Annotated in this window: 63 protein-coding genes and 1 pseudogene (2 of these 64 only partly in view); 55 read left to right on the top strand and 9 right to left on the bottom strand. The window is 38.5% G+C overall.

Going from position 1 to position 57671, the window contains the following annotated elements; genetic code table 11:
• The 5 genes in view from AN957_RS19960 to AN957_RS19940 are tightly spaced (at most 14 nt apart) and all read left to right on the top strand, a layout consistent with a single transcriptional unit that may run on beyond the window.
• Positions 1-512, top strand: the 3' portion of a protein-coding gene (locus AN957_RS19960) for a hypothetical protein (RefSeq protein ID WP_056685861.1). 274 nt of this gene lie to the left of the window's left edge; only the last 512 of its 786 coding nucleotides appear in the window; its start codon lies off the left edge, out of view; its stop codon occupies positions 510-512.
• A 4-nt stretch (positions 513-516) separates the two neighbouring features.
• Positions 517-891: a GntR family transcriptional regulator gene (locus tag AN957_RS19955; RefSeq protein WP_053477127.1), complete on the top strand. Its 375-nt coding sequence runs from the start codon at positions 517-519 to the stop codon at positions 889-891.
• 1 nt (position 892) lies between these two features.
• Complete coding sequence (locus AN957_RS19950) at positions 893-1585, top strand: ABC transporter ATP-binding protein (RefSeq protein WP_056685857.1); 693 nt, start codon at positions 893-895, stop codon at positions 1583-1585.
• A 14-nt stretch (positions 1586-1599) separates the two neighbouring features.
• Complete coding sequence (locus AN957_RS19945) at positions 1600-2526, top strand: ABC transporter ATP-binding protein (RefSeq protein WP_056687252.1); 927 nt, start codon at positions 1600-1602, stop codon at positions 2524-2526.
• Positions 2519-3478 (top strand): ABC transporter permease, encoded by a 960-nt coding sequence (locus AN957_RS19940; protein ID WP_056685854.1) that lies wholly within the window; start codon positions 2519-2521, stop codon positions 3476-3478. The genes AN957_RS19945 and AN957_RS19940 overlap by 8 nt, the downstream gene beginning before the upstream one ends.
• Positions 3479-3507: 29 nt before the next feature.
• Here AN957_RS19940 and AN957_RS19935 read toward each other — a convergent pair whose 3' ends face one another.
• On the bottom strand, positions 3508-4773 hold the full coding sequence (locus AN957_RS19935) for a replication-associated recombination protein A (protein WP_056685851.1): 1266 nt from the start codon (positions 4771-4773) through the stop codon (positions 3508-3510).
• Between the two features lie 151 nt (positions 4774-4924).
• Between AN957_RS19935 and AN957_RS19930 the strand changes: the two genes are divergently transcribed.
• The 23 genes from AN957_RS19930 to AN957_RS19830 all read left to right on the top strand — a co-directional run bounded on the left by AN957_RS19930 (position 4925) and on the right by AN957_RS19830 (position 27210).
• On the top strand, positions 4925-5605 hold the full coding sequence (locus tag AN957_RS19930; RefSeq protein WP_056685848.1) for a YczE/YyaS/YitT family protein: 681 nt from the start codon (positions 4925-4927) through the stop codon (positions 5603-5605).
• The gene (gene cymR, locus AN957_RS19925; protein WP_053477122.1) at positions 5605-6024 is read left to right on the top strand and encodes a cysteine metabolism transcriptional regulator CymR; all 420 of its coding nucleotides are present in this window, start codon (positions 5605-5607) and stop codon (positions 6022-6024) included. The genes AN957_RS19930 and cymR overlap by 1 nt, the downstream gene beginning before the upstream one ends.
• 154 nt (positions 6025-6178) lie before the next feature.
• Positions 6179-7321, top strand: coding sequence for a cysteine desulfurase family protein (locus tag AN957_RS19920; protein ID WP_056685845.1), 1143 nt, complete (start codon positions 6179-6181; stop codon positions 7319-7321).
• Between the two features lie 31 nt (positions 7322-7352).
• Positions 7353-8468 carry a tRNA 2-thiouridine(34) synthase MnmA gene (gene mnmA, locus AN957_RS19915; RefSeq protein WP_053477120.1) on the top strand — a complete coding sequence of 372 codons (1116 nt, stop codon included), beginning with the start codon at positions 7353-7355 and terminating at the stop codon, positions 8466-8468.
• 390 nt (positions 8469-8858) lie between these two features.
• Positions 8859-9521 (top strand): tetratricopeptide repeat protein, encoded by a 663-nt coding sequence (locus AN957_RS19910; RefSeq protein WP_053477119.1) that lies wholly within the window; start codon positions 8859-8861, stop codon positions 9519-9521.
• Positions 9522-9558: 37 nt separating this feature from the next.
• On the top strand, positions 9559-11967 hold the full coding sequence (recD2, locus tag AN957_RS19905) for an SF1B family DNA helicase RecD2 (protein WP_053477118.1): 2409 nt from the start codon (positions 9559-9561) through the stop codon (positions 11965-11967).
• A gap of 50 nt (positions 11968-12017) precedes the next feature.
• Positions 12018-12185 (top strand): hypothetical protein, encoded by a 168-nt coding sequence (locus AN957_RS28160; RefSeq protein WP_172797662.1) that lies wholly within the window; start codon positions 12018-12020, stop codon positions 12183-12185.
• Between the two features lie 95 nt (positions 12186-12280).
• Positions 12281-12754 carry a PRC-barrel domain-containing protein gene (locus AN957_RS19900; RefSeq protein ID WP_053477117.1) on the top strand — a complete coding sequence of 158 codons (474 nt, stop codon included), beginning with the start codon at positions 12281-12283 and terminating at the stop codon, positions 12752-12754.
• Positions 12755-12766: 12 nt separating this feature from the next.
• Positions 12767-12958: a hypothetical protein gene (locus AN957_RS19895; protein ID WP_053477116.1), complete on the top strand. Its 192-nt coding sequence runs from the start codon at positions 12767-12769 to the stop codon at positions 12956-12958.
• Between the two features lie 25 nt (positions 12959-12983).
• Positions 12984-13118: a YrzQ family protein gene (locus AN957_RS27080; protein ID WP_075209195.1), complete on the top strand. Its 135-nt coding sequence runs from the start codon at positions 12984-12986 to the stop codon at positions 13116-13118.
• Between the two features lie 85 nt (positions 13119-13203).
• Positions 13204-14286, top strand: a complete 1083-nt coding sequence (locus AN957_RS19890; protein WP_053477115.1) for an AI-2E family transporter — start codon at positions 13204-13206, stop codon at positions 14284-14286.
• Between the two features lie 325 nt (positions 14287-14611).
• Positions 14612-17245: an alanine--tRNA ligase gene (gene alaS, locus AN957_RS19885; RefSeq protein WP_056685842.1), complete on the top strand. Its 2634-nt coding sequence runs from the start codon at positions 14612-14614 to the stop codon at positions 17243-17245.
• Between the two features lie 216 nt (positions 17246-17461).
• Positions 17462-17728, top strand: coding sequence for an IreB family regulatory phosphoprotein (locus AN957_RS19880; protein WP_053477113.1), 267 nt, complete (start codon positions 17462-17464; stop codon positions 17726-17728).
• A gap of 3 nt (positions 17729-17731) precedes the next feature.
• Positions 17732-18148, top strand: coding sequence for a Holliday junction resolvase RuvX (ruvX, locus tag AN957_RS19875; RefSeq protein WP_053477112.1), 417 nt, complete (start codon positions 17732-17734; stop codon positions 18146-18148).
• A gap of 13 nt (positions 18149-18161) precedes the next feature.
• On the top strand, positions 18162-18455 hold the full coding sequence (locus AN957_RS19870; RefSeq protein WP_053477111.1) for a DUF1292 domain-containing protein: 294 nt from the start codon (positions 18162-18164) through the stop codon (positions 18453-18455).
• A gap of 183 nt (positions 18456-18638) precedes the next feature.
• Positions 18639-19766, top strand: coding sequence for an endolytic transglycosylase MltG (gene mltG / locus AN957_RS19865; RefSeq protein ID WP_056685837.1), 1128 nt, complete (start codon positions 18639-18641; stop codon positions 19764-19766).
• A gap of 217 nt (positions 19767-19983) precedes the next feature.
• Positions 19984-20622 (top strand): O-methyltransferase, encoded by a 639-nt coding sequence (locus AN957_RS19860; protein ID WP_056685834.1) that lies wholly within the window; start codon positions 19984-19986, stop codon positions 20620-20622.
• Positions 20623-20627: 5 nt separating this feature from the next.
• Positions 20628-21557: a peptidase U32 family protein gene (locus tag AN957_RS19855; RefSeq protein WP_056685831.1), complete on the top strand. Its 930-nt coding sequence runs from the start codon at positions 20628-20630 to the stop codon at positions 21555-21557.
• A 202-nt stretch (positions 21558-21759) separates the two neighbouring features.
• A complete protein-coding gene (locus AN957_RS19850; protein WP_056685828.1) occupies positions 21760-23028 on the top strand; it encodes a peptidase U32 family protein in 1269 nt (422 codons plus the stop codon).
• 5 nt (positions 23029-23033) lie between these two features.
• Positions 23034-23669, top strand: coding sequence for a uridine kinase (gene udk, locus AN957_RS19845; RefSeq protein ID WP_053477106.1), 636 nt, complete (start codon positions 23034-23036; stop codon positions 23667-23669).
• 155 nt (positions 23670-23824) lie between these two features.
• Positions 23825-24301: a transcription elongation factor GreA gene (greA, locus tag AN957_RS19840; RefSeq protein ID WP_053477105.1), complete on the top strand. Its 477-nt coding sequence runs from the start codon at positions 23825-23827 to the stop codon at positions 24299-24301.
• 246 nt (positions 24302-24547) lie between these two features.
• Positions 24548-26311: a peptidoglycan D,D-transpeptidase FtsI family protein gene (locus AN957_RS19835; RefSeq protein ID WP_056685825.1), complete on the top strand. Its 1764-nt coding sequence runs from the start codon at positions 24548-24550 to the stop codon at positions 26309-26311.
• A gap of 194 nt (positions 26312-26505) precedes the next feature.
• The gene (locus tag AN957_RS19830) at positions 26506-27210 is read left to right on the top strand and encodes a YrrS family protein (protein WP_056685819.1); all 705 of its coding nucleotides are present in this window, start codon (positions 26506-26508) and stop codon (positions 27208-27210) included.
• Positions 27211-27269: 59 nt separating this feature from the next.
• On the opposite strand, the gene AN957_RS19825 is transcribed toward AN957_RS19830, so the two are convergent.
• The gene (locus AN957_RS19825) at positions 27270-27476 is read right to left on the bottom strand and encodes a YrzA family protein (RefSeq protein ID WP_056685817.1); all 207 of its coding nucleotides are present in this window, start codon (positions 27474-27476) and stop codon (positions 27270-27272) included.
• A gap of 154 nt (positions 27477-27630) precedes the next feature.
• Between AN957_RS19825 and AN957_RS19820 the strand changes: the two genes are divergently transcribed.
• From AN957_RS19820 to AN957_RS27075, 7 genes are all read left to right on the top strand, one after another.
• Positions 27631-28497, top strand: a complete 867-nt coding sequence (locus tag AN957_RS19820) for an ABC transporter permease subunit (protein WP_053477101.1) — start codon at positions 27631-27633, stop codon at positions 28495-28497.
• Entirely contained in the window at positions 28494-29417 is a 924-nt protein-coding gene (locus tag AN957_RS19815; protein WP_056685812.1) for an ABC transporter permease, read from the top strand. Before AN957_RS19820 ends, AN957_RS19815 begins: the two co-directional genes overlap by 4 nt.
• Positions 29418-29591: 174 nt before the next feature.
• Positions 29592-30230, top strand: a complete 639-nt coding sequence (locus AN957_RS19810; RefSeq protein WP_056685809.1) for a class I SAM-dependent DNA methyltransferase — start codon at positions 29592-29594, stop codon at positions 30228-30230.
• A 16-nt stretch (positions 30231-30246) separates the two neighbouring features.
• A complete protein-coding gene (gene mtnN, locus AN957_RS19805; protein ID WP_056685806.1) occupies positions 30247-30945 on the top strand; it encodes a 5'-methylthioadenosine/S-adenosylhomocysteine nucleosidase in 699 nt (232 codons plus the stop codon).
• 23 nt (positions 30946-30968) lie between these two features.
• Positions 30969-31892, top strand: a complete 924-nt coding sequence (locus AN957_RS19800; RefSeq protein ID WP_056685803.1) for a PLP-dependent cysteine synthase family protein — start codon at positions 30969-30971, stop codon at positions 31890-31892.
• The gene (locus AN957_RS19795; RefSeq protein WP_053477096.1) at positions 31893-33029 is read left to right on the top strand and encodes a bifunctional cystathionine gamma-lyase/homocysteine desulfhydrase; all 1137 of its coding nucleotides are present in this window, start codon (positions 31893-31895) and stop codon (positions 33027-33029) included.
• Between the two features lie 384 nt (positions 33030-33413).
• The gene (locus AN957_RS27075) at positions 33414-33554 is read left to right on the top strand and encodes a YrzI family small protein (protein ID WP_075209194.1); all 141 of its coding nucleotides are present in this window, start codon (positions 33414-33416) and stop codon (positions 33552-33554) included.
• Between the two features lie 738 nt (positions 33555-34292).
• Here AN957_RS27075 and AN957_RS27845 read toward each other — a convergent pair.
• On the bottom strand, positions 34293-34454 hold the full coding sequence (locus AN957_RS27845) for a hypothetical protein (RefSeq protein ID WP_156319137.1): 162 nt from the start codon (positions 34452-34454) through the stop codon (positions 34293-34295).
• 179 nt (positions 34455-34633) lie between these two features.
• Here AN957_RS27845 and sigK point away from each other — a divergent pair, with 179 nt between their 5' ends.
• Both sigK and AN957_RS19785 read left to right on the top strand, forming a co-directional pair.
• Positions 34634-35350, top strand: coding sequence for an RNA polymerase sporulation sigma factor SigK (sigK, locus tag AN957_RS19790; protein WP_053477095.1), 717 nt, complete (start codon positions 34634-34636; stop codon positions 35348-35350).
• Between the two features lie 86 nt (positions 35351-35436).
• Positions 35437-35766 carry an antibiotic biosynthesis monooxygenase family protein gene (locus AN957_RS19785; protein WP_053477094.1) on the top strand — a complete coding sequence of 110 codons (330 nt, stop codon included), beginning with the start codon at positions 35437-35439 and terminating at the stop codon, positions 35764-35766.
• A 40-nt stretch (positions 35767-35806) separates the two neighbouring features.
• On the opposite strand, the gene AN957_RS19780 is transcribed toward AN957_RS19785, so the two are convergent.
• Entirely contained in the window at positions 35807-36778 is a 972-nt protein-coding gene (locus AN957_RS19780) for a F510_1955 family glycosylhydrolase (RefSeq protein WP_245637800.1), read from the bottom strand.
• A 581-nt stretch (positions 36779-37359) separates the two neighbouring features.
• On the opposite strand from AN957_RS19780, the gene AN957_RS19775 reads away from it, so the two are divergent.
• Complete coding sequence (locus AN957_RS19775) at positions 37360-39159, top strand: M3 family oligoendopeptidase (RefSeq protein ID WP_056685800.1); 1800 nt, start codon at positions 37360-37362, stop codon at positions 39157-39159.
• 95 nt (positions 39160-39254) lie between these two features.
• On the opposite strand, the gene pssA is transcribed toward AN957_RS19775, so the two are convergent.
• On the bottom strand, positions 39255-39794 hold the full coding sequence (gene pssA / locus AN957_RS19770) for a CDP-diacylglycerol--serine O-phosphatidyltransferase (RefSeq protein WP_053477092.1): 540 nt from the start codon (positions 39792-39794) through the stop codon (positions 39255-39257).
• Positions 39795-39946: 152 nt separating this feature from the next.
• On the opposite strand from pssA, the gene AN957_RS19765 reads away from it, so the two are divergent.
• Entirely contained in the window at positions 39947-40744 is a 798-nt protein-coding gene (locus tag AN957_RS19765; RefSeq protein WP_056685797.1) for a phosphatidylserine decarboxylase, read from the top strand.
• Between the two features lie 222 nt (positions 40745-40966).
• Here the strand turns inward: AN957_RS19765 and AN957_RS19760 are convergent, their stop codons facing one another.
• On the bottom strand, positions 40967-41107 hold the full coding sequence (locus tag AN957_RS19760; RefSeq protein ID WP_053477090.1) for a sporulation histidine kinase inhibitor Sda: 141 nt from the start codon (positions 41105-41107) through the stop codon (positions 40967-40969).
• Positions 41108-41748: 641 nt separating this feature from the next.
• On the opposite strand from AN957_RS19760, the gene AN957_RS19755 reads away from it, so the two are divergent.
• The 8 genes from AN957_RS19755 to AN957_RS19720 all read left to right on the top strand — a co-directional run bounded on the left by AN957_RS19755 (position 41749) and on the right by AN957_RS19720 (position 46830).
• Entirely contained in the window at positions 41749-42264 is a 516-nt protein-coding gene (locus tag AN957_RS19755) for a YqeG family HAD IIIA-type phosphatase (RefSeq protein WP_053477089.1), read from the top strand.
• A gap of 3 nt (positions 42265-42267) precedes the next feature.
• The gene (gene yqeH, locus AN957_RS19750) at positions 42268-43371 is read left to right on the top strand and encodes a ribosome biogenesis GTPase YqeH (protein ID WP_056685794.1); all 1104 of its coding nucleotides are present in this window, start codon (positions 42268-42270) and stop codon (positions 43369-43371) included.
• Positions 43372-43444: 73 nt separating this feature from the next.
• A complete protein-coding gene (gene aroE, locus AN957_RS19745; protein WP_056685791.1) occupies positions 43445-44275 on the top strand; it encodes a shikimate dehydrogenase in 831 nt (276 codons plus the stop codon).
• A 5-nt stretch (positions 44276-44280) separates the two neighbouring features.
• On the top strand, positions 44281-44577 hold the full coding sequence (gene yhbY / locus AN957_RS19740; RefSeq protein WP_053477086.1) for a ribosome assembly RNA-binding protein YhbY: 297 nt from the start codon (positions 44281-44283) through the stop codon (positions 44575-44577).
• A 23-nt stretch (positions 44578-44600) separates the two neighbouring features.
• A complete protein-coding gene (locus AN957_RS19735) occupies positions 44601-45170 on the top strand; it encodes a nicotinate-nucleotide adenylyltransferase (RefSeq protein ID WP_056685788.1) in 570 nt (189 codons plus the stop codon).
• On the top strand, positions 45160-45726 hold the full coding sequence (yqeK, locus tag AN957_RS19730; RefSeq protein WP_056685785.1) for a bis(5'-nucleosyl)-tetraphosphatase (symmetrical) YqeK: 567 nt from the start codon (positions 45160-45162) through the stop codon (positions 45724-45726). The genes AN957_RS19735 and yqeK overlap by 11 nt, the downstream gene beginning before the upstream one ends.
• Before the next feature lie 4 nt (positions 45727-45730).
• The gene (gene rsfS / locus AN957_RS19725) at positions 45731-46087 is read left to right on the top strand and encodes a ribosome silencing factor (RefSeq protein ID WP_056685782.1); all 357 of its coding nucleotides are present in this window, start codon (positions 45731-45733) and stop codon (positions 46085-46087) included.
• On the top strand, positions 46084-46830 hold the full coding sequence (locus AN957_RS19720) for a class I SAM-dependent DNA methyltransferase (protein ID WP_056685779.1): 747 nt from the start codon (positions 46084-46086) through the stop codon (positions 46828-46830). The genes rsfS and AN957_RS19720 overlap by 4 nt, the downstream gene beginning before the upstream one ends.
• Positions 46831-46923: 93 nt before the next feature.
• Here the strand turns inward: AN957_RS19720 and comER are convergent, their stop codons facing one another.
• Complete coding sequence (gene comER / locus AN957_RS19715) at positions 46924-47748, bottom strand: late competence protein ComER (protein WP_053477081.1); 825 nt, start codon at positions 47746-47748, stop codon at positions 46924-46926.
• 87 nt (positions 47749-47835) lie between these two features.
• Here comER and AN957_RS19710 point away from each other — a divergent pair, with 87 nt between their 5' ends.
• The 3 genes and pseudogenes from AN957_RS19710 to AN957_RS19700 all read left to right on the top strand — a co-directional run bounded on the left by AN957_RS19710 (position 47836) and on the right by AN957_RS19700 (position 51424).
• The gene (locus tag AN957_RS19710) at positions 47836-48456 is read left to right on the top strand and encodes a helix-hairpin-helix domain-containing protein (RefSeq protein WP_056685776.1); all 621 of its coding nucleotides are present in this window, start codon (positions 47836-47838) and stop codon (positions 48454-48456) included.
• A 97-nt stretch (positions 48457-48553) separates the two neighbouring features.
• Positions 48554-49006, top strand: a pseudogene (locus AN957_RS19705) (ComE operon protein 2); the annotation flags it as partial.
• 93 nt (positions 49007-49099) lie between these two features.
• Entirely contained in the window at positions 49100-51424 is a 2325-nt protein-coding gene (locus AN957_RS19700; RefSeq protein WP_056685773.1) for a DNA internalization-related competence protein ComEC/Rec2, read from the top strand.
• A 200-nt stretch (positions 51425-51624) separates the two neighbouring features.
• On the opposite strand, the gene AN957_RS27065 is transcribed toward AN957_RS19700, so the two are convergent.
• Complete coding sequence (locus AN957_RS27065) at positions 51625-51759, bottom strand: YqzM family protein (protein ID WP_075209192.1); 135 nt, start codon at positions 51757-51759, stop codon at positions 51625-51627.
• 500 nt (positions 51760-52259) lie between these two features.
• Here AN957_RS27065 and holA point away from each other — a divergent pair, with 500 nt between their 5' ends.
• Positions 52260-53291 carry a DNA polymerase III subunit delta gene (holA, locus tag AN957_RS19695; RefSeq protein ID WP_053477078.1) on the top strand — a complete coding sequence of 344 codons (1032 nt, stop codon included), beginning with the start codon at positions 52260-52262 and terminating at the stop codon, positions 53289-53291.
• A gap of 241 nt (positions 53292-53532) precedes the next feature.
• Here the strand turns inward: holA and rpsT are convergent, their stop codons facing one another.
• Entirely contained in the window at positions 53533-53799 is a 267-nt protein-coding gene (gene rpsT / locus AN957_RS19690; RefSeq protein WP_053477077.1) for a 30S ribosomal protein S20, read from the bottom strand.
• Positions 53800-54070: 271 nt separating this feature from the next.
• Between rpsT and gpr the strand changes: the two genes are divergently transcribed.
• From gpr to lepA, 4 genes are all read left to right on the top strand, one after another.
• Positions 54071-55195: a GPR endopeptidase gene (gene gpr / locus AN957_RS19685; protein ID WP_056685770.1), complete on the top strand. Its 1125-nt coding sequence runs from the start codon at positions 54071-54073 to the stop codon at positions 55193-55195.
• Between the two features lie 123 nt (positions 55196-55318).
• Positions 55319-56518: a stage II sporulation protein P gene (gene spoIIP / locus AN957_RS19680; RefSeq protein ID WP_056685767.1), complete on the top strand. Its 1200-nt coding sequence runs from the start codon at positions 55319-55321 to the stop codon at positions 56516-56518.
• A gap of 19 nt (positions 56519-56537) precedes the next feature.
• Entirely contained in the window at positions 56538-56882 is a 345-nt protein-coding gene (locus AN957_RS19675; protein ID WP_056685764.1) for a YqxA family protein, read from the top strand.
• 229 nt (positions 56883-57111) lie between these two features.
• Positions 57112-57671, top strand: partial view of a translation elongation factor 4 gene (lepA, locus tag AN957_RS19670; protein WP_056687245.1) — the 5' end (the start) only. 1276 nt of this gene lie beyond the right edge of the window; only the first 560 of its 1836 coding nucleotides appear in the window; the start codon lies at positions 57112-57114; its stop codon lies off the right edge, out of view.

Here is a 57671-nt window from a genome sequence, read left to right as displayed (position 1 = left end):
AATTAACAGCTGGGTTTATTTTATATGTAGTTTCTTTTTTTATAGCATTTGTAATTGCGATATGGGGATTAACTCATGCTGTGAATGGGGAAAGCTTATTTAATTTAACTGGTGAACCAGTTCTTAATATCACTTTAATAGGACTGGGGATTACGCTTGGAACACTTTTTTTGGGAGTCTGGGTTTTATTTTATTGGTCCTTATTTCATTCACTAAAAAAGGTTCCATTTCTGCACTCTATCCGCTGGCCGATTGTTATTGGCACTTGGATTCTGCTTACTGCTATAGGCAATTATGTGAACAATCTTCCTATTTATCAAAAACTTAAAAACATAGGAATAATTAAACTCGATGCATACTCAATTGAGTTTTTGGTAGGGAAGTCTTCTGCTTCAGCTGGTTTTGTAGATAATGCTGAACTTTCAATAATGAATGGAGCTATTTATACAATTCTTGTTATTATTGTTTTTTCTGCTTCTGTATGGCTGTTAGAGCGGAAAGTTGAGGTGTGACGCCATGGTTGAGGAATTCCAAGCATCAAAGCCAATTTATATGCAAATTGCTGACAAAATTAATCAGCAGATTATCAGAGGGGATTTATTGCCGGGAAACAAACTCCCTTCCGTTCGTGAAATGGCAGTACAGACGGGAGTTAATCCAAATACGATTCAACGAACATACAGTGAATTGGAGAGGATGGAGATCGTGGAAACGAAGCGAGGACAAGGAACGTTTGTAACAGAGAATGAAGGGATGATTCATCAATTAAAGCTCGGTATGCAAATGGACATTATTGAATCGTTTGTCAAAAATATGAAGGAACTTGGACTTACAGAAGAGGATATGATCTCTGGCTTAAAAAGATTTTTTAATGGGAAGCGGGAGATGTAAGATGATTGAGTTTAAGAATATATCAAAAAAATATGGCCGGTATTCTGGATTAGAGGATGTTTCCTTCACGCTGGAAAAAGGAAAAATTTACGGATTAATTGGCCCGAACGGAAGCGGGAAATCAACAACATTAAAAATAATAGCTGGACTGGTGCATCCATCAAAGGGGACAGTTCTTGTTAAAGGAACAGAAGTCAATAGAAGAATCGCCAAAGAAGTTGCGTATTTATCGGAACTAGATATATTTTATCAGCCTTTTAAAGTGAAGGATATGATTGACTTTTATGCCTCTCAGTTTGAGGATTTTCGAATAGAGCGTGCAAATGAATTGCTTACATTTATGAAACTGGATCCCGACAAGAAGCTAAAGCAATTGTCAAAAGGAAATCGGGGCAGATTAAAACTTGTGCTTGCATTGGCGAGAGAGACATCCGTTTTGCTTTTAGATGAGCCTTTTTCAGGTCTTGACCCAATGGTAAGAGATTCGATTGTAAAAGGTTTACTATCCTATATCGATTTTGAAAATCAGACAGTTGTTATCGCGACTCATGAAATAGATGAGATCGAGCCGCTTTTGGATGAGGTACTTGCCATTAAAGATGGAAAAGTAATTGATTGGCAAAATGTCGAGAATTTAAGAGAAACTAAAGGTTTATCGATTATTCAGTGGATGAAGGAGACTTTTAAAGAATGAGAGGAGAAAAAACTATGGATACCCTCGTGGAAATTCAAAATGTAACTAAAACTATAAAGGTCAGAACGATTATTGATTCTCTGAGCTTTAATGTCAATAAAGGGGAAGTATTTGGCTTCCTAGGCCCAAATGGAGCAGGAAAAACAACAACGATTCGAATGATTGTCGGCTTGATTGGCATGACTTCCGGTGATATTAAAATCCTCGGTCACAGTATTAAAACAGATTTTGAGCAGGCAATTAAACATGTTGGAGGCATCGTTGAAAATCCGGAAATGTATAAATTCATGAGCGGTTATCAAAATCTTGTTCATTTTGCCAGGATGTCTCAAGGGGTTACAAAAGAAAAAATTGCTGAAACAGTAGAGTTCGTGGGTCTGACAGATCGAATCCATGACAAGGTAAAAACGTATTCACTTGGCATGAGGCAGCGTCTTGGTTTAGCTCAGTGTCTTTTGCATGATCCGAAAATTTTAATTCTGGATGAGCCGACGAATGGTTTGGATCCTGCAGGAATTCGTGAAATCAGGGATCATGTTAGAAAGCTGGCAAAAGAAAAGGATATGGCTGTTATCGTATCAAGCCATTTGCTATCAGAAATGGAAATGATGTGCGATCGAATTGGAATTATTCAACAAGGAAAGCTTATTGATGTTCAGCTTATGACTGATTTTGTTCAGGGAAATGAGAAAATTTATGAAATTGAGGTAGAAGGAAAAGAGAAGGCCGGTCGAATTGTAAAAGAGATGTATCCCGATTTGAGAGTTCAATTAACTGAAATTGGTGTTGCTCTGCCGCTTAAAAGAGAGAATATTCCTGAGGTAATAAAACACCTTGTTAATCAAGACATTCATATTTTTGGAGTGAAGGAAGTAACGAAGACATTAGAAGATCGTTTCCTTGAAGTTACTTCACAAAAGGGGGAACTTGTTCATGATTAAATTGATTCAAAATGAATGGATGAAAATATTTAGAAGGACGGGAACGTATGTTATGATCGGGCTGCTCCTTTTTGTATTAATCGTTATGGGCGGCTTTATAAAATACCAGGATAGCAAAGGAAGTGTTCCGGACAATTCGGAGTGGAAAAAGGGACTTCAAGTTCAGAATGAAAGCTATCAAAAAGAATTAACTGAAATGGGAGATGCCATTCCTCCAGAAGTAAAACTTAGCTATGAAAGAGAAATCGCCATAAACGAATATAGAATTGAAAATGATTTATCGCCAAATGAAGAGTATTCTGTTTGGGGATTTCTAACAGATACATCGCAGATGATTGAATTTGCAGGTCTATTCACTATCATCATTGCGGCAGGAATTGTTGCCAGTGAATTTAACTGGGGAACAATCAAGCTCCTTTTAATAAGACCGATTAAACGAGGAAAAATATTAGCGGCAAAGTATTTGACAGTCTTGCTATTTGGCTTATTCATGCTTTTCATTCTGTTTGCATTTTCAGCTATTTTAGGAATGGCTCTCTTTGGTTTCCCTAATGAAGCTGTACCATATTTGAACTATTATGATGGTTCTGTAACGGAGCAGAGTATGCTTCTGCATCTAATCAATTATTTCGGACTGAAATCGATTAATATGATTATGCTAGCAACCATGGCATTCATGATATCTGCAGCATTCAGAAATAGCTCATTAGCAATCGGCTTGTCCCTTTTCCTTATGTTCATGGGAGGCCAACTGACAAGACTAATTGCAATCAAATACGAATGGGCGAAATATATCCTTTTTGCAAACACAGATCTTCTTCAATATTTTGAGGGAGCTCCAATGGTGGAAGGAATGACAATCGGCTTTTCGATTACAATGATCATTGTTTACTTCCTTCTGTTTCAAGCTATTGCGTTTTACGTATTTAAGAAGAGGGATGTTGCTGCATAGAAAGAGGGATGGCGCCTGCCATCCCTTTCTTATTTCATTATCTTACTATAAATTGTTGCCAATGCCTGTTCAAATTTCCCTGTCTTCTTCGGCTCATAGTAGGTTTTATTTTTTAAACGGTCAGGCAAATATTGCTGTTTTACCCAGCCGCCTTCGTAATCATGCGGGTATTTGTATTCAATTCCCCGGCCTAGCTCTTTAGCTCCTTTATAATGAGCATCCTTTAAGTGATCAGGCACTTCTCCGCTTCTGCCAGCTCTTATATCTGCTAAGGCTGCATCAATGGCAATGATAGCTGAATTGGATTTTGGCGACAAACATAATTCAATGACAGCATTTGCAAGCGGAATCCTTGCTTCAGGAAATCCGATTCGTTCAGCTGTTTCAATAGCAGCGAGTGTTCTTGCTCCAGCCTGCGGCGAAGCAAGTCCAATATCTTCATAGGCAATCACGATTAATCTTCTGGAGATGCTTTGCAGATCTCCTGCTTCAATTAATCGTCCTAAATAGTGTAATGCGGCATTTACATCACTGCCGCGAATCGATTTCTGGAAGGCTGACAGCACATCATAATGTGCGTCCCCGTCTTTGTCATGTGACAGACTCTTTCGCTGCATACATTCCTCGGCAGATTGCAAATCAATGTGGATAATGCCAGAATCATCAGACTCTGTAGATAAAACAGCTAGCTCTAATGCATTTAAAGAGCTTCGGACATCTCCGTTAGAAGCAGTTGCAAAGTGTGTTAGCGCATCTTCACTAATATTGACATGTTTTTCACCTAATCCATATTCACTATCTCCAAGTGCTCTTAGTAGCGCCTCTTTAATATTTTCTACTGATAAAGGCTTTAATTCGAAAATTTGACAGCGGCTTCTGATCGCCGGATTGATAGCATGATATGGATTGCTTGTCGTTGCCCCAATTAATGTAATCATTCCATTTTCTAAATAAGGAAGCAGAAAATCTTGTTTTCCTTTATCCAGCCGGTGAACCTCATCAAGAAGAAGAATGACCTTTCCAGACATTTTTGCTTCTGCTGCAACGACTTCCATATCCTTTTTGTTGTTTGTTACTGCGTTAAGCGTGCGAAAAGCATAGCTTGTACTTCCAGCGATGGCACTTGCAATGGAGGTTTTGCCGATTCCAGGGGGACCGTATAGGATCATCGAGGATAGCTGTTTTGCCTTTACCATCCGATGAATGATTTTGCCTTCAGCTACAAGATGCTCCTGACCAATGATCTCTTCAATGGACCTCGGCCGCATTCGAAAGGCCAACGGTTTAATACTCATTTCTATCACTCCAAAACGTTCAAAAGTTATTAAAATAAACATACCATATTCCATGTTCCGGCAAAATGATAAAGCTGATTAAATATGTTATAATGACAAAAGTCTATCTAATTACTAAGAATAAACCTTTCATGGCGGGGAGATAAAAGCAATGAATGCGAAAAAAAGCGGTCAAATAGTTGCGAGATTTATTGTGTATTTAACCGGTCTCCTCGTTATGAGCCTAGGGATTGTATTATTAATAGTTGCTGATTTAGGCGCAACGCCATGGGATGTTCTGCATGTCGGCCTGTATTATCAGTTAGGGCTGACAATTGGAAGCTGGTCAGTAATTGTTGGGATTGTGATATTGACCGTTGCCTCACTTATCTCAAAAGAGTTCCCGAAAATGGGTGCTTTTTTAAATATGGTTTTGATTGGTGTTTTTATTGATCTTTATTTATTGCTGCCATTTATGCAGACTCCCTCCTCCTTAGCTGGCCAGATCGTAATGTTTCTGTTCGGGATTATTATCTATTGTTATGGAATGGGCATCTATATTTCAGCACAGTTTGGAGCAGGTCCAAGGGATAGTCTAATGATTGCCTTAACATCGAAGACAGGCTGGAAGGTTGGCCGTGTTCGAAGCTGCATGGAGGTGGTCGTTCTAATGATTGGCTGGCAGCTTGGTGGCCCAGTATTTTGGGGAACAGTGATCATTGGTTTAGCAATCGGACCACTGGCAGGGAAGGCATTGCCACAATGTCAGATGGCAACAGACCGATTTTTAGCAAGTTTGAAAAAGCAAGTATACACAACAATTGATAAAGAGAAGGATAGAGGTGTAAGTTGATGAAAATATCGACAAAAGGACGATATGGGTTAACGATTATGATTGAATTAGCAAAAAAACATGGAGAAGGTCCGATCTCATTGAAATCAATTGCACAGACGAATAATTTATCTGAGCATTATCTAGAACAGCTCATTGCCCCTTTAAGAAATGCCGGTTTAGTAAAAAGTATTCGTGGTGCATACGGTGGCTATGTTCTTGGAGATGTCCCAGCAAATATTACAGCCGGCGATATTATTCGAGTGCTGGAAGGACCAATTAGTCCTGTTGAAGGAATTGAAGATGAGGAACCAGCTAAAAAACATCTATGGATGCGTATTCGTGATGCTGTGAAAGATGTTTTGGACAGTACAACAGTTGAAGATTTAGCCAACTATAACGATGATGGCGGATCTGATGGATATATGTTCTATATTTAATTAGGCCGAGGAATTTGAAAGGGACAATCGACCGGAAAAATGGCATTTTTGACCGGAATACTAATAAAATCGACCGGAAAAACAATAAAATAGCCGGAATATCCGAAAATTGACCGGAAAGTTAAAAAGAGTACCATAGAAGAAGGTGAATAAATTGGAACGGATTTACGTTGACCATGCGGCTACTTCGCCTATGCATCCAAAAGTATTCGACAAAATGATAGAGGTAATGGGTGCGGAATTTGGCAATCCGTCAAGCATCCACCATTTCGGCCGCAGGGCCCGTCATATTATTGATGAAGCTCGTGCCGAATTAGCGAAAAGCATTGGTGCTGAAGCGAATGAAATTATTTTTACAAGTGGTGGAACGGAAGCGGATAATCATGCCGTTTTTGGCGTGGCAGAATTGTACGGAGAGCTTGGAAAGCATATTATTACAACGCAAATGGAGCACCATGCGGTTTTGCATGCATGTCAGCAATTGGAAAATCTAGGGTTTGAAGTTACTTATCTGCCAGTTGACAAAGAAGGAAGGGTCCAGGCGGCAGATGTTGAGAAAGCATTAAGAGATGATACAATCCTTGTGACAATCATGTATGGCAATAATGAGGTTGGAACGATACAGCCGATTAAAGAAATCGGACAAATTCTCGCTGAACATCCTGCTATTTTCCATACAGATGCTGTCCAGGCGTATGGATTGGAAAAAATAAACGTAAAAGAATCTGGAATCGATTTATTATCAGTTTCCGCTCATAAAATAAATGGACCTAAAGGAATCGGATTTTTATATGCAAGCAAAGATGTGAAGCTTTCTCCCCGTTTATTTGGCGGCGAACAGGAAAGAAAGAGACGTGCAGGGACAGAAAACGTTCCTTCCATTGCGGGTTTTCTTGAGGCTGTTCGGATTAGTCAGCAAGAGATGGAAAGCAAGGGAAAAGAGTATCGAGGGTTTAAGTCAGCTTTTTTAAAAAAACTAACTGAAAATCAAATTGAATTCAGTCAAAACGGATCACTTGATTATTCATTGCCTCATGTTTTAAACTTAAGCTTTCCTGGAACAAATGTGGAGGCCATGCTTGTGAATTTAGATTTAGCAGGTATTGCTGCATCAAGCGGGTCTGCATGTACAGCGGGCTCAATTGATCCATCGCATGTGCTTGTTGCCATGTTTGGTCAAGGAGATGAACGCCTGCAAAATTCAATTCGCTTTAGTTTTGGTCTTTTCAATACATTAGAGCAGGTTGAAAAAGCAGCAGAAGAAACGAGCAAAATTGTTAAGCGATTATCTAAATAGATTATTTTAATGGGAAACGTGGTGAAATGAAATGACTAAAGCACCGAAGGATACCCGCGTTGTTGTAGGGATGTCCGGTGGAGTCGATTCCTCGGTTGCCGCACTTCTTCTTAAGGAGCAAGGCTATGATGTGATCGGCATTTTTATGAAAAATTGGGATGATACCGATGAAAACGGAGTATGTACAGCAACAGAGGATTATGAAGATGTGATTCGTGTTTGTAATCAAATTGGGATTCCTTACTATGCAGTTAATTTCGAAAAGCAATATTGGGACAAGGTGTTTACTTATTTCCTTGATGAGTATAAAGCAGGAAGAACGCCAAACCCTGATGTAATGTGTAATAAAGAAATTAAGTTTAAGGCATTTCTTGAGCATGCAATGAATCTGGGTGCAGATTATTTAGCAACCGGCCATTATGCAAGAGTAGAGCATCGCGATGGTGAGGTTAAAATGCTTCGTGGGATCGATGAAAATAAGGATCAAACGTATTTCTTAAACCAATTAAGCCAAGAACAGCTCGAAAAGGTGATGTTTCCAATTGGAAACATTGAAAAATCTAAAGTACGGGAGCTAGCAGCAGCTGCTGACCTTGCAACGGCAACGAAGAAGGACAGTACAGGTATTTGTTTTATTGGCGAACGGAATTTCAAAGAATTTTTGGGCAACTATTTGCCTGCTCAGCCTGGGAATATGGAAACCTTCGATGGGAAAGTAATGGGCAAGCATGATGGGCTCATGTACTATACGATCGGTCAGCGTCATGGATTGGGAATTGGCGGATCTGGAGAACCTTGGTTTGCGATTGGGAAGGATTTAAAGAGAAATATCCTTTATGTCGGACAAGGCTTCCACAATGAAAAACTATATTCACATTCCATTACAGCGGTGAATGTAAGGTGGGTTTCAAATGATGAGAAGCCAAAAACATTTGAATGTACAGCAAAATTTAGATACCGCCAGCCAGATAATAAAGTAACTGTTGAGCAATTGGATGACAATAAAGTGAGAGTCATCTTTGATGAACCAATTCGTGCAATTACACCTGGTCAAGCAGTCGTTTTCTACAATGGGGATGAGTGTCTTGGCGGCGGAACGATTGATGAAGTATATAAGGACGGGAAACGTTTAGATTATGTTGGATAATTTGGCTGCCTCAATTCTATCAATTAGAGTTGGGGCTTCTTCATGATTCAGAATTTATATCCTTTGCACTTTGAAAAGTGTCTAGCTACAGCGCCTATGTCCTATCAAACTTCGGGTCTCCTCCGTAACGATTGCGTCAACCACGGCTCGCACTCGCTCACCGTGGTTCCTTTATCTCAGTCATTAAAAGGAGGGGCGACTGTTTATCCCCGACAAGCATAAGATGAACTGCGGCGTGGCGTATTTTGCCACAGAGCAGTTCAGCTAGACCAAAGAGGGGCTAGGAGGCGCAGCTAGATTGCGGAGACCCTCTGCGTTTGTACGGCGAATAGCAAGGCGCTTCCGCTTTTCTTATGCTATAATTTTGACAGAAGAATGGAGTGAACTTAGATGGATCGTAACCAATTAGGTATTCAATATATGCAAGAAGGAAAATGGGAAGAAGCAGCAAAGACTTTTATGGAAGCAATTGAACAGAATCCAACAGATCCCGTTTCCTATATAAACTTTGGCAATGTTCTTTCCGCAGTCGGTGAGGTTGAAAAATCGCTCAAGTTTTACGAAAAAGCGATTGAATTGGATGAAAATGCGGCAGCTGCCTATTATAGTGCCGGTAATTTATATTATGAGCTTGAAAAGTTTGAACAAGCAAAAAATATGTTTGAGACAGCAATGAAAAAAGGTTTAGAGTCAGGTGATAATTACTTTATGCTTGGTTTGACTTTAGTTGCCCTTGAACAAGGAAAATTAGCACTTCCTTATCTTCAAAGAAGCACTGAGCTTAATCCAAATGATGCGGAGGCATTTTTTCAATATGGATTATGTTTAGCACAGCTTAATTTTGTGGATGAATCTATTTTGCAGTTTGAGCAATGTATTCATATTGATTCTAAGCATGCAGATGCCTTTTATAATCTCGGAGTTGCATATGGTTTTAAAGAAGAAGTAGAAAAAGCACTTGAATATTTCAATCAGGCACTCGAGATTCAACCGGACCATTTACTTGCCGGATACGGAAAGAAGTTAATTGAAAAAGGGGATTCTGACGTCTGATCATTAATAGATATCATGAGGGAAAGGAGGAAAAATGATGGAGAAACAGGACTCCTTAGACTTGTTTTCCGAACAAGGAAAATACATAAAGGGAAAGCATCTTGTAACCATCTTTCATAATGAGCAAAACCTATACACCGTTTTGCGTATTCGGGTAGAGGAAACGAATGATCAGTATGAGGATAAGGAAGCAGTGGTAACTGGATATTTTCCGAAGATGCATGAACAGGAAACGTATATTTTTTATGGGGAATTGAAAGATCACCCGAAATTTGGAGTCCAGTTTCAGGCCAATCATTTTCGTAAGGATATCCCTCAGACGAAACAAGGTGTTGTCAATTATTTATCAAGCGAGCTGTTTAAAGGTATTGGAAAAAAGACGGCTGAAAGCATCGTTGAAACATTAGGGGAAAATGCGATATCAAGAATTCTAAACCAGCCATCCTTGCTTGATCAAATTCCAAAACTTGCTCCGGAAAAAGCAAAAACCTTATATGATACATTAATGGAGCATCAAGGCCTTGAACAGGCAATGATCGCTTTAAATCAATATGGGTTTGGTCCACAGCTTTCCATGAAGATTTATCAAGCTTATAAAGATCAAACGGTTGAGGTTGTTCAAAATAATCCGTATAAGCTCGTCGAGGATATTGAAGGAATTGGTTTTGGCAGAGCGGATGAACTAGGCTATCAGCTTGGGATTTCAGGGAGCCATCCAGATCGCATTAGAGCGGCTTGCTTATACATACTTGAAACGGAAAGCATGCAGGCCGGGCATGTGTACACAGAGGCAAGAGTGCTATTGCCTAGTGTAAAAAGGCTTCTTGAAGAAAATAAACGTGATGGTATTGAGTTCGAAAGCATTTCTAATGAAATTGTAAAGCTTGGGGAAGAAGGAAAAATAATGATCGAAGAGCAACGATTGTATGTGCCTTCCCTTTATTTTTCTGAAAAAGGACTAGTAACCAACATAAAGCGGGTATTAAGGCAAACACAATATGAAGATCAGTTTCCTGAGTCAGAATTTCTGCTTGCATTAGGAAAACTAGAAGAGCGATTGAAGGTACAGTATGCGCCGACTCAAAAAGATGCCATCCAAACGGCTTTAATGTCGCCTATGCTAATATTAACAGGTGGTCCAGGTACGGGAAAGACAACAGTTATTAAAGGGATTGTTGAGTTATATGCGGACTTGCATGGCTGCTCATTAGACCCGAAGGATTATAAAAAGGAAGAACCTTTTCCGTTTATCTTAGCAGCTCCGACTGGTCGAGCCGCCAAAAGAATGACGGAGTCAACAGGCTTGCCTGCCTTAACGATTCATAGACTTCTTGGATGGAATGGGACAGAAGGATTTGATCGGCACGAAGAAAATCCATTAGAGGGTAAAATTATCATTGTTGATGAAACATCCATGGTTGATATTTGGCTTGCCAATCAGCTCTTTAAAGCAATTCCGGAAAATATGCAAGTCATTTTAGTAGGGGATGAGGATCAGCTGCCTTCAGTTGGTCCTGGGCAGGTGTTAAAGGACTTACTTAGTTCAGAACGAATCCCAACGGTTAAATTAACGGATATTTACAGGCAGGCAGAAGGTTCATCCATTATTGAGCTTGCACATGAAATGAAAAAAGGCAGGCTCCCAGCGAATATTTCTGCCCAGCAGGCTGATCGTTCCTTTATTCAATGCAATCCTGGACAAATAGCAGCTGCGATCGAAAAAGTAGTTTTAAATGCAAAGAAAAAGGGTTATACAGCAAAGGATATTCAAGTGCTAGCACCGATGTATAAGGGACCTGCTGGAATTGATCGTTTAAATGAAATCATCCAGGAAATTTTTAATCCAAATGACGGATCGCGAAAAGAATTAGCTTTCGGTGACGTAAAATACCGAATTGGTGATAAAGTTCTTCAACTAGTGAATCAGCCAGAAAATCATGTTTTTAATGGCGATATGGGTGAAATTGTTTCGATTTTTTATGCGAAAGAGAACACGGAGAAACAAGACATGGTTGTCGTGTCTTTTGACGGTGCCGAAGCAACCTATACTCGTCAGGATTTAACTCAAATTACCCACGCGTATTGCTGCTCTGTACATAAATCGCAGGGAAGTGAATTCCCTATTGTGATTCTTCCCGTTGTGAAGAGTTATTTTCGAATGCTGCGAAGAAACTTGCTTTATACCGCCATCACACGCAGTAAGCAGTTTCTTATCCTATGTGGGGAAGAAGAAGCATTGAGGATAGGTGTCGAAAGAGCAGACGAGCAATCCCGATTAACAAGTCTTACTGATAAACTTAAAGAAGCGATTTCAGAACAAATTCCCGCAGAAAAAGAATTTGATGGTGAATCTTTAACTTATGAAGAGGAAATAATGAATGTTGACCCGTTAATCGGGATGGAAAATATAACGCCGTATGATTTTATGGAAATAGATAATACCTAAAAAGGACAGCCAATGAAGGCTGTTTTTTTAAAAAGAAAAGAGGTATTTAAATGAGAAAATGGAATCAAGAAGCAGCTCCTAATAATAATTTAACCTCTGTGCAAATTCAAACATCCAATCTGATCAGTAAGAAGCAGGAACATGAGTTTTCCGAAGAGCTTTCTGATGGTGGTGAAAGGAACGAGAGGTTCAACAAACCGAGATACAATAAACGTTAATCGTTTTTTTTACTGGTGAGAATGGAAAGCGTTTCACGTCATTTTTTATCATAGATGAAGCAAACTAAGAATGTTCCGGGAAGGTGGGACCAACTTTGCGGACATTTTCTTTATTAAAAGGACTCCCAGTAATTGAATTAAATAGCGGTGCCAAAATTGGCGAGGTTTGTGATATTTGTATATCTGGCAGTGGGGTTGTTAGAGGCTTGCTTGTCCGAAAAGGAGCCTTGCTGAAAAAAACGTTTCATTTGAATGTTAAAGATGTGTCTTCCTTCGGCTGGGACGGAGTCATGATTGAGAATCAAGCGATTCTGACCCCAATTAAAAAGCCACATGAATTTACATTTGAAGGAAGAAATCGTTTAACTGGCAAAACGATTATGACCAGCGAGGGCGAGCGGCTTGGCTTATTAGAAGATGTATATTTTCAGGAAGAAGTGGGGACAATTGTAGGGTATGAATTATCGGATGGGTTCTTTTCAGATATGCTGGAAGGAAAACGCGTAATCAAAACCGAATTGCCTCCAGCAATTGGAAAGGACACCATCATCGTAAACGTTAAAGAGTGAGGTGTCTTTTCCATGCTGAAATGTCCCAACTGCCAGAGTAAGGATATCGGAAAAATTGGAATAAGCCAATATTATTGCTGGAGCTGCTTTATCGAGCTTTCTTTATCTAAAGGTGTAATTAATACACATCAGGTGGAAGAAGACGGAACATTAAGTTCACTTGATGATTTGTTTGAAGAAGACGAACGTCGCTACCTTTTATAATTTATAAAAAATCGAGGTGAGACAAATGAATCGAGTGTTAACCTCAGCGCTTGTTTTTGGTGCAGGAATGGCCGCATACGGCCTAGCACAAAAAAATAACCTAATGTCGGAACGGCAAAGAAAGAAAATTCAAAAGCGAATAACAAAAGCTCTGTTTTAAAAATAGGGGCTGACATCTAGAGATGTCAGCCCTTTTTGCATAAATCCAAATGTATACACTCACAATAAGAGGAGGAGGGTACAGTGTGGATATTCGATTAAAATGGTATTATCGATTGGGATTTCTCCTTTTATTATTTATTGTCTTATTTGTTTTTCTAAAGCTTCAGCAACTGTGGATGCCTGTATTAAAAATTATTTTGGCTGTCTTTTTTCCATTTATTATTGCAGCCTTCATAACCTATTTACTTCATCCGATTGTCAAGAAGTTGCATGAAAGTGGATTACATAAAGGAGTAGCCGTTTTTTGCATTTATATTCTTTTTTTCGGCGGGGCAGGTTTTGCACTTTATAAAGGAATTCCAGCTTTTATTCATCAATTAAGAGATTTAACAGAAAATGCCCCGCAATTTGCAAATCAATACAGAGAGTGGATCGAAATCATTCAGCATAAAACCTCCACTTGGCCGGATGGATTGCAAACTAGAATTGATGATGGAATACTGGCCATGGAATCGGCTTTAGATAAGCTCCTATCTAAAAGTGTAAACATATTATTAAGTATTATAAATTACTCTTTAATCATCGCCATCATTCCTTTTATTTCTTTTTACATGCTTAAGGATTATGAATTAATGAAACGAACCGTATGGTATGTAACACCAAGAAAGTGGAGACAGGAAGGTATTCTCTTTCTGCGTGATGTTGATAAATCATTAGGAAGCTATATTAGAGGCCAGCTTTTAGTTTGTGTGATCATCGGAGCCATTTCAGCCTTGCTATTTTGGATTGTTGGGATGAAATATCCACTGCTCCTTGGCATGCTAATTGGCGTGACGAATGTTATCCCTTATTTTGGACCCATTTTTGGAGCTATCCCAGCTGTGATCATCGCTTCCACAATATCTGTAAAAATGATTATCATCTCAATTGTTATCGTTTTTGTTCTCCAATTTGTTGAAGGAAATATTTTGTCTCCATTCATTGTTGGGAAAAGCCTTCATATGCACCCGCTTTTAATTATGCTGGCACTCCTTGCTGGAGGAGAAGCAGGTGGAGTGATTGGGCTAATCATTGCAGTCCCTATTTTAGCGGTGATAAAGGTAAGTCTAATTCATGCAAGATCCCATTTTGTGAAAGGACCAAACCCGAAATTCACCCGTTCTTGACAAATCTATTTTGAACTCGATATAATTCGACTATAATCAAAAGTATAAGTGTAACATGAAGAAGGAATGAGTATGTTATTGCCCATCTCAAGAGAAGGAATTCCTAGGCTGGAAGAATTCCTAGATGAAGGATAACAGAACGCTAATCCGGAGTGCAGCTAATTCCTGCCGTCTATCCGCGTTAAGGATTTGAGAGATGAATAGAAGGCAGATATTTTTTGAAGCTTTTCTATTCAAATCAGGGTGGTACCACGAGATAGCTCTTCGTCCCTGTCCGGGAGGAGGGCTTTTTTTGTTGATAAAAATAACTTTAGGAGGCATATACATGAAACAATTATCTGGATCAGAAATTCGACGTTTATTTTTAGAGTTTTTTAAAGAAAAAGGGCATGCAATTGAACCAAGTGCTTCACTTGTTCCGCATGAAGATCCTTCTTTGCTTTGGATCAATAGCGGTGTGGCGACCTTAAAGAAGTATTTTGACGGTCGTGTGATTCCTGAAAATCCAAGAATTACGAATGCCCAAAAGTCTATCCGGACAAATGACATTGAAAATGTAGGTAAAACAGCACGCCATCATACTTTTTTTGAAATGCTTGGCAACTTTTCAATTGGCGATTACTTTAAAGTAGAGGCAATTGAATGGGCATGGGAATTTCTAACGGATGAGAAATGGATTGGTTTTGATGAGGAAAAATTATCTGTTACTATCCATCCAGAGGATAATGAGGCTTTTGATATTTGGCGTCAAAAAATTGGTGTGCCTGAGGAAAGAATCATTCGACTTGAAGGAAACTTCTGGGATATCGGGGAAGGTCCAAGTGGTCCGAATACAGAGATCTTCTATGATCGCGGACCTGAATATGGAAATGACGTAAATGATCCAGAATTATATCCTGGCGGTGAAAATGATCGATATTTAGAAGTTTGGAACCTTGTGTTCTCTGAATTCAACCATAATCCTGATGGCACATATACTCCGCTTCCAAAGAAAAACATTGATACGGGTATGGGCCTTGAACGAATGGCTTCTGTCGTTCAAAATGTGCCGACAAACTTTGATACAGATTTATTTATGCCAATTATCCGTGGAACAGAAGAGATTTCAGGAGAAAAATACGGTGTGAATAAAGAAATAGATGTAGCATTTAAGGTTATTGCTGACCATATTCGTACTGTAGCTTTTGCAGTAGGTGATGGGGCGCTTCCATCTAATGAAGGACGTGGCTATGTATTGCGCCGATTACTGCGCAGAGCTGTACGTTATGCTAAGCAGATTAATATTAATCGTCCATTTATGTACGAACTAGTCCCAGTTGTAGGCGAGATCATGAATGACTTTTACCCAGAGGTTAAAGCAAAAATAGAATTCATTCAGAAAGTAATTAAAAATGAAGAAGAACGTTTCCATGAAACATTACATGACGGCTTAGCGATTCTTTCATCTGTTATTAAAAAGGAAAAAGCAGCTGGAAATGATACGATTCAAGGAGAAGATGTTTTCCGTTTATATGATACGTATGGTTTCCCTGTTGAACTAACAGAAGAATATGCAGAAGAAGAAGGTATGAAAATTGATCATGAAGGCTTCGAAAGAGAGATGGAGCTTCAGCGCGAACGAGCTCGTGCTGCTAGACAGGACGTTGATTCCATGCAAGTCCAAGGCGGAGTGCTCGGAGAGATTAAAGTTGAAAGCAAGTTTGTCGGCTATGATTCACTTGTAACTGAATCAAAAGTAGTGGCACTTATTAAAGATGGTCAATCAATCAATTCAGCAAAAGCTGGAGAAGAAGTACAGCTGATTTTGGATATCACACCATTCTATGCTGAAAGCGGCGGACAAATTGCTGATCAAGGTTTATTAGAGTCAGAAGGACTAAGAGTAGCTATTAAGGATGTTCAAAAGGCTCCAAACGGGCAGAACCTTCACCGTGCAATTGTAGAAACTGGAAACTTAAAAATAGACCATCAAGTAAAAGCTACAGTGAATGAATCAATCCGCTCTAAAGTAATTAAAAACCATACTGCCACACATTTGCTTCATCAAGCATTAAAGGATGTGCTTGGAACGCATGTAAATCAGGCAGGATCACTTGTTGAACAAGATCGTTTACGTTTCGACTTCTCTCATTTCGGTCAGATTACTTCAGAGGAATTAGAGAAAATTGAAAGCATTGTGAATGAAAAAATTTGGCACAGTATTGACGTGGAAATTAACTTTAAAAATATTGAAGAAGCAAAAGCAATGGGTGCGATGGCATTGTTCGGTGAAAAGTATGGGAAGATCGTCCGTGTTGTTCAAGTTGGCGACTATAGCCTAGAGCTTTGCGGCGGATGTCATGTACCTAATACTTCGACAATAGGATTATTTAAAATTTTATCTGAGAGTGGAATTGGAGCAGGTACTCGTCGAATCGAAGCGGTTACTGGAGAAGCTGCTTATCAATTATTAAATGAACAGATTAGCATTCTTAAAGAAGCTGCAGCGAAATTAAAAGGGAACCCGAAGGAATTGGCTTCAAGAATTGAGACTTTACTCGGAGAAATGAAGCAGCTTCAGCGTGAAAATGAATCATTAGCAGCAAAATTGGGTAATATTGAAGCTAGCAGCCTTGTCTCAAATACGAAAGAGGTAAATGGAGTAACCGTGTTATCCGCTCAAGTTGCAGCGACAGATATGAATAACCTGCGCAATATGGCAGATGATTTAAAGAATAAGCTCGGCTCAGCAGTCGTTGTTCTCGGCAGTGTGAATGAAGGCAAAGTAAATATAATTGCCGGTGTCACAAATGATCTGATTGATAAAGGATACCATGCAGGGAAAATTGTAAAGGAAGTAGCTACACGATGCGGCGGAGGCGGTGGAGGCCGTCCAGATATGGCGCAAGCTGGCGGAAAAGACCCGGAAAAGCTCGAAAGTGCATTGAATTTTGTTGAAGAATGGGTCAAATCCGTTTGATAACGCAACAAAGTAGTGTAGAATGAAAGAAAAGCGCAGGTGGCTTGCTTAGGGGCGACAAGCATAAGACAGATCGGCAGGAAGGTTGTACTTTAACCTTCTTGACGAGATGGCTTATGACCTCGGGCCCCTAGCCACCGAAGCTGGACAAAGAAAAGCGGAATCGGCTTGCTCTAGCTCCCCGCTTAACGCTCAATCAAAAAAGAGGTGTAAAGTATGAGCTCATTTGATAAAACAATGAGGTTTAATTTTCCTGAAGAGCCAATCGAGCATGATGTGAATCAAGTGCTATTCCAAGTATACGAGGCTCTTCAAGATAAAGGGTATAACCCAATCAACCAAATTGTTGGTTACCTTCTTTCTGGGGATCCTGCGTACATCCCCCGTCATAAGGATGCACGTAACATTATCCGCAAACTTGAAAGGGACGAAATCATCGAAGAGCTTGTTAAATCATACTTGAAGCAGCAGCGAAAGGGATAATGTATGCGTACGATGGGATTGGATGTCGGCTCGAAAACAGTCGGCGTAGCGCTTAGCGATGCATTTGGCTGGACAGCGCAAGGATTAGAAACCATAAAGATTAACGAAGAAGAAAATGAATTTGGTTTCGAGCAAATAGGAAAAATTATTAAAGAGCATGAAGTAAGTAAAATCGTTGTAGGTTTGCCAAAGAATATGAATGGATCAATTGGTCCGCGCGGAGAAGCCAATCAAAAGTATGCTGCGGAGCTTGAAAGGCTCTATCACTTACCTGTCATATTATGGGATGAGCGTTTGACAACAGTGGCTGCTGAAAGGGTTTTACTTGAAGCGGATGTCAGCCGCAAAAAAAGAAAAAAGGTTATTGATAAAATGGCTGCCGTCATGATTTTACAAGGCTTTTTAGATAGCAAAAATTAATGAGGTGAAGAAAATGGAACATGGAGAAAAAAATATTACAGTAGTAGATGAAGAGGGTAACGAGCAATTATGTGAAGTGCTTTTTACATTTGATTCAGAGGAATTCGGTAAATCATATGTCCTTTATTATCCAATTGGTGCGGAAGAAGATGAAGATGGAGAAATTGATATTCATGCATCTGCATTTATTCCAAGTGATGATAATCAAGACGGTGAACTTATTCCGATTGAACCAGATGCGGATGAAGAGTGGGAAATGATTGAAGAGATGCTAAACGCATTTCTTGCTGAAGAGGAAGAGGAATAATAAAGTGATTAAACTGGCTTGCCTATGGACAAGCCAGTTTTTTGTTTGTTTTCTTTGATTTTTGTATTATTTTGCGACTGCTAAAAGAAATATAGTATAATAAGCGAGATGTAAAAAAAGAAAGTTGACAAGACAGGTTTAAGCTGAAAATGTGAAGTTTGCAGCTTGATTGGAGGGGAAACAGTGTCTCAAGAAAATAAAAAAGATAAAAGAGATATCATTCGGCAAAAGATGATCGAGCGCCAAAGCGAAGCAAGATTAGTCCGAAAAATTGTTTTGATTATCGCCATTATTTTAGTTATTACAGTTGGTGCTATTGCAGGCGGCGGCTATTTTTATATTAAATCTGCCATCCAGCCGGTAGACCCGGATAATAAAAAAGAGAAAAAAATTGAAATACCAATTGGGTCATCATCCACGGGTATTGGTAAAATTCTAGAGAAGAATGGAATTATTAAGGATGCCAGAGTATTTAAATATTATATTAAGTTTAAGAATGAAACAGGATTTATGGCTGGTGAATATACATTAAATCCTTCTATGACTATTCCTGAGATAATTAACAGCCTCAAAACTGGAATGCTACAGGAAGAATTAGTTTTTAAATTAACTATTCCTGAAGGAAAGCAACTAGAACAAATTGCAGGGATTATTGCCGAAAAAACAAATCGAAGTGCAAATGAAGTAATGAAGCAGCTTAATGACCCATCCTTGATTAAGTCATTAATGGAGAAATACCCTAACCTTCTAACAGAGGATATCCTTGATAAAGATATAAAATACCCGTTAGAGGGATATTTATTTCCTGCAACTTATTCGTTTTATAAAGAGAATCCAACAATTGAAGAAATTATTACACCTATGCTGGACAAAACGGTTGATGTTCTCGATGAATACCAGATTGCCATGGAAGAGCGTGGATTCTCGGTACATGAACTATTAACGATTTCATCATTAATTGAGGAAGAAGCAACGGAAAAAGTAGATCGCAATAAAATTGCCAGTGTGTTTTATAATCGAATGGAAACGGGGATGCCATTACAAACAGACCCGACTGTATTATATGCACAAGGAGAACATAAAGATAAAGTTCTTTATAAAGATCTGGAGATTGATTCACCGTACAATACTTATAAATATCCAGGTCTGACACCTGGACCGATTGCTAATGCAGGTGTAGTCTCGATTGAAGCCGCTTTAGTACCAGATGAATCTGATTTTCTATATTTCTTAGCAACTTCAACAGGTGAAGTTCTATTTTCAAAAACACTAGAGGAACATAATCAAAAGAAAGCTAAACATATTCAATAATAAATGAAAGGGGAATGGATGAAAAGTTAGCATTCCCCTTTTATTTATGTTAAAATAGTTCAAGTGTTTTATATTTTTTACGATAGCGTGACCCACGGTCGAGTAAGGATGACAGCTTTAAAAAAGCTGATATTATGCAAAAGGTCTTTGCATTACTAATTATCCTCTTTCGTGAACGCTATTTTTTTCATGTCTAAATGATTGAGGTGATGGCAGCTTGGAAAATGAAAAGCTGCATGCTTATATAGAGGGAATTATACCTGCAAGGCTTGAATTTTTTCAAAGAATGGAGTCATATGCCAAAGATCATGGTGTACCGATTATGGAGCTTGTAGGAATTGAAGCGATGCTTCAGCTTTTGCGAATCCAACAGCCAAAAAATATTCTAGAGGTTGGAACAGCAATCGGGTATTCTGCTCTTCGAATGGCTGATGCACTCCCAAACTGTAAAATAGTAACCATTGAAAGAGATGCAGAGCGTTACGAGCTAGCTGAGCAATATATTTTAGAGGCTGGCAAGGAAACCCAAATCCTAATCATTAAAGGGGATGCACTTGAAGCTGAACCGCAGGTAAAAGAGCATGGTCCTTTTCAGGCAATCTTTATCGATGCAGCAAAAGGTCAATATCAGCGTTTTTTTGAAATGTATTCTCAGTATCTTGATGATTATGGGGTCATTATTACAGATAATGTTCTTTTTAAAGGACTAGTATGTGAGGAAGAAATCGAAAATAAACGTACACGCAATCTTGTGAAAAAAATTGATTCTTTTAATAGATGGCTGATGAATCATCCTGACTTCTACACGGTGATTTTACCGGTAGGTGACGGGGTTGCGATTAGTAAAAAGAGGTGAATGAAATGTCAAAACCAGAATTGTTAGTTACACCCATTCATGTGGAAGATATCAATCCATTAGCAGATGCAGGAGCAGATGCTTTTGTATTAGGTGAACAGCGTTACGGTTTACGTCTTGCAGGTGAATTTTCAAGGGATGAAGTTAAAAAGGCGATCGAGCTTGCCCATGAAAAAGGGAAGAAAGTATATGTCGCTATGAATGCGATTTTTCATAATGAAAAGATTGAGGAGCTATCTGATTATATTGCATTCTTGCAGGAAGCAAATGCTGATGCAGTCATCTTTGGCGATCCTGCCGTGCTAATGGCAGCTCGTGAAGCGGCACCTAATATGAAATTGCATTGGAGTACGGAAACAACGGGAACAAATTGGTATACATGTAATTATTGGGGCAGAAAAGGGGCAAAGCGAGCGATTCTAGCCCGTGAAATGAATATGGATGCCATTGTTGAAATGAAAGAGAATGCGGAAGTAGAGATTGAGGTTCAAGTTCATGGGATGATGACAATGTTCCAATCTAAGCGTTCACTTTTAGGCAATTATTATGAATATCAAGGAAAAGTTATGGAAGTAGAAAATCGTAAGCAAGAACATAATATGTTTCTGCATGATAAAGAGCGGGGTAACAAATATCCGATCTTTGAAGATGAGAATGGAACTCATATAATGAGTCCAAATGATATTTGTATCATTGACGAGCTTCAAGAAATGATTGAGGCAAATATTGACTCATTTAAAATCGATGGGATCTTGAAAAATCCAGAATATATCCTTGAAGTAACGAAGCTGTATCGGAAAGCGATTGATCTTTGTGTGGAAGATCCAGATCAATATGAAGATGTGAAGGACGAGCTATTAAACGAGATAGAAGAAATTCAGCCTGCCAATCGTCCATTGGACACAGGGTTTTTCTTTAAAGAAACGGTTTATTAAAAATATCTAGCTTCAGCGCCTAGCCCCTCGATGGTCATAAGCTAATCCTCCCAAAAAGGTAAAGAGCACCTTTCTGTGAGGCTTGTCTTATGCTTGTCGGGGCTGAGCACTAAGGAAAGCTCCTTTGAGCAATCCTTGCAGGAACAATCTGCATTTAGATTGTTCCAAAGGCGCTTACGCTTTTAAATTAGGAGGATTACCTATGACAGTAGTGGAAGATGAAATTTCCCAAATTGTGGACGGCAAAAGGGTAATCGTGAAGAAACCCGAATTGCTAGCACCAGCAGGGAACTTAGAAAAACTGAAAATTGCCGTTCATTATGGAGCGGATGCTGTATTTATTGGCGGTCAAGAATATGGCTTACGTTCAAATGCAGATAATTTTACATTTGAGGAAATGAAAGAGGGCGTAGAATTCGCCAAAAAATACGGTGCGAAAATATACGTAACAACAAATATTTATGCTCATAATGAAAACATTGATGGACTAGAAGAGTATTTGCTTGGGCTAAAAGAAGCAGGAATCGCAGGGATTATCGTAGCAGACCCGTTAATTATTGAGACTTGCCGCAAAGTTGCACCTGAAATCGAGGTGCATTTAAGTACACAGCAATCTTTATCCAACTGGAAGGCTGTACAGTTTTGGAAAGAAGAAGGATTAGAGCGTGTCGTACTTGCTCGTGAAACAAGTGCCGAAGAAATCCGTGAAATGAAAGAGAAGGTAGATATTGAAATTGAGACCTTTGTTCATGGTGCGATGTGTATAGCTTATTCAGGTCGCTGTACGCTAAGTAACCATATGACAGCTCGTGACTCGAATCGTGGGGGCTGCTGCCAGTCATGCCGCTGGGATTATGATCTCTACCAATTAGAAGGGGAAAATGAGGTTCCTTTCTTTAATGAAGGAGATTCCCCTTTTGCTATGAGCCCGAAGGATCTCAATTTAATTCAATCCATACCACAAATGATTGAGCTTGGAATTGACAGCTTAAAAATTGAAGGACGGATGAAATCTATTCATTATATTGCAACAGTTGTTAGCGTGTATCGTAAAGTAATCGACGAATATTGCGCAGATCCAGCGAACTTTGAAATTAAGCAGGAATGGCTAGAAGAATTAGCGAAATGTGCCAACCGTGAAACAGCGCCAGCATTTTTTGAAGGTGTTCCAGGGTATAAGGAGCAAATGTTTGGAAATCATAGCAAAAAGACGAATTTTGATTTCGTTGGCTTGGTTCTAGACTATAATCCTGAAACGCAAATCGTCACACTTCAGCAGCGTAATCATTTTAAACCGGGGCAGGAAGTAGAGTTTTTCGGACCAGAAATTGAGAACTTTACTCATGTAATTGATAAAATTTGGGATGAAGATGGAAACGAGCTGGACGCAGCGCGGCACCCGCTCCAAATTGTTCAATTTAAGCTTGATAAACCTGTATTCTCGAACAACATGATGCGAAAGGAGATTTAACCCCTATGGAACGCAAACCTGTTGTCATCGGTGTGACCGGCGGCTCTGGTTCAGGAAAGACGAGTGTGACGAAATCAATTTATGAATTTTTTAAAGGACACTCGATTCTGATGCTAGAGCAGGATTACTATTATAAGGATCAAGCACACTTGCCTTTTGAAGAACGATTGAAAACAAATTATGATCATCCCCTTGCGTTTGATAATGATTTATTAATTGAACATATTCAAAAGCTGCTAAGGCACGAGGAAATTAACAAGCCTGTATATGATTATGCGATGCATACGAGATCAGATGAAGTGATTACAGTTGAACCAAAAGATGTAATAATTTTAGAAGGAATTCTAGTCTTAGAGGATGAGCGTCTTCGTGATTTAATGGATATCAAACTTTTTGTAGATACAGATGCTGATCTCCGCATTATTCGCCGTTTGTCTAGAGATATTAATGAACGCGGCAGAACAATGGATTCTGTTATTGATCAATATGTTAATGTTGTGCGCCCAATGCATAATCAATTCATTGAACCGACAAAACGTTATGCGGATATCATTATTCCTGAAGGCGGACATAATCATGTGGCTATTGACTTAATGGTCACAAAAATTCAAACAATTCTTGAACAAAAGTCTTTTTTATGACACAATAGCATAGAAAATATATAATAAGTCCTGTAGTAGACAATTCAATGCGCGTCCTTTAGCGAAGGACGCGCTCCTATGCATTTTTCTTCTTACATAAAAAAGAAAGAACACAATCACGATGTGAGCTGTGAAAATTTGAAGGAGTGAAGGTTTTGGCAATGGAAAAAGTTTTCCCTATGACACAAGCTGGAAAAGAAAAGCTTGAACAGGAATTAGAATATTTAAAATCAGTTAAGCGTAAAGAAGTTGTTGAACGAATTAAAATTGCCCGTAGCTTCGGAGACTTATCAGAAAACTCTGAGTACGATTCAGCAAAAGAAGAGCAGGCATTCGTGGAAGGTCGTATTACTACAATTGAAAATATGATCCGTAATGCAAAAATCATTTCAGAAGATGAAATGAGCGGAGATACAGTCGGATTAGGCCGCTCTGTTACATTTATTGAGCTTCCTGATGGAGAAGAAGAAACTTATACAATTGTTGGAAGTGCTGAAGCAGATCCATTTGATGGCAAGATTTCTAATGATTCTCCAATTGCAAAAAGCTTAATCGGCCATAAAGTAGGCGAAGAAGTTAAAGTGCAAACACCTGGTGGAGAAATGGACGTACGAATCATAACGATTAAGTAAAAAAAATAGTTAGACGAAAGGAGAAGGGGTTAACCTTCTCCTTTCATCATGTACGTGCCCATATTTTGGGAAAAAGAACAAAATGGAAGAAATGACCTAATTCGGTCACAAAAGAAGAATTTATGTGTCCATAAATACAAATACAAAGCAAACACGGTCACATAAAATATTCTCGCCTCTCAATAATCAGCTAATAAATAGTTTGAAAAGTCGAATCCTCGTCAAAACTTTTGACGAGGTGTTTTTATGTGGAAAAAACGAGCAATTATGTGGTTATGTATATGTTTAGCTGGATTAATGATTTTGCTTGCTAGGCTGACACAGCTTCAATTAGTGGAGACAGAACATTTTACAAAAAGGGGGATCAATCTATTGGAGGCAAGTGTGAGTCAGCGCTCTCAGGAGATGATCCTTGATACAGGCAGAGGAAATTTTCTTTACAGAGATGGAACACCTATTACTCACCAAAGCAAACCAGTACTTATCCTTTTCCCTTTTTTGAAAAAAATGGACTGGGACAGTAAGCGTATATCTGAAATCATTGGTGCATCAGAATATGCACTTGAGCATGCAGTGGAAAAGGCAAAGAAGCCGTTTGCATATGGCGAGCCTAATCCAATTGAATTGACTGAACCCCAAATGGAGAAAATCAATGCTCTGCAAATCCCTGGTGTGTTTGCCGTTGAAAAAAAATATCATTTAACACAAAACCCAGCTGAGCATTTAATTGGCATTACAGGAGAAAATGAAACATTGCTTCGTAATCGTTACCCGGATAAAGAACTTTCCTCCAAAACGATGGTAGGACTTACTGGAATGGAGAAAAGCTTTGATGAATTTCTATTGCCGGATGGAAAATCAAAGCTCGTCTATCATGTTGATGCAACAGGAGGGCCTTTATTTGGGATAAATGTGAAATATGTTGAACCAGCTAACCCATTTTATCCTGTAAATATAAAAACGACATTAGATCCTGATTTACAGGCGTTGGTTGAGCAATTGGTCGATCAGCATGAAATTGATCGGGGCGGTGCAGTGCTTCTTGATATAGAAACGAACACTGTATTAGCGATGGTATCCCGTCCGGCAATCAACCAAAATGATCCCTTTAATAAAGAGAATGGGGGTACGGAAAACCTCATGCTAAAGGAGCAAATTATCGGATCTGTTTTTAAAACGGTAGTAACAGCAGCGGCAATTGATCACGAGCTTACAAATCCATCCCGTCGATTTGATTGCAGCAAGACTATTACAGGAGATCCAGACCCTTTATTTCAATATGGAATGCTTGATTTTCCTGCAAGCTTTGCTAGAAGCTGCAATAATACGTTTGCTACGATAGCGAAAGAATTAAAGGAAATAGATCCTAATATTCTTGAAAATTATGCTGGAAAGTTATCATTAACTGGATCTGTTGGTTGGATGGGAGATATTTATCATTTTGAAGATTTCAAACAGCTGCAAGAAGATAAAGGAAGAATCTTCTTATCTGAGGAGGCGAAGAAGGATAATAATTTTGTTGCGCTTACAGGTATTGGTCAGCATGAGGTTCGTGCAACGCCGTTAGCCGTTGCTAATATGATGGCAACGATTGCAAGGGGCGGAAATAAAGAAATGGTTCGTGTGGCATCAAAAATTGAATATAAGAACAGTACCTCATTGCTTGATTTTAAAGAGAAAGAGCTTGAAGGTGAGACCATATCTCCTTATACTGCTATGAAGCTTCAGAAACTTCTCCGTGAAGTAGTAGTCAATAAGAATGGAACTGGAAGGAGTTTACAAGACCTTCCATATGAAGTAGCAGGAAAATCTGGTACAGGGGAAACGGGGAGAATGAGCGGGGGGAAGCCGCTTTATAATAAATGGTTTGCGGGTTATTTTCCATTTGATAAACCGAAATATGCACTTGTTACTGTAAGGCTAGGAGCAACAGGGAACGCAAGCAGTACCAATCCCCTATTCGCTGATATTGTAAAAGAAATCTATAACAATGATCATGAACAAAATTAAATCATTAGCCTCTTTTCTCTTTGTAAGGATCATGTTAAAGTGAAACTTTCCTTGCCGATTTTCCGTCTGGTATGGAGAGGATTAATCAGAGGTTATAAACAGAGATATTTTTCAATGTTTAGTCAGTCATGTTAAAATATTGAAAGAATATATTACAAAGTAGATTGAAAAAAATGGGAAGGAGAATCTTTCTTATGAACCGCAATTACGATTCATCAAGTCGGGAATCACGATCCGAATTGAGGGGAAAACGCAGAAAAACCAATTTAGTTTTAAATATGCTCATCGGGCTTGTCATACTGCTAATTATTTTTGTTTCTGTAAAAATTTTTTTTGGAGGCAATGATGAAAATGCAGCGGAAAAAGAACAGAAGATAGAGTCAAAACAAGATGAGAAAGATATAGATACAGAAGAAAATAAGAATTCTGCTATTGATGAGAATAAAGATGAAAAGCAAACTGAGTCTGAAACAGAAAACACAGATGAAAGCGAAGAAAATTCTGCAGATACAGAAGCTGACGATGAGATAGATCCAATTCCGGCCAATGAAGAAGAGGAGGTTGTTACTGAAGGCGGTAGTAATGGAAATGTGAAAAAGACCATTGAAAATCCAAGCTGGAACCCAATTGGAACTACGCAGACTGGGGAACATTATGCTGTTTACGATAAAGAATCTGTAGACTGGGCAGAAATGCTTCAGGCAATATCTTATGCAACTGGTGTTGATCAAAGCAATATGAATGTTTGGTTCCTTGGAAACAACGGATTTAATAAATCAGTTGGAACAATTACAACGAAGGACCAAAAGCAAATATATCGCGTCTATATTGACTGGGTCGATGGTCAAGGATGGAAACCAACGAAAGTAGAAGAATTAAATAAAGTAGAAAAGAAGTAGAAAAGAAGTAGAAAAGAAGTAAGAAATGAAAAAAGATGAGGACAGCTATTTAGCTTTCCTCATCTTTTTGCCTTAAAATGCACAACAGCCGAATAATGCTTTCTCCCATTTTCATCCACGCTCATCTGATGTGAAACATGATGTACAGAGAGTAATATAGCTTTATTGTTTTCAATTTGCATTTGAATATTTTTCTCTAATGTTTTTAAATCATAAGCTTCATAAAATTCGATCTTATCCTCAATTAAATCTAGCTGAAAGTTCATCTCTCAAAATCCTCCTATATCTATTTCTGTTGATTATTTTAATACATTTTACGTATAAACCGCTATATAGTATTCCCTTTTGTGCAAGATTCACGTTTTTAATGGTAGAAAATTCTGATAAAATAAAAGTAACATTAATTTTCTTGGAGGAACAATGACCGCTATATATCGTCACTTATTGAATCTTTTTTTATTACTTATCCTCGCTGCTCTCCCTTTAGGTTTATTGAATATGGATGAAAAAGTATCAATCGATTTAGATGGAATGGTTACAGTCATTAAAGAATTTTTTAGGGGACTTTTTTCCGGAGAGGCTTGGTATTATTCTCAAGGCGGACGAGCTCGTTTGATTCTTAGTGACTTAGTTTCCTATTTTTTATCATCTTATTTATATTTAATCATCTCAGCAATCATCGTTATGATTATTTCAATCTCCTTAGGAATTTTCCTTTGGAAAAAAACAAATCGCTGGATAAATGCAAGCTTAGGATTCATAGGAATGGTTCCTGATTTTCTTTTGGTACTTATGTTGCAGATGGCTGTCGTTTATATAAATAAAAGTTTAGGAGTAAAGACTTTTAAAGTAGCCTCTTCTTCTATTGATGATCCGGCAATTTTTCTACCCATCCTTACATTAATCCTCATCCCCGCGATCTATTTAGTAAGAAGTTTATCTGAAGCAACATCGGAAATAACGACTGAGGACTACATCCTATTGGCAAAGTCAAAAGGACTCGGTAAAAAATATATTTATTTATACCATGTGACAACAAATGTTCTTCCTTTTTTGAAGGCTGATTTACATAAAGTTATAAGTATTATGATTGGCAATCTCTTCATTGTGGAGTACTTATATAATACTCGTGGACTAACATCGTTCATATTTGTTCATTCAAGTAAATTTGGGTATCAATATAATCTTGTGATCATTTGCCTTCTATCCTTATTTGTCCTTTATATGTTCTGTTATTATTCACTAAGATTATTATTGGCGGCTGCTGAAAGGTGGTTAGCCAAATGAGACGAAAACCCAATATATTACTGATTATAGGAATCGTTCTCTTATCCTTTTTTGTCATTATTTCCATAATTGGACCATATGTAGCACCCTATGATTTAGAGTATTCCAAAAAAATAGGGTATATAGAGAATGATGATGGAAAACAGCAACTGAAAGGTTCCCCTTTTCCGCCTTCCAAAGAACATGTATTTGGGACTGACAAATGGGGGTATGATATTCTTACTCTATTGCTTTATGGGGCAAAATACACTGTTTTTACAGTGCTGATTGTAGCTGTTATCAGACTGATTATAGGAACAGCTTTCGGTATCTTAAATGGGGTAATATCCCTGGCCGATCAGAGAAGAAATAAACAAGTATCGCTATTTAGCGGCATTCCGATTTTTATAATTATTTATTTTATTATGGTCGGAATAAATGTCGAGCCGACTCTTCCACCAACTATTTTAGTTTTCATTCAGGGTTTTTTAATGACGATATTAGGGATACCTGGGGTTTACAACGTCATTTTTAATTTAACGATTGAAATAAAGAAAAATGCCTATGTAGAAGCTGCGAAGACACTTGGAGGAAGTAATCGCCACATTTCCAGTAAACATATATATCCTGCTTTGAAAGGCAATCTGCTTGCTTTGTTTGTAAATGAATGCATACAAGTATTACATATCATCGGACAGCTAGGAATCTTTAATCTTTTTCTAGGAGGAACAGAAAAACAGTATTTTCCCACAATCTATCTTTCAATAACAAATGAATGGTCAGGGCTAATCGGTCAGTCCCGATCCTTTTTATACCACTCCCAATGGATCATCCTATATCCATTAATCGCTTATATGCTCTTGCTATTTTCATTTTATCTTCTTTCATCTGGTTTAAATGCCTCATTGAAAAATAAAGCTAGAAGGACTAGTCACCTATAATTATTAAGATTATAACACCCAAAATTTTAAAAAATGGGTGTTTTTTTATTGAAAACTGACTAGCTTCCATTGTTGAATGTTTTACACACTTATGCTAAATTAAGAACATGTTTTTGTTTAATTCATACTATACTCATAGGAATTATAAGTGTATAATATAGAGGAGTGAGTGAGATGGGGAAGGAGTTTATCGAGCTATTTGAAAAGTGGGCTGACACCTACGATGAAAGTGTAACTGGACACGATATAGAATATAAGGAAGTGTTTAAACATTATGATCAATTATTGCAGAAAGTTGCCAATCGCTCTTTTGGACACGTCCTTGAATTTGGACCTGGTACGGGAAATTTAACAGCAAAGATGATTGAAAAAGGGTTGAAGGTAACGGGAGTGGAGCCATCTCCTTCGATGAGAAAAATAGCTAAGGAAAAGCTGGCAAATAAGACTGAGATTGTAGATGGCGATTTTCTAAGCTTTCCTGTTGATCAACCAATCGATACATTTGTAAGTTCTTATGCTTTTCACCATTTAACCGATGAGGAAAAAGAAACTGCTATTGCCAAGTATGGAAACCTACTTGCTTCTGGTGGTAAAATAGTCTTTGCGGATACAATGTATGAGTCTGCTAAAAGCTATAAGAGAGCAATAGAAAAAGCAATGGAAAACGGCTTTCATAATCTTGCAGAAGATTTGCAGCGAGAATACTATACGACAATCCCACTCTTAAAAGGATTGTTAGAACAGAATGGTTTTACACCAAGATTCAAGCAGTGCAATGATTTCGTGTGGATTATGGAAGGAGTGAAAAAATAAGAAAGAGGTTTTGATAATGAAAATAGCAATCATCGGAGCAATGGAAGAAGAAGTAACACTTTTGAGAGAAAAAATTGAAGATAAAACACAAGAAGTGGTCGCGGGCTGCGAGTATACAAGCGGCAAAATGGATGGAGTAAACGTTGTGCTTTTGCGCTCAGGAATTGGCAAAGTAAATGCAGCATTATCAACTGCTATTCTTCTTGAAAGGTACAAACCCGATTACGTCATTAATACAGGGTCTGCTGGAGGCTTTAATCCACAGTTAAATGTAGGGGATGTTGTTATTTCTACTGAAGTAAGACATCACGATGTCGATGTAACAGTATTTGGTTATGAATATGGTCAGGTTCCGCAGCTGCCGCCAGCCTTTGAAGCAAACAGCCGATTAATCCAGGTTGCGGAGGAATGTGCGAAAGAAATTAAAGATATTCAAGTTGTGCGCGGTTTGATTGCTACAGGGGATTCATTTATGAATGATCCTGCTCGAGTAGAGTTCATTCGTGACAAATTTACAGATCTTCAAGCTGTTGAAATGGAAGCTGCGGCAATTGCACAAGTGTCCTATCAGTTTGGAACACCATTTGTCGTTATCCGCTCACTTTCAGATATTGCAGGAAAGGAATCAGATGTCTCATTTGATCAATTCCTTGAAAAGGCTGCATTACATTCAGCTGATTTGGTCATGAAGATCGTAGCAGCGATGAAACAATAACTCCGAACGAAGGAGGGATATGTTTGAACATCGTTAAAAATGTTCATCAATTAATTGGGAATACACCCATTCTGGAGTTAAATCAATTTGCTCTTCCAGCAGGTGTTCGCTTATTTGCTAAGCTTGAGTTTTTAAACCCAGGAGGAAGTGTGAAAGACCGTCTTGGGCAGGAGCTTTTAAAGGATGCAATGGAGAGCGGGAAGCTGAAGGAAGGCGGAACTGTCATTGAACCGACAGCAGGAAATACAGGTATAGGTTTAGCACTTGCTGCTTTAAATAAAGGGATTAAAGTGATTGTGTGTATGCCAGAAAAATTTAGTTTGGAAAAACAAGTCATTATGAAGGCGCTAGGAGCTGAAATTGTCCATACACCTACAAGTGAAGGGATGGCAGGCGCAATTGCAAAGGCGCAGGAGCTGCTTGATGAAATTCCGAATTCCTTTTGTCCGCAGCAATTTGCGAATCCTGCGAATCCACATACTTACTATAAAACGCTAGGTCCTGAACTTTGGGAACAGATGGATGGACATATTGATATTTTTGTTGCTGGAGCGGGATCTGGTGGCACCTTTATGGGCACTTCCCGCTTTTTAAAAGAAAAGAATCCTAAGATAAAAACTGTGATTGTGGAGCCAGAAGGATCAATCCTTAATGGCGGTGAATCTGGTCCGCATAAAACAGAAGGGATTGGAATGGAGTTCCTGCCTGAATTTATCGAACCTTCTTATTTCAATGCAATCCATACGGTCCTTGATCAGAACGCTTTTCGCTTAGTTCAGGAATTAGCATTAAAGGAAGGATTATTGGTTGGAAGCTCTTCTGGTGCAGCTCTTTATGCTGCAATAGAAGAAGCGAAGAAGGCAAAGGAAGGAACAAATATTGTTACAATTTTTCCTGATGGCAGTGACCGATATATTAGCAAAAAAATTTATGAAGGCGGTATATAAATGAGAAGAAAAACAAAACTCATTCATGGCGGAATTTCAGGAGATCCAAACACAGGTGCGGTATCAGTGCCTATTTACCAAGTGAGCACATACAAACAAGAAAGTGTAGGGAAGCATAGTGGATTTGAATACTCACGGACGGGCAACCCGACACGACATGCGCTGGAAGAATTAATTAAAGATTTAGAAGGCGGAAAAGCAGGATTTGCCTTTGGTTCAGGGATGGCAGCTATTACTGCGGTTATGATGCTGTTTAATAGCGGAGATCATGTAATCATGACAGATGATGTATATGGTGGTTCATATCGCGTGATGACAAAGGTGTTGAACCGTTTTGGCATCGAGTCAACCTTTGTTGATACGAGTAAGCTTGAAAATATTAAGGCTGAGATCAGACCAAATACGAAAGCTCTTTACTTAGAATCGCCGACTAACCCGCTATTAAAAATTACGGATATTGCTGAGGCGGCAAAAGTAGCAAAGGAACATCAATTGCTGACAATTGTTGATAATACATTCTCGACACCTTACTGGCAAACACCGATTGAGCTGGGGGCAGACATTGTCCTCCATAGTGCAACGAAATATATTGGCGGACATAGTGATGTTGTTGCTGGATTAGTAGTTGTGAATAGTGATGAACTAGCTACAGATATGCATTTTGTACAAAACTCAACAGGCGGTGTGCTTGGTCCTCAGGATTCATGGCTCTTAATGAGAGGAATTAAAACATTGGGTATTCGTATGGAAGAAACAGAGAGCAATACGAGAGCGATCGTTGAGTTTCTGGAAAGCCATCCTTCTGTAACGAAGGTTTATTATCCTGGTCTTGAAACACACCCAAATCATGACATAGCCAAAAAACAAGCCAGAGGCTTTGGCGGAATGATTTCCTTTGATGTAGGCAGTGAAAAAAATGCAGATATTCTTCTGGAGAAAATAAAGTATTTTACATTAGCAGAAAGTCTCGGAGCTGTAGAAAGCTTAATTTCTGTTCCAGCTCGAATGACACATGCTTCCATTCCGCAGGAGCGTCGTGCGGAGCTTGGAATAACAGATGGATTAGTTCGTATTTCCGTTGGGCTTGAAGATGTAGAAGATTTAATGGAAGACTTACAACAGGCATTGGAAAATTAATACTATTTTTAAACGCCCTTATGAGGGCGTTTTTTGTCGAGCGATATAAATGGGAAAATTAAAAATTTAGGCAAATAAGTGTTTACAAACAGATCGGATGTGGCTATAATTACCAATGTAAGTGAAAAAATTTCTGAAAAAGGAGGTCGAATGAAATGATGATGAACTTATTAGCAATTGAAAAATTAAATGCAGTTTTATATTTTACGAATTCGACCTACAGGGAATGGATCGCTTAATTTATTTTATTTTGCCCATCCATGCCGCAGGGAGAATCGTGTTCCTGCGGCTTTTTTGTGCCCAAAATTAAGACGCCGCAGGAGCTATGTCTCTTTGCGGTTTTTTTGTCCCTAAAAGGACTATTTAAAGGAGGTGAAACCCATCATGACATTAAACATATTGTTTTTTACAATTACCATTAAGAAACGCAATGTTTCAGTTGAAGAAGTACTTCATAATCAAATGGTTAAAAAAATTCACGAAGAAAACCGTAATCGCCAATTCTCAATGTATCGTCACTTTTAATTTACCTAAAAATAAACAATGAAAGGTGGTAGTTTAAGATGAATCTTTTAATGCAATGCCGTCAAGCAATCTTATGGGTGGAGAAAGATTCCACCTAGCTTATGTTAGAGGAGGAGATCTGATGTCGCTTCATGTACTGCTGCTGACTCTTGAATTCAGAAAAAAGAAGCGTAAAGCCTAGACTCATTTATATTTTCCTTCCTTAACAGAATGTTCATATTTGTTTTAAATATACTCGTTGTGTTTATGGTAAATTTAAAATGAATAAGGGAGTTTAAAGGGAGGCTATATCATGTTCACAATTGTGATGGGGCTAGTACTTTGCACAACTATAGGATTAATTATTTACTCAGAAGTGAGTGTTGTTGAATAAACGAGAAAAAGGGATTAACCGAATGGTTAATCCCTTTTTTAATAGATAAATAAATGGTGCTTTTTGGAAATGTTATCAGGTTCGGACAAGATTTCACTTGAAAAAGCCAAAGCAGTCCGAAAGGGGCTCAAGTTCGGACAAGATTTCACTTGAAAAAGCCAAAGCAGTCCGAAAGGGGCTCAAGTTCGGACAAGAATTCACTCGAATAAGTCAAAACAGTCCGTAGTAGGCTCAAGTTCGGACAAGATTTCACTCGAATCAGCTAAAGCAGTCCGAAGTAGCCTCAGGTTCGGACAAGATTTCACTCGAACAAGTCAAGGTAGTCCGCAGAACCCTCAAATTCATACAAAGATTAAATGGAGGGACTAATCCCTATTTTTCGGACTCATCCACAAAAATGCAATAAGTATAATAGTAGCGATTAATAAGAGAATTGTTTTTAATGAAAAGCCTTCAAAAATAATTTCTGCAAGACTTGCTACTACAACGATAAAAAAAACGAGTACTAAAACTACACGATTAATCAAGTTTTTCCCACCTCAAAATATACTCCTTATATCTTAGCGAAAGGGAGTAAGTATTGTCCATTAAAATAGTGTTTGGAAATAATTCCCCTATAAAATATATAGGTGGACAGACAAAAACAACTCCTTTGCTACATAGGAATTATGTATAGGCAAAAGGCCGAAAAAGCGGGGGTGGAAAAATGTCTGGGATTTTAACTGCACTTGGTTATTTAGTTAAGGAGATTGTCTTTCTTGTTTCTTATGTAAAGAACAATGCATTTCCTCAACCGTTATCTGCTGCTGATGAAAAAAGGTATTTGCAGCTAATGGCTGCTGGCGATTCACATGCACGCAACATGCTGATTGAACACAATTTGCGATTAGTTGCTCATATTGTCAAAAAATTTGAAAATACGGGTGAGGATGCGGAAGATCTCATCTCCATCGGCACAATAGGGTTAATAAAGGCGATAGAGAGTTATTCAGAAGGAAAGGGTACAAAGCTTGCGACTTATGCAGCTCGTTGTATTGAAAACGAGATTCTCATGCATTTGAGAGCGTTGAAAAAGACGAAGAAAGATGTCTCACTTCATGACCCGATAGGTCAAGATAAAGAAGGGAATGAAATATCACTAATTGATGTTCTCAAATCGGATTCAGAGGATGTCATTAATACGATCCAATTAAATATGGAGCTAGAAAAAGTAAAGGAATACATCACTGTGCTTGATGACAGGGAAAAGGAAGTTATAGTTGGGCGTTTTGGACTTGATTTAAAAAAGGAAAAAACACAAAGAGAAATCGCCAAAGAGCTGGGTATATCCAGAAGCTATGTGTCGCGAATTGAAAAGCGGGCATTGATGAAGATGTTTCACGAGTTTTACCGGGCGGAGAAGGAGAAGAGGAAGAATAGTTAGTATCATCATTGAAAATGATTAAAAGTTGACACTGAAAATCATTATCAATTACTATAGATGTATCACTAGTAATTGGAGATGATTTCATGTTTGTCCAAATGAAAAAAATTGTTGTAACTGAAGGAAATGCAGAGCAAGTGGTTAACCGCTTTAGCGGTCAAGGAATTATTGAAAAACAAGAAGGCTTTATTGATTCAACGGTAATGGTGAAGAAGAGCCGTCGTGGGGATGAAGAGGTTATTGTGATGATCCGCTGGGAGTCTGAGGAGTTTTGGAAGAAGTGGGAGAAGAGTGAAGAGCATATCGCTGGCCACAAGGCTAATTTAGGTAAGCCAAAGCCAGAATATATTGTTAGTTCTGAAGGCGGATTATATGAAGTAAAAGCGGTGAAAAATGCAGTTCAGCAGCAAATATAAAAAAAATCTCAGGCTAAATTTACTTGCCTGAGATTTTTTTCTATTCTATTTTCCCATTCTTTAATACTAAGTCCCAATTTTTCCCGTCATCATTCGACTCATACACATCGTTTAAATACGTTGCAAAGGCAATTGTGGCGTTATTCTTGTGATTCACAGCAATAAATGTAACGGGGTTATCATAATTTAAGAATGGAATTTCTAGCTGAACAGCTTTTTTCGTATGTATATCCATTCGATAAAAAAGTACTTTGTTTTCCTCGACCGCTGAATAGTAGAGGTTTTCTTCCGAAAATGCTAGAGCTGTCGTCATGACCGGAGCGGTTGCCCTTTCCATATTTGCCCCTTTATCTTTGGACAAAAAAATGCCGCTTCTAGTAGACATTGCCATCTTGTTGCTATTCGTAGGATGTGCTGCAATCATACCTAACGTATCCGCTTCAAACCCTTTTAATGCAACTGGGCTCCATGATTTTCCTTCATCATCTGAAAGATAGACCCCTGGCTCTAGCATCGAATTTTCCTCTTGATTGATCATATATATCGTATTTGTCCCGTAGCCTTTTGATAAAAACTGAAAATTGCTTTCACCGTAAAAAGCGAGTTTCTTTAGCGTAGCCCCTTTGTCCGTACTTTTTACTAACCCAAGCGGTGATTTTAAATCGGAGCTTTCTTCTGGAATGCCGCTCGCATAGAAGCCATCTTCACTTGCCTGAAAACCCATGTATTCATGTTTTTGGGTGGATCCCTCAAGCCAGCCCTTATCAGTGAAAACCTTTATTCCTTGATGTGAAGCAATATATAACCCCTCATCATTTCCTGGATACCCTAACCCATTAATGCGTTCAAGACGTTGGGGAGATGCCTTTTTGATTTCAAATTTGCTCACCTGAACAGGTTCACTTTTTTTGCTGGGCTGTTCTTTTTCCGTTTGCTCTCCGTTTGAACAGCCAGCCATGAATAGGGAAAATCCAATCATACATGGCAGAAATAACTTTTTTAATCCATTCATTCTTTTCACTCCAACTGCTAATTAGTCATATTTGTCTTCCCCAATAGTAACGGAAAATAGGAGACAGAAGCAAAGGATTCATCCTAAAAAAGGATGGAAAATACACATAAGCCTATACAAGTTCCCAATGACACACATCATTTATTAATACAAGAAGGGAGGCAGAAGTTTATGCCATATGGATATCCATACACATACAGTTGTCCGCCACCCCCCTGTCCAGCTCGCTATTACGGTGGAGGCGGTTTCTGGTTAGCCCTCGCAGTAGTGCTCTTAATTTTACTCCTCGTCTTTGGTGGCTGGTTTTATTACTGAGGGAATTGCTAGTGAAAGCTTATGCTCTTCTTGCATAAGCTTTTTGTTTGTTCAAGAATCAGAGGACTTTTCTCCCTCTCCTACGATAAGTCAAGCACGTATGCGCTTTCGCTCTTCGTGTTCCCTTTATCTAGTCGGGAAAGGTCCAGTCCATACGGAGCTGAGAAATGCGGCTTGCACTTCTAGTTGTTATTGATAGAAATTTCCGAAAAGTTACCTTATAATATAGCTGTAATTAGATATAGAAGGAAAGAGGAGGAAGATGCATGACAGCAACTACATATTCACCAGTATGGGATTTGGATGTTTTTTTTAAAGGTGGAAGTTCTTCCGAAGCATTTCTTGCACATTTAAGAGAAACAAAAGAAAAAATAAATGATTTCGAAACAAGCGTACATAACTGGGAACAAACGAATTCCATTTCTGATCAGACAGAAATCGAAAGCTTAATGGGAAAATTTCAATCTGTTACAAAAAAGCTGCGTGAAGCAGGGGCATTTGTTAGTTGTTTACAGGCTCAGGATACAGACGACAAGAAAGCGGCTGAACATCGTGCAGCCATTACACAATTAAGCGCATCCTTCCTGTCAGTTCTTACACTTTTTGATGAAAAGCTTACAAGCTATGATTCTGATGTGTGGGCTGAATTAGTAGAAACATCGGGTCTAAAAGAATTGGCTTTTGTTCTTACCGAACGTCGAAAGACAGCTTCTGAAAAACTATCTAAAGAGGAAGAAAGCCTAATCAATGCACTTGGGGTTGATGGGTATCATAGCTGGAGCCAGCTTTATGATTTAGTTGTTGGCAATATAAAAATTCCTTTTATAGAGAATGGAGAAGAAAAGAGTTTATCTGTCGGTCAAGCTGCCAATACATTTTCAAACCCTGATAGAAGCGTTCGAAAAGAGATGTTTGCTAAGTGGGAAGAGGCATGGAAGGGTCAATCAGATTACTTATCAAAGGCGCTCAACCACTTAGCTGGCTTTAGACTGAATGTCTATAAACAGCGCGGCTGGGAGGATGTATTAAAAGAGCCGCTTAATATTAATCGGATGTCAAAAGATACGCTAACTGCAATGTGGGATGTTATTTCGAAAAATAAACAACCGCTCGTAAAGTTTTTAAATAGAAAGGCAGAGCTTCTCGGACTTGAAAAGTTAAGCTGGTATGATTTAGATGCGCCAATTGATCATACAGAATCAAAGGTATCCTATCAAGAAGGAGCAGAATTTATTTTAGAGCAGTTTTCTCACTTCGGTGATGAAATGACATCATTTGCTAAAATGGCTTTTGAGGAAAAATGGATTGAAGCAGAAGATCGGCCAGGGAAATCACCTGGGGGCTTTCATACGTATTTCCCTGAGAGCAGTCAATCAAGGATTTTTATGACCTATTCTGGAACACCATCTAACATTTCGACATTAGCTCACGAGCTTGGTCATGGTTTCCATACGTATGCGATGAGGGATCTTCACCTCTTAAATCGCAATTATGCGATGAATGTTGCGGAAACTGCATCTACTTTGGCAGAAATGATTGTATCTGATGCTTCAGTGAAAAATGCGAAAATCGAGCAGGAGAAAATAACGCTTCTTGAAGATAAGGTACAACGTTCTGTTGCCCTGTTAATGAACATACACGCTCGATTCTTATTTGAAACCCGGTTTTATGAAGAGAGGAAAAACGGGACTGTTAGTACGGAAAAATTGAATCTATTGATGGAGGAAGCCCAGAAAGAAGCTTACGGAAATGCACTTGATGAATATCATCCATTATTCTGGGGCTCTAAAATGCATTTCTATATAACAGGTGTGCCATTTTATAACTTCCCATATACTTTCGGCTACCTTTTCTCGCTCGGTATTTATGCAAAAGCTTTGGAAGAAGGAAAAGGGTACGAAGAAAAGTATATTGCGCTGTTAAAGGATACAGCTTCAATGACTGTAGAGGATCTCGCGATGAAGCATTTACATGTTGATTTAACAAAGCCTGATTTCTGGGAAAAGGCAGTACAATTATGTATGGATGATGTAGAGGAGTTTTTACTGCTGACAGAAAAAAAATAAATAAAAGCCGTACCCAATAAATAAACTGGGTGCGGCTTTTATCATTTTATCGCAGATTAACGGGCTGTAAGACCCCCACTGATTGAAGTTTTACTTTATACTTTCCTTAACTTAAACGGACTGACCATTAAAAAAGAAAGAATAATCATCATAAATAAGAAAAATTGTGCTGGAAAGTAAGGAATTGCAAGATAACTTAGAGTAGCAAGACACCCTGCAGCAGTTATCGGAAGACCTGTAAAATACCCATTGTTCTCACTAATATTAAAGCGAGCAAGACGGAAAGCGCCGCAGCCAATGTAAAAAATAGTGAAAAATGCGCCAGGATCACCAAATTCAAATAAAATTCCTTGATATATTAATAGTGCAGGGGCAACACCAAATGATATAATATCACTCATGGAATCTAATTGCTTGCCCAGCTCCGATTCAATATTAAGCTTGCGTGCTATCATGCCATCAAACCGATCAGCTAAAGCAGCAATAAAAATAAGCAGCAAGCTTAATTCAAGATTCCCTTTTAAGGTGAAAATAATCGCAAAGCCGCCAAGTGATAAGTTTGCTAAAGTTAATACATTTGCTGTCTGTGCTTTTAATTTCTTAATCGTTTGATCAAGTACATCGGATAAAAACATTCACGGAACACCTCATTTGTTTAAAAGAACACATACTATAAATAAGTTCATTAAAGGGTATTTATTTGTTGATATAATTAATAGTATTTAATTTTATAGCTTTTATGACTATACGTAAAGAGTAAATTTACACTTAAATGGAGGCGGGATTTTTGATTCAATCCTTTTATCGACTGATGATTGAACTGACAAATGGAAAATGGACTTCAAGCATTTTAAAAAGATTTGCCCTGTCAAAGGCAAGCCGGTTTTTCATTCCTTCTTTTACTAAATTGTATCAAATCAATGAAAGTGAAATGGAAAAAAACCTGAAAGACTATCATACTTTACATGACTTTTTTACCCGCAAGCTTAAAGCTGGGGCAAGAACGCCAGATCAGAACCCACAATCGGTTAGCAGTCCAGTGGATGCTGTGATAGAAGACGTGGGCATCATTGAGCCGAGTCACATCATCACTGTGAAAGGAAAGGATTATTCGATTAAAGAAATGTTAGGTGATGATCGGAAGGTCGAAAAGTATTCAGGTGGACATTATATGATCTTCTATCTTAGTCCGAGTCATTATCATCGAATTCATAGCCCGGTGTCAGGAAAAGTTGTTGATCAATGGACACTTGGCGGAAAATCCTATCCAGTTAATAAGTACGGATTAAAATACGGAAAAGATTCATTATCAAAAAATTATCGAAAAATTACAGAGGTAAAACAAGATGAGGGCGGATTTATATCGATTGTGAAAGTTGGGGCCATGTTTGTTAATTCGATTGAAGTCATTCACGAAGGGGATGAATTAGTGAAGGGAAATGAAATGGCCTACTTTTCCTTTGGTTCAACAGTAGTGCTTCTTTTTGAAAAAAATAGCTTCGAGCCGTTGCCTTCCATTCATGTACCTTTTGATGTGAACGTAGGAGACTGTATCGGATACATTTCGTCGGTTAGATCTACCTAAGAAAAGCGCAAGTGCCTTGGTCATCGCCGTACAGACGCAGAAGGGCCGGTTCTTTCGATAAAGGAGACACAATGAGTGGAGCGAATTGATGTCGACTTATCGTAGGGAGGGGACCTGAAGTTTGATAGGCGATAGGACGCTTGCGCTAGGCAATTCTCTAACTCCCAAGTTATACTTTCTTATTTTTTAAAAAGAAAAAAGCCCTGATTGGGCTTGTATATTTTATGAAGAGACTTTTATTCTATGGGATAATGAGCGTCTGTGAATTTCTGTTTCTATAAGGCGGATGAAATCGGGACTCAGTTTCAGCTCTCTTGCTTTTTGATATGATTCGATTAATAATTCGTCTGATAGCTTGCGCATGTCCATTCACCTCCATAAAGAATATAAAGTTTGATTCTATTTACGCTTCTTCATACATATAATGTAGTTTCTATGTTGTACCCTTACTCTAGCAAAAATAAACGGTTAGAACAACCGTTCTGTTATCCACAGTATTTAGTGGATAACTTGTGGTTAAGTTGTTTATAAAATTTAGAAAAGTATATAAATGAGTGTGTTTTATGTGTATAAAGTTATCCACAGGTAAGAGGATAAAGAATATTGTCGAAAAATATTTCCATTAAAAAGGATATACTATACTTATTAGGCGCTTCCGCTTTTCGTTTGTCTAGCTGCAGCGCCTAGGGGCTCGAGGTCATAAGCCAATCCGCCTAGAAGGTTAAAGGACAACCTTCCATCCGGCTTGTCTTATGCTTGTCGCCCCTGACCAAGGCGCTTCCGCTTTTCGTTTGTCTAGCTGCAGCGCCTAGGGGCTCGAGGTTATAAGCCAATCCGCCTAGAAGGTTAAAGGACAACCTTCCATCCGGCTTGTCTTATGCTTGTCGCCCCTGACCAAGGCGCTTCCGCTTTTCGTATTTGATAGAAAGCTTTATATTGGTTATGATTGTTAAGAAAAATAGACGATTGATTTTAATTTCGAAAGGTAACTGAGGTGTGATATAGTGTTAAAGCAATTTTTGCCGGATCAGCATGCTAAAAGCATTTTTGAAATAACCCCTGAAGTTTTAAAGGAAAAAGGTATTAAAGGAATCATTACTGATTTAGATAATACGCTGGTCGAATGGGATCGGCCAAACGCTACGCCACGATTAATTAAATGGTTTGAAGAAATGAAACATAGCAATGTGAAGATTACGATTGTTTCTAATAATAATGAGGACCGTGTAAGATCATTTTCAGATCCCCTAAATATCCCGTTTATCCCTGCAGCAAGGAAGCCATTAGGACGAGCATTTAATCGTGCACTAATGGAGATGGGGCTTGCAAAGGAAGAGACAGTTGTGATTGGCGATCAATTATTAACTGACGTGCTCGGAGGGAATCGCAGTGGATTCAGGACAATTCTTGTTGTTCCAGTTGCACAAACAGATGGATTTATAACCCGTTTTAATCGAAAAGTAGAAAGAAAAATATTAAATTGGTTCCGAAAAAAAGGAATGATCCAATGGGAGGATTAATTAGTGAGTGAACAATATTCATGCATCGGGTGCGGTGTGAAGATTCAAACTGAAGACAGGGAAGCAATCGGCTATGCACCGACATCTGCTCTTGAGAAAGAAGAAGTTATTTGCCAGCGCTGCTTTCGCTTGAAGCATTATAATGAAGTACAGGACGTTCATTTAACGGATGACGACTTTCTGAAAATATTAAATGAAATCGGAAAAAGCGATGCATTAATCGTTAAAATTGTTGATATTTTTGATTTTAACGGCAGCTGGCTTCCAGGACTGCATCGATTCGTTGGGAACAATAAAATTCTTCTTGTTGGGAATAAAGTAGATTTGCTCCCGAAATCTGTGAAACCGAATAAGCTAATCAACTGGATGAAGCAGGAAGCAAAAGAGTTTGGCTTAAGACCAGAGGAAGTTTTTCTTGTAAGTGCAGCGAAAGGACAGTTTATTAATGAAGTAGCTGCAGCTATTGATGAATATCGTGAAGGAAAAGACGTATATGTCGTCGGATGTACAAATGTGGGGAAATCAACATTTATTAACCGCATATTAAAAGAAGTGACAGGAGAAGGTGATGTCATTACGACATCTCATTTCCCAGGAACCACTCTAGATATTATTGAAATTCCATTATCTGATGGAAAAGCACTTGTTGATACACCTGGAATCATTAATCATCACCAGATGGCCCATTACGTTGATAAACGTGATTTGAAAATCATTACACCCAAAAAAGAGATCAAGCCAAAGGTGTATCAGCTAAACGAAGGACAAACGCTTTTCTTTGGTGGCCTTGCTCGATTTGATTACTTATCAGGTGGGCGCAGGTCCTTCGTCTGCCATTTCTCAAATGATATCAATATTCACCGTACGAAATTAGAAAAAGCGGATGAGTTATATAGTAATCATGCCGGGGAATTACTGACTCCACCGAGAATCGAAGATATGGAGACTTTCCCTGAATTAGTTAAGCATGAATTTACAATTAAGGAAGGAAAAACAGATATTGTTTTTTCAGGTCTTGGCTGGATTACAATCAATGACCCTGGTGCAAAAGTGGCCGCTTTTGTGCCAAAAGGCGTTCATGCACTTGTGAGAAAATCCTTAATCTAAAGACAAAGAAAAGATATTGTGTGAAATCGGAGTTTCTCCTAATAAATAGATCGTATAAATAGGGGGATGGAACATGAAGAAGCTTTTTGCTGTAATAGGGGATCCAATCGCTCATTCGATGTCGCCTGCTATGCATAATGATTTATTTCAAGCTTATGGCATAGATGCTCATTACCAGCCACTAAATGTGAAAAGAGAGAACCTGAAGGAAGCTGTGATTGGTTTAAAAGCCATTGGAATAGCTGGATTTAATATTACCATCCCGCATAAAGAAACAATTATCCCATTTTTGGACAAACTGGACCCGCTTGCAGAAGCCATTGGAGCAGTGAACACGGTTGTGAATGAGGATGGAAAATTTGTCGGCTATAATACAGATGGCAGCGGGTATTTACAAGGTTTATTAACGCTGCTGCCGGAGATAACAGAGAAAAACATTCTGATTATCGGAGCAGGCGGTGCAGCAAGAGCTCTCTATTTCACATTGGCTCAAGCTGGAGTAAACAGATTAGACATATATAATCGAACGACACAAAAGGCAAAAGCGCTGATTAATGATTGCCCATTTCGTGTTCCTTCAGCCGCCATTGGAAAAGAAGAAGCAGAAAAAAACCTTGCTGATTACCAATTGCTCATTCAAACTACACCGATAGGGATGGCTCCGAATATAGAAAGTCTTCCGCTTTCATTACATAATCTACAGACTGATGCACTTGTAAGTGATATAATATATAATCCGCTTGAATCAAAGTTTTTGCGGGAAGCTAAAAACAAAGGTGCAAAAATACAAAATGGGTTAGATATGTTTGTTTATCAAGGAGCACTTGCTTTTGAAAAATGGACAGGCATTTTTCCAAATATCGAACGCATGAAAAATATTGTACTCAACCAACTGGGGGGATAAGGAAAATGTTAACAGGAAAACAAAAGCGTTTTTTACGCTCAATGGCTCACAGCCTGAACCCGATTTTTCAAGTCGGTAAAGGCGGGGTCAATGATAATATGATTAAACAAATTAGTGAAGCGCTAGAAGCGCGTGAGCTTATGAAAATTAGTATTTTGCAAAACTGTGATGAGGACAAGCATACAGTTGCAGAACAATTAGCAAAAGGAACAAGAGCGGAGCTTGTACAAATTATAGGGAACATCATTGTCCTCTATAAACAATCGAGAGAAAATAAACAAATCGTTTTACCTAAGAGGTAACAGAGGGAGCAGGAGGAGAGCACTTGAAGAAAATCGGCATATTGGGAGGCACTTTTGATCCGCCGCATCTCGGCCATTTAATTATTGCAAATGAAGTTTTGCATGCGCATAAGTTAAATGAAATATGGTTTATGCCTAATCAAGAGCCTCCGCATAAAAAAAAGACAAATGCAGTTAAAGATGAAGATCGGGTGAATATGCTCAAGTTGGCTACTGAAGGGCATCCTCATTTTAAAATTGAATTGATTGAGTTAGAAAGAAAAGGACCTTCATATACGTTTGATACAATGAAAATCCTTAAGGAAGACCATCCAGATAACCAATTCTATTTTATTATTGGTGCAGATATGATTGAGTATTTGCCAAAATGGAAAAATATTAATCAGCTAGTTGATATTGTTCAATTTATCGGTGTTAGAAGACCTTCTTATCGCCATGAAAGCCTATATCCCATTCTTTACGCGGAAGTACCTGAAATGGGTATTTCATCCAGTTTTATCCGCGGCCGTTTAAAGGAAAATAAAACGATATGTTATCTTGTTCCCGAAACAGTAAGGAGATATATTAAGGAGAATCATTTATATGGAGCGTAACCTTGCCTTATTAAAAGTGAAGGAACAATTAACAGAACATCGCTATAACCATACAATTGGTGTCATGGAAACAGCGATTATACTTGCGAAAAAATATGGCGCGAATGAAAAGAAAGCGGAGCTTGCTGCGATTTTTCATGATTATGCCAAGTTTCGCCCGAAAGAGGAAATGAAACAAATCATTATGGATCAGAAGATGGATGCCAGACTCCTGCAATTCAATAGTGAACTTTGGCATGCTCCAGTAGGAGCTTTTCTTGTTCATAAAGAAGCAGGGATTGAAGATGAGGAAATACTGGATGCAATCAGATTTCATACCTCTGGCAGAGTAGGAATGACTTTATTAGAGAAGGTTATTTATTTAGCTGATTATATTGAACCAGGCAGGCATTTTCCAGGTGTAGAAGAAGTAAGGGAATTAGCTGAGAAAAGCTTGAATGATGCATTAAAAAAATCCATTTCAAATACGATATTTTTTTTAATGAAAAAGGGTCAGCCGGTTTTTCCGGCAACATTTCACACATATAATGACCTAATTATGAATTCGGAGGATTGATTGAATGAGTGAAAGAGATTTATTATTAACCACTGTAAAGGCAGCGGATGACAAAAGAGCAGAACAAATAGTTGCATTAAATATGAAAGGAATTTCTCTAATTGCAGATTATTTTCTTATTTGCCACGGAAATTCCGACAAGCAGGTTCAAGCAATCGCCAAGGAAATGAAGGAGAAGGCTGAGGAATTAGGCTATTTTGTTAAGAGAATGGAAGGCTTTGATGAAGCAAGATGGATTCTTGTTGATTTTGGCGATGTTGTTGCCCATATATTCCATCGAGATGAAAGAGGCTATTATAATTTAGAACGCCTATGGGGCGATGCGCCGATTGAAAGTTTTCAGAGCGAGCTTAACCAATGACCTATGGAAAGTTTGCTTATCTTTACGATGAATTAATGAAGGATGTCCCCTATGATAAATGGGTGGAACTCGTAAAGGATCATGTAAGTAAATATAATACTAATGGAAAAAAGCTCCTTGACCTTGCTTGCGGAACAGGAGAGCTCTCCATTAAATTTGCTGAAGAAGGCTTTGAAGTGACTGGCGTTGACCTTTCTGAGGATATGCTGATGGTTGCTCAAGGAAAGGCTGCAGACAAGGCAATGAACGTGCAATTTTACCAGCAAAACATGGCTGAACTTGAAGGGCTTGGTCGATTCGATGTAATCGGTATTTTTTGCGATTCTCTAAATTATCTGCAGTCAGAGCAAGAGGTTTTTGATACTTTTTCGCGTGTCCATGAGCATTTGGATGACAATGGGCTCTTTATCTTTGATGTTCATTCGATCCATAAGATTATGCAAATATTTATGAATCAGACTTTTGCATTAAATGATGAAGAGATCAGCTATATTTGGCATAGCTATCAGGGGGAGCATCCGAACAGTGTGGAGCATGATTTAAGTTTCTTTGTTCTTGATCAAGGGTCAGGTCAATATGAGCGCTATGATGAACTTCATTTCCAGCGAACGTTTCCAATTGATGTGTATGTGAATTGGCTTAAGGAGACTGGGTTTGAAGTACTTGAAGTGACTGCTGACTTTGAAGCAGTGTCTCCGCAAACACATTCAGAACGGATTTTCTTTATTTGCCGGAAAGTATAGTTCAGAAAAAAGGCAAGGTCAGCTTAAAGAGCTATCTTGCCTTTTCTAATTTATTTTAAAAATAAGAAGGATTGAGTCGATGTTTGTAGAATATTATGACTGAATGGTGTAGTGTTTTTTTACTTGTTCAAGATCTTCTTTAAATTTTGCATGGGTTGCCTGAAAAACATGCTCGAATATATCCCCTAGTTCATTTTCGAGCACCTTAATTCCTTCACCCGTAATTCCTCCTTTTACACATACCTTTTCCTGCAACGTTGGCAACGTATAAAAGCCTTTTTTCATTAGTTCTCCCATTCCCATCAGCATTTCCTCAGCAAGTGTTGTTGCTGTGTCTTGGTCGATTTCTGTCTCTTTTACTGCTGCAAGAATAAAACGCTGTGTTAAATAGCTAAAAAATGCTGGTCCACAGCTCACGATATCAGAGGCTACCCGGGTAATGTTCTCTTCAATTTCGATCGGTTTTGAAATCCGATCAAACAAACTGTGTATTTGTTTTTTCCAATAATCACTGCATTCACCAAACGATAGTAATGAAACGCCGGTTAGGGCCCGATTCGTAATACTAGGAATGACTCTAGCAACAGAACAATCGGCAATGGATTCTAATTGTTTGACACTTATCGGACTAGTAATAGAAACAATACATTTTTCCTTCGTTAGGAAAGGTGAAATCTCTTTAATCACGCTATGAACATCATGAGGCTTCACGCAAACAAAGATAAGTGAAGAGCGTTCCGCCACATCTCTTCCGTTTTCTCCTACATAAATTTCCTCGTATATTTTCTTTATTTCTGCTGCTTTTGAGATTGTTCGATTTGTAATCGCCATGGATAAAGGGGAAACGGCTTTTCCATCAAGTAATGCTTCTGCCAATATTCTCCCCATATTCCCTGTACCAATGATTCCAACGTTCATGCTCATCCCCCCTTCACAAGCAAACTTACTCATATACGATATGAAATTCCCATGCAGTTTATGCTAAAAAAAGAAAGGATGGTATAGATGATTGAATGGATAAAAACCAATAAACTTGTTGTATTAGGTGGAATTTTTATTATCCTTGCAGGAGCTTATTTTTTACTTGAACCAGCATCAGAAGAAAGTAATGTACTTGATAATGAGGAGGAATGGCTAACTAGTGAAAGGACTGTAAACGAAAATATAGTGGAACACGAAGAAGAAGTAATTGTCATTGTCGATGTGAAAGGTGCTGTAAATAACCCAGGTGTGTATGAAGCTGAAAATGAAGATCGAGTGATTGACATGATTAATATGGCTGGCGGATTGAAGGAATCAGCAGATGAGGCGAAGATTAATTTTGCTACACGAGTAGAGGATGAAATGGTTATTTATGTCCCTGAAATAGGAGAGGAGATGGAGCAGGAAGGCGGGATGATGACAGTGATGGGAGGAACCGATCAAAAAGATGGGAAGGTAAATATTAATACGGCAGATGACACCGAACTGCAAACATTAACTGGCATAGGACCAGCAAAGGCAGCTGCTATTATCGATTATCGGGAAAAAAATGGTCCATTTAAAGTAATAGAAGATTTGAAGTTAATTAGTGGAATTGGAGAAAAAAGCTTTGAAAAATTAAAAGAGCAAATAAAAGTAAAATGAAGAATCCATTGACCCATTTTTCATAGGGGCTTACACTTGATGGTAAGGTGGAATTTTACGAGAATTTGTCGAAAGAGAAATGGGAGAGTGGGATGAAATGGAAAGAATATCTTGGAATCAGTATTTTATTGCTCAAAGTCATCTGCTTGCATTAAGAAGCACATGTACAAGGTTATCTGTTGGAGCAACGATCGTAAGAGATAAGAGAATCATAGCTGGCGGATACAATGGTTCCATAGCTGGTGGGGAGCATTGTATCGATGAAGGATGCTATGTGATTGATAACCATTGTGTCCGAACAATCCACGCGGAAATGAATGCAATTCTTCAATGTGCGAAGTTTGGGGTACCAACAAGTGGAGCAGATTTATATGTCACGCATTTTCCTTGCCTTCAATGCTGTAAAGCAATTATTCAAGCAGGAATTAAAACCGTGTTCTATTCAAAGGATTATAAAAATCATCCATATGCAATGAATCTTTTTGAAATGGCAGGGGTAAAGGTCGAACAAGTAGAAGGAAATGAGATCTCAATCGAATTTCATTCACAAGGAAGCGATAAGTAGAGAATAATAATAGTGGGGATCATCGCCTTGGATGATGGTTCTCACAAGACCTCTTGAGGAAAAAGGAGAATCGTAGATGTGAAAGGAAGCTGGATTTATTTCACTGCCACCGCACTCGCCGGTATTCTAGCAGCTTTTGTCCATTTTGTTGTCTTTATCATGGTGTTCTTTTTTCTGCTTCTATTTCTATGTAAAATAAAGGGTTTTTCGAAAAAAAATCTTTTCATTATTAGTATAATTTTTTTCTTTTTTCTAATAAGGAGTGAACTAGTTGAAAAGGCAAATAATACAGAATTTGCAGCTAATGAGACTAATTTTTATATTTTGTTTCAGAAGGATATAAAAGTAGATGGAGACCGTCTGTCAGCCGTTAGTAAAGAACTGATTCGTAAAGAAAAAATCGTTATTTCCTATCAAATAAAATCAGAAAAAGAGAAAAAATGGATTGTTGAAAATCTAAAAACAGGGATAGCTTGTAAGGTAACAGGCACCCTTTCAGAACCAAGTACGGCAACAAATGTAAATGCCTTTAACTACAAGGAGTATTTACGAAGAAATCAAATTTTTTGGATTTTAAAAGCGGATCAAGTAAATATGTCTCAATGTACCTCTCAAAAGAAAACCCCCTTCTCCTTCTTCCAGTATGTTAGGGAAAATGGCATTCAATATGTACAGGACCATTTTCCAAGCGAATCAGCTCCATTAGCAATCGCTCTCCTCTTTGGGGAACGGGATTATATTGACACCAATGTATTAGAAACATATGAGAAACTTGGTATTGTGCATTTATTGGCAATCTCAGGTCTTCATGTCGGTATGCTGGCAGGAATGATTTACTATTTAGGAATTCGCATCGGGATAACAAGAGAACGAATGACAATCGGATTATTACTTTTTTTACCTTGTTATGCATTACTGACAGGTGCAGCCCCTTCAGTAATTCGTGCTGTATCCATGATGGTTCTCTTCTTATCCTTGAGAAAATGGAGCATACACGCTATAAATACAATCGATATTATTAGCATTGTTTTTCTCGTGTATACTTTTCTTACCCCGTATGTCATTTATGATGTAGGGTTCCAGCTTTCATTCAGTGTAAGCTTTGCTCTCATACTTTCTGCGCCAATCCTCTTAAAAAGATTCCACCAGGCTATCCCCCTTCTGCTTGCAACATCGATGATTTGTCAATTAGCAGCAGTTCCTATCATGCTTTATTACTTTTATGAAGTTTCCCTTATTTCTATCGTAGCCAACGCGATCTATATTCCGTTATTTTCATTGATTATATTGCCGGCCATCTTTCTTTTATTTCTTCTTCATTTGCTGCTCGGAACAACGATAGGGGTCCTAATTCAGCCATTAAATTTGCTCATCATGGGAATGAATGACCTCGCACGTCAGCTATCCCTTGTTCCCTTTGCTATGCTTACTTTTGGCAGACCCTCTATGTTTGTCATGTTCTTGTATTTATGGAGCATTCCGTCGTTTTTCTCATTATGGGAGCGGATAAAAGGAGCCAAACGTTTTGTGCAAGCTTTGCTTCTTCCACTTAGTATCATGTGCATTCATTTGTTGGGAAATGCCTTATCCCCATACGGAGAAATTACTTTTATTGATGTTGGACAAGGCGACAGCATCTTAATCAAACTGCCTTTTGGAAGAGGAACTTACTTAATTGATACAGGAGGGACCATTCAATTCAATAGTGAGGAATGGAAAATAAGAAAGAAGGAATTTGAGGTTGGAAAAGAGGTTGTCGTTCCATTTCTAAAAAGTAGGGGAATCGCAACAATTGATAAGCTTATTATTACGCATGGGGATGCCGATCATATCGGTGGTGCTTTATCCGTATTGAAAGAGCTCCATGTAAAAGAAATCATTTTGCCAAAAACTCAAGAGCAATCTGAGCTTGAAAAAGAATTGCTAACAATGGCAAAAAAGCTTAGAATTCCGTGGGATTTTGTAAGTGCAGGTGATAGCTGGAAAGGAGGAGAAACTATTTTTCATGTCGTTTCACCGCAAGCTGGAGTGGAGGTAGAGCGTAACAATGGTTCAACTGTTCTCTTTGTAAAAATCGGCGGGCTTAGATGGCTTTTTACAGGTGATTTAGAAGAAGAAGGAGAAAAGCAATTAATAAATGATTACGATAAACTAAAAATTGATGTGCTAAAGGCTGGTCATCACGGCAGTAAATCTTCAACAACAGAATCATTTCTTGATCAGCTCGAACCGAAGATTGCTATCATTTCGGCAGGGAAAAATAACCGTTATGGTCATCCAGCCGAAGAAGTGTTAACGAATTTGAATGAACGAAAGATAATAATTTTACGAACAGATCAGCATGGGGCAATTACCTATTTTTTTAAAGGTGAAACTGGAACCTTTTCTGCGGTACATCCATAAGATAATATAAATCAGCTGAACAAATGAAAAGAGGCTGCAAACGCAGCCTCTCAAAAATCCTTATACAGTCTAGCTTCAGGTGCTATCGGCTCTTTGTCCTAAGCCAATCGTCAAAAAGGTTACAGAATGACCTTTCTGCCGGCTCATCTTATACTTGTCGCCGATAACCCGCACCTTCCGCAGTTCTTTCTATGTAGTCATTAAGATCCGATTACTTTAATGACTGTTGCAATAATAAACACAGTTGCGAAGAAGCCGAAAGATACGATGAATCCAATTCCAGAGTCAATGGCATCATTCTGCTTATATTGGACGTCTTTTTCAAATTCGTTCACAGTCTACCCCTCCTATTTCCTATATAGTATAAGGCATTAGAATGAAAAAATCTAGCGTTCCTCGCCGTATTTCCACTTGTGACAAGAGTTGTCACAAATAAGTAAAGATTGTGAGGAAAGAATAGTATTACATTGGTGCACCGTCAGGACAGGAGTATCCTAGGCCTCTTGTTTTGACGTTCTATATAGATGGAGGAATTGACATTTTTATGATGTGTCAATTCCTTTTATATTTTTTTATATTATCAGAATTTATAACTTTGGGATTGAAGAATTGTCTAGCTACAGCGCCTATCGCCTATCAAACTTCGGGTCTCCTCCCTACGATAAGTCAACATCGGTTCGTTATCGCTCACCGTGTTTCCTATATCTCAGTCGGAACCCCTCCAGTTTGTACGGCGATGACCAAGGCGCTTTCGCTTTTCTAATTACTTGTCAAACGCTTCAAGCTTCATTAGGATAATAATAGGTAATCCAAAATGTGAACGGAGCGAAGGCTAGTGATTTTTGATCTTTGGAAACAAATTAAAGCAAGGAAATTTTCTTCATTATATTTATTATATGGTCCGGAAGCCTTTCTTATTAATGAGACGAAACAGCTGCTAATCAGCCATTTATTAAATGAGGAGGAGATTGATTTTAATCTATCCTCTTATGATTTAGAGGAAACCCCGATTGATGTGGCGCTAGAGGATGCCGAAACGTTTCCATTTATGGGAGAAAAAAGATTGATTTTTTTGCAAAACCCAGTTTTTCTTACTTCTGTTAAAACAAAAGAGAAAGTAGAACATAACCTGACAAAGCTTGAAGCCTATCTGAAAGAACCTTCTCCTTATTCCATTGTTGTCTTTACTGCCCCATATGAAAAGTTAGATGAACGGAAAAAAGTGACAAAGGAAATCAAGAGAAGTGCTGCGATATTAGAGGCGAAAAAGCTGAGTGAGGCTGAATTGAAGGCTTGGATTAGGGACCGGACTGCTTTAAATGGAGTAGAAATAGATGATAAGGCGACGGAAATGCTGCTTACACTGGCAGGTACAAATTTATTTACACTCACTAGTGAGGTGGACAAGCTCGCACTATACATTGGTTCAGGCTCAAAAATTGATGAAGGAACGGTAGAAATGCTTGTTGCCCGGTCATTAGAGCAAAATATCTTTTCCTTAATTGACAAAATAGTGAACAGACAAGTAGAAGGGGCATTAAGAATCTATTATGATTTATTGAAACAGAATGAAGAACCTATTAAAATCCTGTCGCTAATTACAGGTCAATTTAGACTCATTTATCAAGTGAAAGAGCTTGCACGAAGAGGATACGGTCAACAGCAAATTGCTGGTCATTTAAAGATTCATCCATTTCGAATTAAGCTTGCTGCTGGACAGGCCAGACTTTTTGCTGATGAAGAGCTTGCTCATATTATAAATTTATTAGCTGAAGCGGATTATCAAATGAAAACGGGTGGAATGAATAAAGTAATGCTAATTGAGATGTTCTTATTTCGATTACATGATCAAGCTTATAAAAAATAGGCAGCCTAAGTTAAATCTTAGGCTGCCTTTTTTAAAGTAGTGTCTAGCTACAGCGCCTATCGCCTATCAAACTTCAGGTCCCCTCCCTGCGATAAGTCAACATCGAATACGCTATCGCTCTTCGTGTTTCCTTTATCGAAAGAACCGGCCCTTCTGCGTTTGTACGGAGATGATCAAGGCGCTTCCGCTTTTCGTGTAAAATAAAAGGCTATCCATGAAAGATAGCCGTTATTCTTTAAACTTATGCGTTTAAAGCGTTCATTTTTTTTGTTAAACGAGATTTTTTACGAGCAGCAGCATTTTTGTGGATTAGACCTTTTGCAGCAGCTTTATCTAGCTTACGAGCAGCTTCAGCAAAAGTATTCTTTGCAGCAGCAGCATCGTTAGTAACGATTGCAGCTTCAACCTTTTTAACAGCTGTACGCATAGAAGATTTAACAGTTGCGTTATGAGCGTTACGCGCTTCACTTGTTTTCACACGCTTAATAGCAGATTTAATGTTTGGCATTCCATTCACCTCCTACAAAAAGCATCGAGATTATATTAACTCGACTTTCACATCATTCATTAACAATCAAATATTAAGAACAAGTGATATTTTATCAAACACTCCGTTCTTTTGCAATACTCTTCGTCTATTTTGATAAGTTGAAGACTTTAAATGAGGGAAAAGAAGTGAAAGAATTGCCTGCCATTAAATGAATGTTTTTCCATCTAGAAGGAAAGGATAGAAGAAAGTCATGTCATTTGACGACTAAAGAGAAGAATGCGAGGGGAACATCTTGGAACAATTGGATTTGAGTAAATATGCTATTAGAACTGATCTTGCAATTGAAGCACGGGAAATGGCCATCGCAGATCAGCAAAAGCATGTACATGATCAGGAAGATCTTTCACAAATTGAAGGAGTTATTATTAAAGAAAAAGAAGAGGAAGATATAAAGATTTCCTTTGTCGAGGTAACAAAAAAAGGGGCAGCAGCGATTGGGAAAAAAGAGGGAAGATATTTAACCTTGGAGGCTGTAGGAATTCGTCAGCAGGATACAGTTATGCAGCAAAAGGTAGCAAAGATATTTGCTGAGGAATTTTCTCAGTTTTTAAAGCAGCTTGGAATAAGGGACGATGCGTCATGTTTAGTTGTAGGCTTAGGGAATTGGAATGTGACACCCGACGCTCTAGGACCACAGGTTTGTGAAAACTTGCTCGTCACCCGTCATCTTTATCAGCTGCAGCCAGAAAGTGTGGAGGAAGGGTATCGCCCAGTTAGTGCGATTGCTCCTGGAGTTATGGGGTTAACTGGTATTGAAACGAGTGATATCATCTTTGGCATTGTTGAAAAGACGAAGCCAAATTTTGTCATTGCGATCGATGCATTGGCATCAAGATCCATTGAGCGTGTGAACTCAACGATCCAAATTTCAGATACAGGAATTCATCCTGGTTCAGGAGTTGGAAATAAACGAAAAGAAATAAGCAAGGAAACATTAGGAATTCCAGTTGTAGCAATCGGTGTGCCAACTGTGGTAGATGCAGTTTCTATTACTAGCGATACGATAGATTTTATTTTGAAGCATTTTGGAAAGGAATTGAAAGAAGGGGACAGACCTTCAAGAGCATTGGCTCCTGCTGGTATGACCTTTGGAAAAAGAAAAAAGCTCACAGAGGAAGATTTGCCGGAGGAAGAGCATCGAAAGACATTTTTAGGCATGATAGGAACACTGCCTGAAGATGAAAAGCGGAAATTAATTTATGAAGTGCTTTCTCCGATTGGGCATAACCTAATGGTAACGCCAAAAGAAGTAGATGTGTTTATAGAAGACATGGCAAATCTAATTGCCAATGGACTAAATGCAGCGCTGCACAGCAACGTAAAACAGGAAAATGCAGGTTTTTATACAAGATAACGAGACAAAGGGTAAGGTCCCTTGTCCCCTGTTGTGAAAAAATAACTATATTAATGTTTTGAGTTCTATCTTCTCTAGCAATGTCATATGAATTACTAGACTTGCTTAAAGAGAGGTGGAACGATGAAACCTTTGAAACCCAATGGGTTTATTGTTTTTGTACAAGGGACAAGCTTATTAAAAATCTGTGGAGGTTTTCTCCTATTTCTATTATTAATCTTTTCAATTAGTGGTGTACTTACGTCGTTAAAGCCTGAATTTCGAATCAGTTCTTCGTCTGTAAATACGGCAACGAATAAAGTGACAGGAGAAATGCTCTATCACTTGCTTGGTTGGGAGAATCACCATCTATTGCAAGGATTAGGGGAAGAGAAAGACAAGCCGACTTTAATGAACTTTGTTTTTAAGCTATCAACGAATATTAATTTAGATGATCCGCGAAGTTTATTAGGAAGAGAGCTGCCTTCTTTTTCTTTATATGATAGTAAGATTGTTGTAGCAAGTGAAGGGACCGACTATACGAATATGCCAATGGAGTCTACCCCTCCTCTTGAGGTGCTGAGGGCAGAGCAAGAAGCGACCTTGCAGAATACGGAAAATATTGATCAGCCGGGTGAAGGAAATCAAGTTCCGGATTCTGGGTTAACAACAGGAGAAAGAAAAGTTGTTCATCTTTACTTTTCGCATAATCGTGAATCCTATTTGCCGTATTTAAAAGGAGAGACAGATCCAAATAGAGCGTACCATTCCCAATTAAATGTGACAAAAATTGGGGATAAACTGAAGGAAGAACTTGAAAGTCGAGGGATTGGTACTTCCGTTGATAAAACGGATATTAATGCCATCTTAAATAAAAAGGAACTTGGATACGGTGCATCTTATCGCGAATCTAGACCTGTTGTTCAGGAGGCAATGGCTGGGAACAAGGATATACAATATATTATTGATATCCATCGAGATGCAAAAAGAAAAGAACATACAACACTCACAATTAATGGGGAAAATTATGCTAAACTCGCATTTGTCATAGGAAAGAAACACGCGAATTATGAAAAAAACCTGCAGCTTGCTGAGAAATTGCATAAGCTGATTAACGAAAAATATCCAGGGTTAAGCAGAGCTGTAATTGTAAAGTCTGAAGGAAATGCCAAATATAATCAAGATCTATCCGAAAACGCTATGCTTATCGAATTCGGCGGGGTGGACAATACCTTTGAAGAGCTATACCTTTCTGCAGGAGCGTTAGCAGATGTCTTCAGTGATTTTTATTGGCAAGCTGAAAAGGTCAATCAGCCGGTACAAGGACAAACAGATAAAAAATAAAATTGATAGGTGATTTGTTATGAAGTGGTTTATGGTGAAAGCATTTTTCCTTATCTCACTTATGTTTATTGCGGTGTTATTTGGCATGCAGCTTGCAAATGAAGGCATCCACAATATGAAAGGCTATGATGATGCAAATTTCAAGGATCCATTTGCTGTAAATGAAAATGAAGGAGGGGAGCTCCAAGCTTCTATCCTTGGGAATGATATTTCCAGCCATGACTTGCAGCGGAAAAAAGAGAAGCTTGAGGAAATGAAAGCTTATAATTTCTTTTCATCCTTAGGCAAGTCACTTTCGGAAGGGATATCAGAGGCAACGGAAAAAACGATTCACCATATAACCAATTTAATAAATGGAGAGTAGCGGCTGCATTTTCGAGCAGTCGTTTTTCTTTTGGCTAAACACCAATTACCGTAAAACTTTCTCTTACTGTTTAGCATTGAATCTTCATAAACGTACTGCTATAATCAAAAAATAGTGCATGTTCGATAAAATGTAAAAGAATAGCTTTTTTGAAGTTAGACGGATGTCTAGCCCCAGGTATTGTGAGATGAACCTGGTGCTTTTCTTAGTAGGAGTGAAAAGAAAAACAATGAACAGAGAAGAAAGATTAAAGAGACAAGCAAAAATACGGAATTTTTCCATCATTGCTCATATTGATCATGGGAAATCAACTTTAGCTGACCGCATTCTTGAAAAAACGAATGCATTGTCTTCACGTGAAATGAAGGATCAGCTATTAGATTCGATGGATTTAGAGAGAGAACGCGGAATTACGATTAAATTAAATTCCGTTCAATTAAAATATAAAGCAAAAGATGGAGAAACGTATATTTTCCATTTGATTGATACACCTGGGCATGTCGACTTTACTTATGAGGTTTCCCGGAGCTTAGCTGCCTGTGAGGGGGCAATCTTAGTAGTTGATGCAGCTCAAGGGATTGAAGCACAGACGCTTGCCAATGTTTATTTGGCACTTGATAACGATTTGGAGATTCTTCCAATCATTAACAAAATTGATCTGCCGAGTGCAGATCCAGAACGAGTAAGAAATGAAATTGAAGAAGTAATCGGACTCGATGCTTCTGAAGCGGTTCTTGCTTCTGCGAAAGCTGGAATTGGAATCGAAGAAATATTAGAACAAGTGGTCGA

The sequence above is a fragment of the Cytobacillus solani genome, from assembly GCF_001420595.1.
GTDB classification, from domain to species: domain Bacteria; phylum Bacillota; class Bacilli; order Bacillales; family Cytobacillaceae; genus Cytobacillus; species Cytobacillus solani.
Note: the sequence above shows the minus strand (reverse complement) of the source record. Positions and strands in the feature narration are given on the sequence as shown.

Bases quoted from the DNA above. Each gene is read 5' to 3' on its own strand.
- AN957_RS19955 (WP_053477127.1), top strand. From the start codon at position 517: ATGGTTGAGGAATTCCAAGCATCAAAGCCAATTTATATGCAAATTGCT.
- AN957_RS19950 (WP_056685857.1), top strand. From the start codon at position 893: ATGATTGAGTTTAAGAATATATCAAAAAAATATGGCCGGTATTCTGGA.
- AN957_RS19945 (WP_056687252.1), top strand. From the start codon at position 1,600: ATGGATACCCTCGTGGAAATTCAAAATGTAACTAAAACTATAAAGGTC.
- AN957_RS19940 (WP_056685854.1), top strand. From the start codon at position 2,519: ATGATTAAATTGATTCAAAATGAATGGATGAAAATATTTAGAAGGACG.
- AN957_RS19935 (WP_056685851.1), bottom strand. From the start codon at position 4,773: ATGAGTATTAAACCGTTGGCCTTTCGAATGCGGCCGAGGTCCATTGAA.
- AN957_RS19930 (WP_056685848.1), top strand. From the start codon at position 4,925: ATGAATGCGAAAAAAAGCGGTCAAATAGTTGCGAGATTTATTGTGTAT.
- cymR (WP_053477122.1), top strand. From the start codon at position 5,605: ATGAAAATATCGACAAAAGGACGATATGGGTTAACGATTATGATTGAA.
- mnmA (WP_053477120.1), top strand. From the start codon at position 7,353: ATGACTAAAGCACCGAAGGATACCCGCGTTGTTGTAGGGATGTCCGGT.
- AN957_RS19910 (WP_053477119.1), top strand. From the start codon at position 8,859: ATGGATCGTAACCAATTAGGTATTCAATATATGCAAGAAGGAAAATGG.
- recD2 (WP_053477118.1), top strand. From the start codon at position 9,559: ATGGAGAAACAGGACTCCTTAGACTTGTTTTCCGAACAAGGAAAATAC.
- AN957_RS28160 (WP_172797662.1), top strand. From the start codon at position 12,018: ATGAGAAAATGGAATCAAGAAGCAGCTCCTAATAATAATTTAACCTCT.
- AN957_RS19895 (WP_053477116.1), top strand. From the start codon at position 12,767: ATGCTGAAATGTCCCAACTGCCAGAGTAAGGATATCGGAAAAATTGGA.
- AN957_RS27080 (WP_075209195.1), top strand. From the start codon at position 12,984: ATGAATCGAGTGTTAACCTCAGCGCTTGTTTTTGGTGCAGGAATGGCC.
- alaS (WP_056685842.1), top strand. From the start codon at position 14,612: ATGAAACAATTATCTGGATCAGAAATTCGACGTTTATTTTTAGAGTTT.
- AN957_RS19880 (WP_053477113.1), top strand. From the start codon at position 17,462: ATGAGCTCATTTGATAAAACAATGAGGTTTAATTTTCCTGAAGAGCCA.
- ruvX (WP_053477112.1), top strand. From the start codon at position 17,732: ATGCGTACGATGGGATTGGATGTCGGCTCGAAAACAGTCGGCGTAGCG.
- AN957_RS19870 (WP_053477111.1), top strand. From the start codon at position 18,162: ATGGAACATGGAGAAAAAAATATTACAGTAGTAGATGAAGAGGGTAAC.
- AN957_RS19855 (WP_056685831.1), top strand. From the start codon at position 20,628: ATGTCAAAACCAGAATTGTTAGTTACACCCATTCATGTGGAAGATATC.
- AN957_RS19850 (WP_056685828.1), top strand. From the start codon at position 21,760: ATGACAGTAGTGGAAGATGAAATTTCCCAAATTGTGGACGGCAAAAGG.
- udk (WP_053477106.1), top strand. From the start codon at position 23,034: ATGGAACGCAAACCTGTTGTCATCGGTGTGACCGGCGGCTCTGGTTCA.
- AN957_RS19835 (WP_056685825.1), top strand. From the start codon at position 24,548: ATGTGGAAAAAACGAGCAATTATGTGGTTATGTATATGTTTAGCTGGA.
- AN957_RS19830 (WP_056685819.1), top strand. From the start codon at position 26,506: ATGAACCGCAATTACGATTCATCAAGTCGGGAATCACGATCCGAATTG.
- AN957_RS19825 (WP_056685817.1), bottom strand. From the start codon at position 27,476: ATGAACTTTCAGCTAGATTTAATTGAGGATAAGATCGAATTTTATGAA.
- AN957_RS19820 (WP_053477101.1), top strand. From the start codon at position 27,631: ATGACCGCTATATATCGTCACTTATTGAATCTTTTTTTATTACTTATC.
- AN957_RS19815 (WP_056685812.1), top strand. From the start codon at position 28,494: ATGAGACGAAAACCCAATATATTACTGATTATAGGAATCGTTCTCTTA.
- AN957_RS19810 (WP_056685809.1), top strand. From the start codon at position 29,592: ATGGGGAAGGAGTTTATCGAGCTATTTGAAAAGTGGGCTGACACCTAC.
- mtnN (WP_056685806.1), top strand. From the start codon at position 30,247: ATGAAAATAGCAATCATCGGAGCAATGGAAGAAGAAGTAACACTTTTG.
- AN957_RS19795 (WP_053477096.1), top strand. From the start codon at position 31,893: ATGAGAAGAAAAACAAAACTCATTCATGGCGGAATTTCAGGAGATCCA.
- AN957_RS27075 (WP_075209194.1), top strand. From the start codon at position 33,414: ATGACATTAAACATATTGTTTTTTACAATTACCATTAAGAAACGCAAT.
- sigK (WP_053477095.1), top strand. From the start codon at position 34,634: ATGTCTGGGATTTTAACTGCACTTGGTTATTTAGTTAAGGAGATTGTC.
- AN957_RS19785 (WP_053477094.1), top strand. From the start codon at position 35,437: ATGTTTGTCCAAATGAAAAAAATTGTTGTAACTGAAGGAAATGCAGAG.
- AN957_RS19780 (WP_245637800.1), bottom strand. From the start codon at position 36,778: ATGAATGGATTAAAAAAGTTATTTCTGCCATGTATGATTGGATTTTCC.
- AN957_RS19775 (WP_056685800.1), top strand. From the start codon at position 37,360: ATGACAGCAACTACATATTCACCAGTATGGGATTTGGATGTTTTTTTT.
- pssA (WP_053477092.1), bottom strand. From the start codon at position 39,794: ATGTTTTTATCCGATGTACTTGATCAAACGATTAAGAAATTAAAAGCA.
- AN957_RS19760 (WP_053477090.1), bottom strand. From the start codon at position 41,107: ATGCGCAAGCTATCAGACGAATTATTAATCGAATCATATCAAAAAGCA.
- aroE (WP_056685791.1), top strand. From the start codon at position 43,445: ATGAAGAAGCTTTTTGCTGTAATAGGGGATCCAATCGCTCATTCGATG.
- yhbY (WP_053477086.1), top strand. From the start codon at position 44,281: ATGTTAACAGGAAAACAAAAGCGTTTTTTACGCTCAATGGCTCACAGC.
- yqeK (WP_056685785.1), top strand. From the start codon at position 45,160: ATGGAGCGTAACCTTGCCTTATTAAAAGTGAAGGAACAATTAACAGAA.
- rsfS (WP_056685782.1), top strand. From the start codon at position 45,731: ATGAGTGAAAGAGATTTATTATTAACCACTGTAAAGGCAGCGGATGAC.
- AN957_RS19720 (WP_056685779.1), top strand. From the start codon at position 46,084: ATGACCTATGGAAAGTTTGCTTATCTTTACGATGAATTAATGAAGGAT.
- comER (WP_053477081.1), bottom strand. From the start codon at position 47,748: ATGAACGTTGGAATCATTGGTACAGGGAATATGGGGAGAATATTGGCA.
- AN957_RS19710 (WP_056685776.1), top strand. From the start codon at position 47,836: ATGATTGAATGGATAAAAACCAATAAACTTGTTGTATTAGGTGGAATT.
- rpsT (WP_053477077.1), bottom strand. From the start codon at position 53,799: ATGCCAAACATTAAATCTGCTATTAAGCGTGTGAAAACAAGTGAAGCG.
- spoIIP (WP_056685767.1), top strand. From the start codon at position 55,319: ATGAAACCTTTGAAACCCAATGGGTTTATTGTTTTTGTACAAGGGACA.
- AN957_RS19675 (WP_056685764.1), top strand. From the start codon at position 56,538: ATGAAGTGGTTTATGGTGAAAGCATTTTTCCTTATCTCACTTATGTTT.